54 protein-coding genes and 1 pseudogene (2 of these 55 cut by a window edge) are annotated in these 56,505 nt (G+C 68.1%); 35 read left to right on the forward strand and 20 right to left on the reverse strand.

Translation table 11 applies throughout. The features are described 5' to 3' along the window. Window positions 1–530 carry the 3' portion of a VOC family protein gene (locus BJ987_RS27595; RefSeq protein ID WP_209895675.1) on the forward strand. The gene continues 352 nt to the left of window position 1, outside the view, so the window shows 530 of its 882 coding nt (coding positions 353–882); its start codon lies beyond the left edge, outside the window; its stop codon occupies window positions 528–530. A 34-nt stretch (window positions 531–564) separates the two neighbouring features. Here BJ987_RS27595 and BJ987_RS27600 read toward each other — a convergent pair whose 3' ends face one another. Next, on the reverse strand, window positions 565–1,335 hold the full coding sequence (locus tag BJ987_RS27600; protein WP_209895676.1) for an SDR family NAD(P)-dependent oxidoreductase: 771 nt from the start codon (window positions 1,333–1,335) through the stop codon (window positions 565–567). 58 nt (window positions 1,336–1,393) lie between these two features. On the opposite strand from BJ987_RS27600, the gene BJ987_RS27605 reads away from it, so the two are divergent. Continuing rightward, window positions 1,394–1,780 (forward strand): MerR family transcriptional regulator, encoded by a 387-nt coding sequence (locus tag BJ987_RS27605; protein ID WP_209895677.1) that lies wholly within the window; start codon window positions 1,394–1,396, stop codon window positions 1,778–1,780. 53 nt (window positions 1,781–1,833) lie between these two features. Here the strand turns inward: BJ987_RS27605 and BJ987_RS27610 are convergent, their stop codons facing one another. After that, window positions 1,834–2,100, reverse strand: a complete 267-nt coding sequence (locus BJ987_RS27610) for a three-helix bundle dimerization domain-containing protein (RefSeq protein WP_209895678.1) — start codon at window positions 2,098–2,100, stop codon at window positions 1,834–1,836. 426 nt (window positions 2,101–2,526) lie between these two features. On the opposite strand from BJ987_RS27610, the gene BJ987_RS27615 reads away from it, so the two are divergent. The 3 genes from BJ987_RS27615 to BJ987_RS27625 all read left to right on the forward strand — a co-directional run bounded on the left by BJ987_RS27615 (window position 2,527) and on the right by BJ987_RS27625 (window position 4,832). Next, window positions 2,527–3,009: a nuclear transport factor 2 family protein gene (locus BJ987_RS27615; protein WP_209895680.1), complete on the forward strand. Its 483-nt coding sequence runs from the start codon at window positions 2,527–2,529 to the stop codon at window positions 3,007–3,009. A 56-nt stretch (window positions 3,010–3,065) separates the two neighbouring features. Then, entirely contained in the window at window positions 3,066–3,692 is a 627-nt protein-coding gene (locus tag BJ987_RS27620) for an MBL fold metallo-hydrolase (protein WP_209895682.1), read from the forward strand. Window positions 3,693–3,770: 78 nt separating this feature from the next. Next, on the forward strand, window positions 3,771–4,832 hold the full coding sequence (locus BJ987_RS27625) for an aminotransferase class V-fold PLP-dependent enzyme (RefSeq protein WP_209895684.1): 1,062 nt from the start codon (window positions 3,771–3,773) through the stop codon (window positions 4,830–4,832). On the opposite strand, the gene BJ987_RS27630 is transcribed toward BJ987_RS27625, so the two are convergent. Beyond that, the gene (locus BJ987_RS27630; protein ID WP_209895686.1) at window positions 4,829–5,431 is read right to left on the reverse strand and encodes a DUF2867 domain-containing protein; all 603 of its coding nucleotides are present in this window, start codon (window positions 5,429–5,431) and stop codon (window positions 4,829–4,831) included. The genes BJ987_RS27625 and BJ987_RS27630 overlap by 4 nt on opposite strands. A gap of 119 nt (window positions 5,432–5,550) precedes the next feature. Between BJ987_RS27630 and BJ987_RS27635 the strand changes: the two genes are divergently transcribed. The 3 genes from BJ987_RS27635 to BJ987_RS27645 are packed head-to-tail and all read left to right on the forward strand — an operon-like array spanning window position 5,551 to window position 9,612. Then, the gene (locus BJ987_RS27635) at window positions 5,551–6,348 is read left to right on the forward strand and encodes a helix-turn-helix domain-containing protein (protein ID WP_209895689.1); all 798 of its coding nucleotides are present in this window, start codon (window positions 5,551–5,553) and stop codon (window positions 6,346–6,348) included. 31 nt (window positions 6,349–6,379) lie between these two features. Then, window positions 6,380–8,584, forward strand: coding sequence for a TRAP transporter permease (locus BJ987_RS27640; RefSeq protein WP_245366156.1), 2,205 nt, complete (start codon window positions 6,380–6,382; stop codon window positions 8,582–8,584). Continuing rightward, window positions 8,581–9,612, forward strand: coding sequence for a TAXI family TRAP transporter solute-binding subunit (locus BJ987_RS27645; RefSeq protein WP_209895691.1), 1,032 nt, complete (start codon window positions 8,581–8,583; stop codon window positions 9,610–9,612). The genes BJ987_RS27640 and BJ987_RS27645 overlap by 4 nt, the downstream gene beginning before the upstream one ends. Window positions 9,613–9,696: 84 nt before the next feature. Here BJ987_RS27645 and lipP1 read toward each other — a convergent pair whose 3' ends face one another. The 3 genes from lipP1 to BJ987_RS27660 form a co-directional block, all read right to left on the reverse strand. Then, window positions 9,697–10,641, reverse strand: a complete 945-nt coding sequence (gene lipP1 / locus BJ987_RS27650; RefSeq protein WP_209895693.1) for a LipP1 family hormone-sensitive lipase — start codon at window positions 10,639–10,641, stop codon at window positions 9,697–9,699. A gap of 65 nt (window positions 10,642–10,706) precedes the next feature. Then, on the reverse strand, window positions 10,707–11,465 hold the full coding sequence (locus BJ987_RS27655; RefSeq protein ID WP_209895695.1) for a glucose 1-dehydrogenase: 759 nt from the start codon (window positions 11,463–11,465) through the stop codon (window positions 10,707–10,709). A 15-nt stretch (window positions 11,466–11,480) separates the two neighbouring features. Then, the gene (locus BJ987_RS27660) at window positions 11,481–12,614 is read right to left on the reverse strand and encodes an LLM class flavin-dependent oxidoreductase (RefSeq protein ID WP_209895697.1); all 1,134 of its coding nucleotides are present in this window, start codon (window positions 12,612–12,614) and stop codon (window positions 11,481–11,483) included. Between the two features lie 127 nt (window positions 12,615–12,741). Between BJ987_RS27660 and BJ987_RS27665 the strand changes: the two genes are divergently transcribed. The 9 genes from BJ987_RS27665 (at window position 12,742) to BJ987_RS27705 (ending at window position 22,647) form a co-directional block, all read left to right on the forward strand. Further along, window positions 12,742–13,506, forward strand: a complete 765-nt coding sequence (locus BJ987_RS27665) for a glucose 1-dehydrogenase (RefSeq protein ID WP_209895699.1) — start codon at window positions 12,742–12,744, stop codon at window positions 13,504–13,506. Window positions 13,507–13,519: 13 nt separating this feature from the next. Further along, window positions 13,520–15,205: a 3-oxosteroid 1-dehydrogenase gene (gene kstD / locus BJ987_RS27670; protein WP_209895701.1), complete on the forward strand. Its 1,686-nt coding sequence runs from the start codon at window positions 13,520–13,522 to the stop codon at window positions 15,203–15,205. After that, complete coding sequence (locus BJ987_RS27675; protein WP_209895703.1) at window positions 15,186–15,914, forward strand: glucose 1-dehydrogenase; 729 nt, start codon at window positions 15,186–15,188, stop codon at window positions 15,912–15,914. Before kstD ends, BJ987_RS27675 begins: the two co-directional genes overlap by 20 nt. An 8-nt stretch (window positions 15,915–15,922) precedes the next feature. Further along, entirely contained in the window at window positions 15,923–16,741 is an 819-nt protein-coding gene (locus tag BJ987_RS27680; protein ID WP_209895706.1) for an SDR family NAD(P)-dependent oxidoreductase, read from the forward strand. A gap of 64 nt (window positions 16,742–16,805) precedes the next feature. Further along, on the forward strand, window positions 16,806–19,067 hold the full coding sequence (locus tag BJ987_RS27685) for a pyruvate, phosphate dikinase (protein ID WP_209895709.1): 2,262 nt from the start codon (window positions 16,806–16,808) through the stop codon (window positions 19,065–19,067). Next, the gene (locus tag BJ987_RS27690) at window positions 19,067–19,852 is read left to right on the forward strand and encodes a tyrosine-protein phosphatase (RefSeq protein WP_209895711.1); all 786 of its coding nucleotides are present in this window, start codon (window positions 19,067–19,069) and stop codon (window positions 19,850–19,852) included. Before BJ987_RS27685 ends, BJ987_RS27690 begins: the two co-directional genes overlap by 1 nt. After that, the gene (locus BJ987_RS27695) at window positions 19,849–20,544 is read left to right on the forward strand and encodes a hypothetical protein (RefSeq protein ID WP_209895713.1); all 696 of its coding nucleotides are present in this window, start codon (window positions 19,849–19,851) and stop codon (window positions 20,542–20,544) included. Before BJ987_RS27690 ends, BJ987_RS27695 begins: the two co-directional genes overlap by 4 nt. A gap of 41 nt (window positions 20,545–20,585) precedes the next feature. Next, on the forward strand, window positions 20,586–21,464 hold the full coding sequence (locus BJ987_RS27700) for a glycoside hydrolase family protein (protein ID WP_245366157.1): 879 nt from the start codon (window positions 20,586–20,588) through the stop codon (window positions 21,462–21,464). A 46-nt stretch (window positions 21,465–21,510) separates the two neighbouring features. Then, complete coding sequence (locus tag BJ987_RS27705; RefSeq protein WP_209895714.1) at window positions 21,511–22,647, forward strand: epoxide hydrolase family protein; 1,137 nt, start codon at window positions 21,511–21,513, stop codon at window positions 22,645–22,647. A gap of 57 nt (window positions 22,648–22,704) precedes the next feature. Here BJ987_RS27705 and BJ987_RS27710 read toward each other — a convergent pair whose 3' ends face one another. The 3 genes from BJ987_RS27710 to BJ987_RS27720 form a co-directional block, all read right to left on the reverse strand. Further along, window positions 22,705–23,160 (reverse strand): thioredoxin family protein, encoded by a 456-nt coding sequence (locus tag BJ987_RS27710; protein ID WP_209895716.1) that lies wholly within the window; start codon window positions 23,158–23,160, stop codon window positions 22,705–22,707. A gap of 77 nt (window positions 23,161–23,237) precedes the next feature. After that, window positions 23,238–24,737 (reverse strand): FGGY-family carbohydrate kinase, encoded by a 1,500-nt coding sequence (locus BJ987_RS27715; protein ID WP_209895718.1) that lies wholly within the window; start codon window positions 24,735–24,737, stop codon window positions 23,238–23,240. Between the two features lie 213 nt (window positions 24,738–24,950). After that, entirely contained in the window at window positions 24,951–25,433 is a 483-nt protein-coding gene (locus BJ987_RS27720) for a hypothetical protein (protein ID WP_209895720.1), read from the reverse strand. Window positions 25,434–25,579: 146 nt separating this feature from the next. Between BJ987_RS27720 and BJ987_RS27725 the strand changes: the two genes are divergently transcribed. Further along, on the forward strand, window positions 25,580–26,206 hold the full coding sequence (locus BJ987_RS27725; protein ID WP_209895722.1) for a maleylpyruvate isomerase family mycothiol-dependent enzyme: 627 nt from the start codon (window positions 25,580–25,582) through the stop codon (window positions 26,204–26,206). Window positions 26,207–26,300: 94 nt separating this feature from the next. On the opposite strand, the gene BJ987_RS27730 is transcribed toward BJ987_RS27725, so the two are convergent. Further along, a complete protein-coding gene (locus BJ987_RS27730) occupies window positions 26,301–27,221 on the reverse strand; it encodes a tyrosine-protein phosphatase (RefSeq protein WP_307869776.1) in 921 nt (306 codons plus the stop codon). 55 nt (window positions 27,222–27,276) lie between these two features. Further along, on the reverse strand, window positions 27,277–29,703 hold the full coding sequence (locus BJ987_RS27735) for a PEP-utilizing enzyme (RefSeq protein WP_209895726.1): 2,427 nt from the start codon (window positions 29,701–29,703) through the stop codon (window positions 27,277–27,279). 218 nt (window positions 29,704–29,921) lie between these two features. On the opposite strand from BJ987_RS27735, the gene BJ987_RS27740 reads away from it, so the two are divergent. The 4 genes from BJ987_RS27740 (at window position 29,922) to BJ987_RS27755 (ending at window position 34,094) form a co-directional block, all read left to right on the forward strand. Beyond that, window positions 29,922–31,415 carry an FAD-dependent oxidoreductase gene (locus BJ987_RS27740; protein ID WP_209895728.1) on the forward strand — a complete coding sequence of 498 codons (1,494 nt, stop codon included), beginning with the start codon at window positions 29,922–29,924 and terminating at the stop codon, window positions 31,413–31,415. Window positions 31,416–31,505: 90 nt separating this feature from the next. Next, a complete protein-coding gene (gene hsaA, locus BJ987_RS27745) occupies window positions 31,506–32,672 on the forward strand; it encodes a 3-hydroxy-9,10-secoandrosta-1,3,5(10)-triene-9,17-dione monooxygenase oxygenase subunit (RefSeq protein WP_209895730.1) in 1,167 nt (388 codons plus the stop codon). Next, a complete protein-coding gene (locus BJ987_RS27750) occupies window positions 32,672–33,526 on the forward strand; it encodes an alpha/beta fold hydrolase (protein ID WP_209895733.1) in 855 nt (284 codons plus the stop codon). Before hsaA ends, BJ987_RS27750 begins: the two co-directional genes overlap by 1 nt. Window positions 33,527–33,566: 40 nt before the next feature. After that, window positions 33,567–34,094 (forward strand): DinB family protein, encoded by a 528-nt coding sequence (locus BJ987_RS27755; RefSeq protein WP_209895735.1) that lies wholly within the window; start codon window positions 33,567–33,569, stop codon window positions 34,092–34,094. Window positions 34,095–34,135: 41 nt separating this feature from the next. On the opposite strand, the gene BJ987_RS27760 is transcribed toward BJ987_RS27755, so the two are convergent. Together BJ987_RS27760 and BJ987_RS27765 are read right to left on the reverse strand one after the other, a co-directional pair. After that, window positions 34,136–36,457, reverse strand: a complete 2,322-nt coding sequence (locus BJ987_RS27760; RefSeq protein WP_245366158.1) for an ATP-binding protein — start codon at window positions 36,455–36,457, stop codon at window positions 34,136–34,138. A gap of 77 nt (window positions 36,458–36,534) precedes the next feature. After that, window positions 36,535–37,863: pseudogene (locus BJ987_RS27765) on the reverse strand (2-isopropylmalate synthase); the annotation flags it as partial. 208 nt (window positions 37,864–38,071) lie between these two features. On the opposite strand from BJ987_RS27765, the gene BJ987_RS27770 reads away from it, so the two are divergent. Beyond that, window positions 38,072–38,743, forward strand: a complete 672-nt coding sequence (locus BJ987_RS27770; protein ID WP_209895739.1) for a FadR/GntR family transcriptional regulator — start codon at window positions 38,072–38,074, stop codon at window positions 38,741–38,743. Window positions 38,744–38,766: 23 nt separating this feature from the next. Continuing rightward, window positions 38,767–39,576, forward strand: a complete 810-nt coding sequence (locus BJ987_RS27775) for an ABC transporter ATP-binding protein (protein WP_209899178.1) — start codon at window positions 38,767–38,769, stop codon at window positions 39,574–39,576. Here BJ987_RS27775 and BJ987_RS27780 read toward each other — a convergent pair. Both BJ987_RS27780 and BJ987_RS27785 read right to left on the reverse strand, forming a co-directional pair. Next, on the reverse strand, window positions 39,573–40,070 hold the full coding sequence (locus BJ987_RS27780; protein WP_209895741.1) for a hypothetical protein: 498 nt from the start codon (window positions 40,068–40,070) through the stop codon (window positions 39,573–39,575). The genes BJ987_RS27775 and BJ987_RS27780 overlap by 4 nt on opposite strands. After that, on the reverse strand, window positions 40,067–40,465 hold the full coding sequence (locus BJ987_RS27785; protein ID WP_372446896.1) for a hypothetical protein: 399 nt from the start codon (window positions 40,463–40,465) through the stop codon (window positions 40,067–40,069). Before BJ987_RS27785 ends, BJ987_RS27780 begins: the two co-directional genes overlap by 4 nt. Here BJ987_RS27785 and BJ987_RS27790 point away from each other — a divergent pair. Beyond that, the gene (locus BJ987_RS27790) at window positions 40,456–41,049 is read left to right on the forward strand and encodes a TetR family transcriptional regulator (protein ID WP_209895743.1); all 594 of its coding nucleotides are present in this window, start codon (window positions 40,456–40,458) and stop codon (window positions 41,047–41,049) included. The two genes, BJ987_RS27785 and BJ987_RS27790, sit on opposite strands and share 10 nt — an antisense overlap. A gap of 12 nt (window positions 41,050–41,061) precedes the next feature. On the opposite strand, the gene BJ987_RS27795 is transcribed toward BJ987_RS27790, so the two are convergent. Next, entirely contained in the window at window positions 41,062–41,718 is a 657-nt protein-coding gene (locus BJ987_RS27795) for an HAD family hydrolase (protein WP_209895745.1), read from the reverse strand. 183 nt (window positions 41,719–41,901) lie between these two features. On the opposite strand from BJ987_RS27795, the gene BJ987_RS27800 reads away from it, so the two are divergent. After that, window positions 41,902–42,573 (forward strand): PaaI family thioesterase, encoded by a 672-nt coding sequence (locus BJ987_RS27800; protein ID WP_209895747.1) that lies wholly within the window; start codon window positions 41,902–41,904, stop codon window positions 42,571–42,573. Between the two features lie 12 nt (window positions 42,574–42,585). Here the strand turns inward: BJ987_RS27800 and BJ987_RS27805 are convergent, their stop codons facing one another. From BJ987_RS27805 to BJ987_RS27815, 3 genes are read right to left on the reverse strand one after another with little or no spacing between them, the layout of a single operon-like run. Further along, a complete protein-coding gene (locus BJ987_RS27805) occupies window positions 42,586–43,749 on the reverse strand; it encodes a sulfotransferase family protein (RefSeq protein WP_209895749.1) in 1,164 nt (387 codons plus the stop codon). Between the two features lie 21 nt (window positions 43,750–43,770). Beyond that, on the reverse strand, window positions 43,771–44,547 hold the full coding sequence (locus tag BJ987_RS27810) for an SDR family oxidoreductase (RefSeq protein ID WP_209895750.1): 777 nt from the start codon (window positions 44,545–44,547) through the stop codon (window positions 43,771–43,773). Then, entirely contained in the window at window positions 44,547–45,710 is a 1,164-nt protein-coding gene (locus BJ987_RS27815; RefSeq protein ID WP_209899184.1) for a hypothetical protein, read from the reverse strand. The genes BJ987_RS27810 and BJ987_RS27815 overlap by 1 nt, the downstream gene beginning before the upstream one ends. A 97-nt stretch (window positions 45,711–45,807) precedes the next feature. Here BJ987_RS27815 and BJ987_RS27820 point away from each other — a divergent pair, with 97 nt between their 5' ends. From BJ987_RS27820 to cysC, 3 genes are read left to right on the forward strand one after another with little or no spacing between them, the layout of a single operon-like run. After that, window positions 45,808–46,713: a helix-turn-helix domain-containing protein gene (locus BJ987_RS27820; RefSeq protein WP_209895752.1), complete on the forward strand. Its 906-nt coding sequence runs from the start codon at window positions 45,808–45,810 to the stop codon at window positions 46,711–46,713. Window positions 46,714–46,738: 25 nt separating this feature from the next. After that, on the forward strand, window positions 46,739–47,671 hold the full coding sequence (gene cysD, locus BJ987_RS27825) for a sulfate adenylyltransferase subunit CysD (protein ID WP_209895754.1): 933 nt from the start codon (window positions 46,739–46,741) through the stop codon (window positions 47,669–47,671). Then, window positions 47,671–49,503 (forward strand): adenylyl-sulfate kinase, encoded by a 1,833-nt coding sequence (gene cysC, locus BJ987_RS27830; protein WP_209895756.1) that lies wholly within the window; start codon window positions 47,671–47,673, stop codon window positions 49,501–49,503. Before cysD ends, cysC begins: the two co-directional genes overlap by 1 nt. Window positions 49,504–49,574: 71 nt before the next feature. Here cysC and BJ987_RS27835 read toward each other — a convergent pair whose 3' ends face one another. Further along, the gene (locus tag BJ987_RS27835; RefSeq protein ID WP_209895758.1) at window positions 49,575–50,177 is read right to left on the reverse strand and encodes a TetR/AcrR family transcriptional regulator; all 603 of its coding nucleotides are present in this window, start codon (window positions 50,175–50,177) and stop codon (window positions 49,575–49,577) included. A 91-nt stretch (window positions 50,178–50,268) separates the two neighbouring features. On the opposite strand from BJ987_RS27835, the gene BJ987_RS27840 reads away from it, so the two are divergent. The 6 genes from BJ987_RS27840 to BJ987_RS27865 form a co-directional block, all read left to right on the forward strand. Continuing rightward, window positions 50,269–51,384, forward strand: coding sequence for an Rv3169 family protein (locus BJ987_RS27840; RefSeq protein ID WP_209895760.1), 1,116 nt, complete (start codon window positions 50,269–50,271; stop codon window positions 51,382–51,384). Window positions 51,385–51,389: 5 nt separating this feature from the next. Next, window positions 51,390–52,391 (forward strand): phosphotransferase family protein, encoded by a 1,002-nt coding sequence (locus tag BJ987_RS27845; RefSeq protein ID WP_209895762.1) that lies wholly within the window; start codon window positions 51,390–51,392, stop codon window positions 52,389–52,391. 70 nt (window positions 52,392–52,461) lie between these two features. Beyond that, window positions 52,462–53,451 carry a 1-aminocyclopropane-1-carboxylate deaminase/D-cysteine desulfhydrase gene (locus BJ987_RS27850; protein ID WP_209895764.1) on the forward strand — a complete coding sequence of 330 codons (990 nt, stop codon included), beginning with the start codon at window positions 52,462–52,464 and terminating at the stop codon, window positions 53,449–53,451. 97 nt (window positions 53,452–53,548) lie between these two features. Further along, complete coding sequence (locus BJ987_RS27855; RefSeq protein WP_209895766.1) at window positions 53,549–55,339, forward strand: acyl-CoA dehydrogenase; 1,791 nt, start codon at window positions 53,549–53,551, stop codon at window positions 55,337–55,339. 221 nt (window positions 55,340–55,560) lie between these two features. Beyond that, on the forward strand, window positions 55,561–56,340 hold the full coding sequence (locus BJ987_RS27860) for a GntR family transcriptional regulator (RefSeq protein WP_209895768.1): 780 nt from the start codon (window positions 55,561–55,563) through the stop codon (window positions 56,338–56,340). Then, a protein-coding gene (locus tag BJ987_RS27865; protein ID WP_040689749.1) for a 4Fe-4S dicluster domain-containing protein crosses the window boundary here: on the forward strand, window positions 56,340–56,505 show its 5' portion. The gene runs 62 nt beyond the window's last position; 166 of the gene's 228 nt are visible here — the first part of the coding sequence; it begins with the start codon at window positions 56,340–56,342; its stop codon lies beyond the right edge, outside the window. Before BJ987_RS27860 ends, BJ987_RS27865 begins: the two co-directional genes overlap by 1 nt.

The raw sequence follows: 56,505 nt of genomic DNA on the forward strand, positions 1-56,505 counted from the left end.
TCCACGGCCCGGTACTCGATCACTCCCCCGTGGTCAACCAGCACGGAAACCGTTTTGTCACCGAGGGATTGGGCCTCGGCCACGCGGTGCTGCCGGTACCGGACCTGGAGACCGCGTTCCGGTTCTACACCGAAGTGCTGGGATTCCGGCCCCGCGGTGCGTTCCGGCTGCCGACTCCCCCGGAGCACGGCCCGATGCGGGTGCGCTTCCTCGGCGTCAACCAGCGGCACCACAGCCTCGCGCTGATCCCCTCCGGCGGAAAAGAAGGGCCGGGCCTGGTGCACATCATGGTCGAAGTGGACGCTCTCGACGATGTCGGGCGGGCGCTGGACCGAGTCGGCAAGGCCGGCTACCACCTGTCCTCGACGCTGGGGCGACACACCAATGACAAGATGATCTCCTTCTACGTCCGCACCCCCGGCGGCTGGGACCTGGAGTTCGGCACCGAGGGCATCCGCGTCGACGAATCCGCCTATACCGCAGAGGAAATCACCGCCGACAGCTACTGGGGCCACGACTGGTCCCGGTGATCCGGTAGCGCTGGTGCGGGCCGGGTATCCGGCCTCAGCCGAGTCCCTGGGCGAAGCCACCGTCGACGATCAACTCGGTACCCGTGCTGAAGGTTGCGTCGACGGCCAGGTAGAGGGCCGCCGAGGCGACCTCCTCGACCGTTCCGGGCCGGCCCATCGGGGTCGTTTCCTTACCGTCACGGAGGAAGTTCGCGCGTTGTTCCTCGGTCAGTTCGGCCACGCCCATGCTCGGTGTCAGAATGAAGCCCGGAGCGACGGCGTTGACCCGGATATTGCGCGGCAACAGCTCAGCGGCAAGCACTCTCGCGAACGCGCGAACCGCTTCCTTCGCCGCCGAATAGGCGCTGAGCCCGGGGAAGATGCGGTCATTGGAGACCGTCGTGAAGACGATGCCGCCGCCCTCATTGATCAGTGGAGCGAGCCGCCGCACCGTGAAGAACGCACCCTTGGCGTTGACATCGAAGACGCGATCCCAATGATCGACGGTGGCTTCGTCGAGGGTCTTGAACTCCGCGATACCGTGATTGACGAACAGGTAGTCGATGCCGCCGAGGCGCTGCTCGACAAGGTGGCCGAGTTCCTCGATATCCGCGGCTTTCGTCGCGTCGGACCGGACGATATGCGCCGCGGTCGTATTCAATTCCGCACGCGCCTGCGCGATTCCGGCCTCCTTCCGCCCGGTGAGTACCACCTCCGCGCCGCGAACCAGCAGCGACTGCGCGATCGCCAGCCCCATGCCGTGCGTGCCGCCGGTGACCACAGCTTTCTTGCCCGCCAATGGTTTCGAGATTTCGTATTCGTTCATAGCGCTAAGCTAAAGTCTCACGTCAACGTGAGAGTCAACCATCCGAGACGGGGGTCACATGCGAATCGGCGAACTGTCTCGCAAGACCGGCATGAGCGTCCGAGGGCTGCGCTATTACGAGGAGCAGGGGCTGTTGCGGCCGGAGCGCCGTGCCAGCGGTTACCGCGAGTTCCGCGAATCCGACGTGGAATCGGTGCGGCGCATCCGCATCCTGATCGCGGCCGGTGTGCCGACCCGGGTGATCGCCGAGGTATTGCCCTGCATGGTCGACGAGGGTCGCTATCTGGCGCCGACCTGCGCGGAGATGGCCGAGGATCTCCGTGTGGAGCTGGAGCGCATGAACCGCGATATCGCCGAGCGGGAGGCCGCGCGCTCGATCCTGCGGGCGATCCTCGCCACCGAGCCGGGCGCTGACGCCGAACCCGCACGCTACAGCGAGGTTTGAAACATCCCTCGGTCCCCGGCCGCACCCCGACGATCGGGCAACTGGACCAGGCCCTAGTGCCCGGCGGACGTGGACTGCTCCGCCGCGGCCGCGCGCAGTAGTTCCCGGGTATAGCGTTCGGCCAGCAGGGGCAGGAACTGTTCCAAGGTGGCGTCCGCGGCGAGGCGATCGTACGCGGCGCGCAGCATGCCTTCGATGGCGGCCTCGTCGGCCAGGCCGGCGAACTCCTCCTCCAGCCGGTTGACGGCGAAGCGTAGCGCGGTTTCCTGGTCGAGGGCGGGATCGTGGGTGCGGGTGCCGGTGGCGGGACTCTCGGTCACGGCAGACTCCTCGGTGTCGACGATTCCAGGCGCGGGCCGCGCCTATCCGGCGAGTACCCCGCCCGACGTGCGCGCTGCCGCCGTCAGGGCGCTGACCGGGACTGTTCATCGACAATTCACCTGCCGGTTGCCGGGTGACGCGGATTCGCCGCTGGTCGCGCGGCACTCCGCTGCACGCACACAACGATTCGTTCGAGCGGGTCTATCCGGTCCGGGCCCGCGACAACGGTGCTGGCCAATCTCACCGGAAGCAACCAGGTGGGTGACTGCCGGGGCGGCAGCGGCGGCTGGGGCCGGACGGCGCGCGGATCGCCGATGCCGGGGCGCAGCACACCGGGTACGCGCTCGTCCACATCCCGTCCTGAACACCGGAACGGCGCTGGCAGAGTGGTTGTCTGGGACCACCGCGCGTGCGAGCCTGTGCGGATGGATCTCGCCGCTCTCGAAGCCGTCCGCCAGCTGAAGTATCGCTACTTCCGCACCCTCGATCTGAAGCGGTGGGACGAGTTCGCCGACACCCTCGCCGTCGACGCCGAAGGCCGGTACGGCACCCACGCGATGGGCAAAGCCCTGGTGTTCGACGGGCGCGACGCGATCACCGGCTTCATGCGGCAGAACCTCGGGCCGACGGTCGTCACCACCCACGTGGCGAACCATCCGGAAATCGTGATCGACGGCGAAACCGCCACCGGCTCCTGGCTTTTCGAGGACACCGTGATCGCCACCGAATACGGCGTCCTGATTCGCGGCGCGGGCTACTACACCGACAGCTACCGCCGCGACACCGACGGCCGCTGGCGCATCACGGCGACCAGCTATCAACGCATCTACGAGTCCTCGCAGTCACTGGCCGACACACCGAGCTACCAGATGCTGACGAATATGTGGGCGAGCGCCGGAACCGACTGACCCGCCCGGGGAGCGCGACTACGCTCGAGAGCGACAGCATCGAGACGGAGCAAGTCATGAAACAGATTTCCGCTGATCTCTGGCAGACCGAGACGCTGAGCCCCTTTCCCGGGTTGCACACCAACGCCTATCTGTGGACCTCACCCGAGGGAAATGTGTTGTTCTACAACACCACCCACGAGCACGAGTTCGAGCACATGGCCGAACTGGGCGGGGTGGCGCACCAGTACCTGAGTCATCGCGACGAGGTCGCCTCCTCGCTGGCCACGATTCGGGAACGGTTCGGCGCGCAGTTGCACATCCACCAGGCCGACGCCGGCGAGGTCACCCAGACCACCGTCGACGACCCGTTCGATACCCGGCATTTCGCGGTCGGCGGGCTGGAGGTCATTCCGACGCCCGGCCACACACCGGGCAGCGCCTGCTTTCTGGCGACCGTGTCCGGACGGCGGCACCTGTTCACCGGTGACACCTTGGTGCTCGGCGAAAAGGGTTGGTGGGCAGGCTATATCGAGGGGCACAGCGATCGTGACACCCTGGTGTCCAGTCTGGAGCGGATCGGTCGGCTCGCCCCGGAGATCGTGGTGTCCAGCGCGTTCATGACCGACTCCGGAGTGACCGAACTCGGTGACCGGCAGTGGGCCGACTGTGTCTCCGAAGCACGCGCGGGGCTGACCGGCTGACGCCGATTGGCAGAAGATCGGTCCAGTTTGGCGGTAGTGGCGCTGGACGGTCCGCGGACGCGAGGCCATGCTCGGGGTATGTCCCTCGCTCCCGCCGAATTCGCCCCCGAGACCGTCTACCTCAATACCGCCTCGCACGGTCTGCCGCCGGCGCGCGCGCTGGCGGCGCTGCGGGAAGTACAGGACCGATGGGCCGCCGGTCGTGGCGCGCCGATGGTGCACGACGATCTGGTGCCCGCCATCCGCACGGCTTTCGCCCGGTTGATCGACGGGGCGACGGCGGATCACATCGGTCTGGGCAGCACCGTTTCGGCGCTGATCGCGCCCGTCGCGGCGGCGTTGCCCGCGGGCGCGGAAGTGCTTGTCGCCGAAGGCGAATTCGCCTCGGTGACGATGCCGTTCCTGTTCCGCGGCGACCTCGCGGTACGCACGGTGCCGCTGGAGCGGCTGGCGGCAGAGGTGCGACCGGAGACGGCGCTGGTCGCGGTCAGCGTGGTCCAGTCCGCGGACGGCCGGATCGCGGACACCGCGTCGCTGCGCGAGGCGACCCGGGCCCACGGCGCGAAACTCCTGCTCGACGCCACCCAGGCGGCGGGCTGGTTCCCGCTACGGTTCGCCGACGCCGACTACTGGGTGTGCGCGAGCTTCAAATGGCTGATCGGAGCGCGCAGCGTCGCGTTCTTCGCGGCCACCCCGGAGGCCGCCGACGAGCTGCGACCGGTCGGGCCGGGCTGGTATGCGGCCGAGGACCGCTGGGCCGAGCTGTACAGCCCGGTCGCTCTGCCGTCCACCGCACGGCGTTTCGATCAGACCCCGGACTGGCTGGGCGTGGTTGTCGCGTCCTCGGCGCTGGAGTTGATCGAGGAACTCACCATCGAGAAGATCCACGGGCACAACCTCGGCCTGGCCGAGCGGTTCCGCGCCGGCGTGGTGGATCTCGGGTACCAGCCGCTGGCGCAGGCGTCGGCGATCGTCACCGTTCCGGGCGCCGATGCCGCCGCGGAGCGGTTGGAGCGGGCCGAGGTGCTGGCCTCCGCCCGCGCCGGTGGACTGCGCTTCTCTTTCCACCTCTACAACACCGACACCGACGTCGACCGCGCGCTCGCCGCACTCGGCGAGCGCCGAGGGGCGGGGATCTAGGTTGCCGGACGCCCGCTCCGATCAGCACGAGTTGCCCAGCCGCGCTTGATCATCGACATCAAAGCCGGATACACCAGCAGGTAGCGGAACGGCAGGATCAGCGCCATGTAGAGCCTGCCGAGCAGGCCGTTGGGTTTGGTCAGCACCGCCATCTGGCCGCGGTAACCGCCCGCGCCGTCGGGCACCCAGCCGATGTGCATGAGCCCGTGCACGGTTTTGTTGGCCATCTCGGCGACCCACTCGGTGTCGGTGCGGTACACCGAGGTGAACGGCACCGAGGCCGGATCGGGACCGCGTGGGCCCTCGCGGAGATCCGCGGGCAGCCGGTCGCGCACCGTGGCTACCCGTTTGCCGACTCCGCTGCCGGGTTTGTCCAGGCCGAGCAGCGCGCCCAGTTTCCAGCGGAGCGCGAACAACAAGCGGTAGCTCGCGGCGGGCTCGGCGTCGCTCTTGTCGGAGGCGAACCAGTCGACCAGTTCGGGGAAATCGTCCGGACCGCCCGGGGTCGGCATGGCCCACACGTCTTCGACGATGAAATCGCCGGCGATGTCGTGGATTCGCCACGGGTGCGCGGAGTGCGCGGATTTCGGAAGCCTCATCGGTGAGCCTTTCTTCGGTACCGGCCGGCGACAACCGGTGACGTCGACGGGGTGGGTGCGCACAGCGTCACAGTGCGATGCGGTAGGTCGGCCCGGGGTGCCGGTGCGACCATGGGCTTATGCTCGACCAGCCGCGCTCCTGGCGTCTTGAACGAAACGGCAACGCCACGTTCGTCGCGGTCGCGGCCGAGTTCGCCTGTATCGCCGAGAGTTCCGCGGTGGAACCGAGAGGGTTCCGGCACCCGGCCTGGCAGCTGGTGCTGTCGACGGGTGCGCCGGTGGTGGTGCGTGACGAGCGCGGAGCAAGCGTCACCGGTCCGGGAATCCTGGTGTCGCCCCGGACATTCCGCGTATTCCGCTATCCGGCGGGTTATGTCTCGCTCTGGATCGATCCCTATCGGCTCGCGGGTGCGCCGGGTATCCACGCCCTCGATGACGCCCAGGCCACGCGCCTGCTGAGCGGACTCGGCACGGAGCTCGAACCGGACCGGCTGGGCGCGGCGCTCGACCGGGCACTCGGCGCTACCGCCTCGCTCGACCCGCGGGTGCGCCGAGCCCTCGAGCTACTGGAGGACGGTTACTCCGCCGAGGAGCTCGCGCGGCGAGTGGGGTTGTCGCCCAGGCGGTTACGGCAACTTTGCTCCCATACCGTGGGATGTTCGCTGAGTACGCTGCGGCGCTGGCACGCGCTGCGCGAGGCAGTCGTCCAGTTACCTTTCCGCCCGACCGCCGAGGTGGCCGTACAGACGGGTTTCGCTGATCAATCGCACCTGGTCCGGACCACGGTCGCGATGGGCGGAGTCACTCCCGGCGCGATGTTCGCCCGGTGGCGGGCAACCGGGCTCGATCCGAGTGTGGGCATCCCCACACCTAAGGAACAGTTAATGTTCAGGACCACAAGTTTGAAAACTCTGTGATCTTGACCTAGTGCGTTGATATCGTCGCGCCATGTTGGACTCGCAGGACGCTCGATCGGGGGGCGAGCCGTCCGCAGAGCGACGGCAGCAATCCGAGCAGCCCGAGCTGAAGAAATCCCCGCCGGACGCGATCGAGCCGGAAAACGATGCGGCCGTGCCGGTGGAGCCCGGGAAATTCGAGACCACGCGGGTCGAATTGCCGGATGAGCCAAGGCAACTCCCGGACGCCATCGAAGTCGACGACGAGGAACGTCCGGCGCGGGAGCTGACCGGCTGGCCGGAGCGGATCGTCGCGACCGTCGCGTTCGTCGTGGCGCTGCTGGCGCTGTGGCAGGTGTTCCGCCCGCTACCACAGGGCAGCCAGTACTACCTGGTGGTGTTCCTGGCCGGGACACTCCCGCTGGTCTTCCTGGCCTATCGGTCCGGAATCCGCTGGCTGGACCGGGAATCCGGCCCGGGACCGCTGGACTGGGCCCTGACCGCGGTGGCCGTACTGGTATGCCTGTACCCGGTGCTGCCGTTCCAGATCGGTTCCGGCGGTGGCGGTTACGACGACTTCCTGGATCGGCAGGCGCTGTTCGATCCGGTCGACGTCGCCATGGGCACGATACTGCTGCTCCTGGTGCTGGAAGCTTGCCGCCGCACCACCGGCTGGGTGCTGCCGGTGGTATGCCTGGTGTTCGTCGCCTACGGCTACTACGGCGGCCTGATGCCGCAGGGCTGGTCCATCGCCCATGCGGGACTGGACTTCTCGCAGCTGGTCGACGCGCTGTACAACTCGGCGAGCGGATTCTTCGGCACCCCACTGGATGTCGCGGCCACCTACATCGTGCTCTTCACGCTGTACGGCGCGGTGCTCGAATTTTCCGGCGCCGCACAGTTCTTCGTTGATCTGTCGGTGTCGGCGTTCCGGCGTTCGCGCACCGCGGCCGGCCGTACCACCGTGGCCTCCGGGTTTCTGCTCGGCACCGTGTCCGGGTCGGGCACCGCCACCGCGGTCAGTGTGGGCGCGGTCACCTGGCCGATCCTGCGCAAAGCCGGATATCCGCCCGAGCAGGCCGGCGGCATGCTGGCCGCGGCGGGTGTCGGCGCGATCCTGTCCCCGCCGACCCTCGGTGTCGCGGCGTTCATCGTCGCGGAATATCTCGAAGTCTCCTACGTGACGGTGCTCGGCTGGGCGCTGATCCCGACTCTGCTGTACTACCTGGGCATTCTGCTCGCGGTGGAGATCGACGCCCGGCGACTGGGTACCCGGCCGGTGGAGATCGCGACCACCTCGGTGTGGCGGCTGCTGGGCCGTTTCGGCTACCACTTCCTGTCCCTGGTCGTGATCGTGGTGCTGCTGCTCATCGGGGTCAGTGCCACGAAGTCGGTGGTGTACGCCACGGCCCTGGCCTTCCTGCTGGCCTTCCTGGATTCCAAGACCCGCGCTCGCGCCCGGTCACCGCGGCAGGTCTACGCCGCGCTCAGCTCCGGGGTGCGGTCGGCGCTGCCGGTGGTCGCGGTGTGTACCGCGGCCGGTGTGATCACCGCGATGACCACCAAGACCGGTCTCGGCGCCCAGCTCGCGGCGCTGCTGGTCAAAGCGGCCGCCGCGGTATCGGACAACCAGACCGTAATCCTCGCCCTGACAGTGATTTTCGCCGCTGTCGCACTCGCCATGCTGGGATTGGCGGTGCCGGTCACGGCGTCGTTCATCATCGGCTGGGCCATCATCGGGCCCGCGCTGCTGGAATTGGACGTGCCCGCGCCCGCGGCCGCGATGTTCGTCTTCTACTACTCCGTCCTGTCCGAGGTGACACCGCCGACCGCGCTCGCCGCCGTGGGCGCGGCCGCGATCACCGGCGGACGCACGGTGCCCACGATGTGGCAGACACTGAAGTACGCATTGCCCGCGTTCCTGGTGCCGGTGGTGTTCGTGATGACCGCCAACGGCGAATCCCTGCTCGGCCGCGGCGCCCTGCTCGGCGTGCTGTGGACGACGGTGGTCGCCTGCCTCGCCGTGGCCGCGCTGGCCACCGCCACCGGCGGCTGGATCCTCGGCGTCGGCCCGGCCGGCACGCCGGCTCGCGTACTCGCCGCGATCGGCGGGCTTACGCTGCTGTACCTGGAGCCCGTCGCGATCATCGCCGGGCTGGTCGCGTTGGTCGCGGCCGTCGGTCTCACCGTATTCACCCGACCCGCCGGCTCCGCCGGCAACAAGGCCCCAGGTTTGTCACAAAGGAGGACGCCATGAACACCGTCGCCAAGGGTTTCGTCAGGTCCAGATCGGCGGGGGTGATCGCGGTGCTCGGCGTCGCGGTGCTCTCGGCCGGCCTGCTCACCGGCTGCGGTGGTCGCCGTGACGCGCCGAAGGCCGATGCCGGTGGGGAGGTGAATTGCGAAGTGCACCAGGAGACCCGGGTCGGTATCGCCACCGGTAACGCCACCGGCGTCTACTTCGCGCTCGGAAACGCCTACGCCGAACAGATCTCGCAGGCCACCAACGGCACCGTGAAGGCCACCGCCGCGGAAACCGGCGCCTCCGTGCAGAACATCCAGCAGCTCGTCGCGGGCACCTATCAGGTCGCGTTCTCGCTCGCCGACACCGCCGCCGACGCGGTGCTCGGCGCCGGTAGCTTCGACGGGAAAAAGCAACCGGTGCAAGCGCTTACGCGGCTGTACTCGAATTACACCCAGGTGGTCGTGCGCAATGGCGCGAACATCAACTCGGTGGCCGATCTGCGCGGCAAGCGGGTCTCCACCGGGTCACCGAAATCCGGCACGGAGGTGATCGCCAACCGCGTGCTGCAAGCCGCCGGCCTGAACCCCGACAGCGACATCTCGGCTCAGCGTCTCGATCTCACCAAGACCGTGGACGGGATGAAGGACGGCTCCATCGACGCCATGTTCTTCTCCGGCGGCCTGCCCACCCCGGGCATCACCGACCTGTTCACCTCCGCGCGCGACCAGGTCAAGTTCCTCGACATCGCCACACTCACCTCCGCGATGCAGAAGATCAGCCCGGTCTACGAGGAGGGCACCATCCCGGCCGCCACCTATGGACTCGCGGCCGACGCCAAGACCATCGTCGTCCCCAACTTCCTTCTGGTCCGCGATGACCTCGACGCCAATCTCGCCTGCGTCCTGGCCAGGGCCGTCTTCGACCGCAAACCTCAACTGGAACAAGCGAACTCGGCCGCCAAGGGCATAGTCAAGGACAACGCCCAGAAGACCGACCCGGTCCCGCTGCACCGCGGCGCCTCGCACGCTCTGACGCACTGAGTCCGGCTCTCTCGAACCCCTGCCGTCGACCTGGCATCTCTGCGGAGAATGCCCGGCCGGCGGCAGGACCGTTTCCGACGGTCGCTATCGGCCCAGCGCGGCGCGTAGCGCCGAATACGCCTTGCTCGCAGCCTCTCTCGCATCGGGTAGCTGATCGGCCATGCTGAAGAAGCCGTGGAATTCGCCGTCGTAGCGCAGCACCTCGGTGTCGACGCCCGCCGCCCGCAGCCGGTCTCCGTAGGCCTCACCCTCGTCGCGGAGCGGGTCGTATTCGGCGGTGACGATGTGGGCCGGTGGCAGACCCGAGAGGTCGGTGGCACGCGCGGGCGCCGCGTAGGGGTTGTCGGTGCCGGTGTCCGAGCCGAGGTACTGCTCCCAGTACCAGCGCAGATGGTCGGCGGTGACGAAATAGCCGTGGGCGTTCTCGTGATAGGAAGCCGTGTCGCGGGCCGGGTCCAGCATCGGGTAAATGAGCAGCTGGCAGGCGAGGGCCGGGCCGTTGCGGTCGCGAGCCATGAGGGTGACGGCCGCGGCCAGGTTGCCGCCGGAGCTGTCGCCCGCCACCGCGATCCGGGCGGGATCGCCGCCGAGCGACGCTTTGAGTTCGGCGACCCAGCACAGCACGGCGTAGGCGTCTTCGGCGGCGGCCGGGAAACGGTGCTCCGGGGCCTGGCGATAGTCGACCGAGACGACGATCGCGCCGACGCCGTTGGCCATGGCGCGGCACAGCTGGTCGTGCGAATCGAGGCTGCAAATGGTGAATCCGCCGCCGTGGCAAAAGATTACGGCGGGTAGTTCACCGGTCGCGCCGGCCGGATGATAGATGCGGACCCGGACCGGCGGCGCGCCTTCCGGCCCCGGGACCAGGCGCTCCTCGACCTTGCGGACCGGCACGGGGTCGACCGCGACGGCGGGGCGCGCGGCGAGAATGCGCCGGGCCTCGGCCGCGTCGAGCACTTCGGTGCCCAGCTTCGGGAACGACGCGTCGGCCGCGGTCACGATGGCCCGCGCCTCAGGTTTCAACGGCATCGCCGCCTCCTCACTCTTCGCCGCGCATCCCGCCTCGGGGACCGCGTCTGGGCTGGATGTCCGGATCAGTCGGCCGGCGGGATGAACGGACCTGCCGACAGCCCGCCGTCGATGGCGAGCTCCGCCCCGGTGACGAAGGCGGAATCGTCGGAGGCGAGGAAGGCGACGAGGCTGCCCACCTCCGCCGGGAGACCGACGCGCCCGAGCGGGAGGCTCGGAAAACTGCCGGGGCCGGTGCCGAGCCCGAGGTGGCCGATCATCGGGGTGGCGATCGGGCCGGGGTGGACGGAATTGACGCGGATACCGGCCGGGCCGAGCTCCAAGGCGGCGGTTTTGGTGAGACCGCGCAGGGCCCACTTGGACGCGCCGTAGGCGGCGTGCCCCGGCAGACCTTGCAGGCCGGCCTGCGACGAGATGTTGACGATCGAACCGCCGCCCGCCGCCGACATCGGGCCGACCACGGCCTGAATACCGAGGAAGGACCCGATCAGATTGACCCGCAGGATGCGTTCCAGCTCTTCGGCACTGGTGTCGGTCAACGGTTTGGCGGTGTAGATGGCGGCGTTGTTGACGAGAATGTGCAGGCCGCCGAACGTTTCGACGGCGGTACGCACGGCGGTAGCCCACTCCTCGGCACTACCGACGTCGTGCTGAACGAAACATGCGGCCCGGCCCAATGATTCGGCGGCAGCCAGGCCCTCGGCAGCCAGTACGTCGGTCAGGACGACGCGCGCACCCAGCGCGACGAACAGGCGGGCTTCGGCTTCGCCCTGGCCGCGCGCGGCACCGGTGATCAGGGCGACTTTGCCAGTGAGATCGATCATTTCGGTTTTCCTCTGCTAGCTGCCGCTGTTACGGAAGTGCGGTATGACCTTCTCGCCCCAGTGCCGGATGGTTTCGAGACACGCCTCCTGCGGCACCGTGCCCATCTGGATCAGGCACAGGATCTCGTCCGCCCCCGCCGCTCGCAGGCGCTCCACGTAGGCGATGGCGTCCTCCGGGCTGCCGTAGGCGTGCTCCACGTTGAATACCGAAGTCGCGCCGGGCTTTACCGGGATCTTCGCCTCGTGCAGGTAGGCCAGGTGTTCTTCGGCGGCCTTCTTGATGCCCGCCACCTCGTCGACGCTCGCGTCGACGGCCTCGTCCGGGACCGGGCCCGCGCCGTACCAGTGCTTGATGGATTGAGCGAAGAAGCGCTGGCCGCGCGCGCCGATCTGCTGGGCCTGCTCCCGGTCGTCGAGCACGATGGTCGGGCACAGCGCCGCGAAGTGATCGTTGACCACGGTGGAGACGAACTTCTCCCCCGTCCGCTCGGCAATGGCCGCGTCATAGGTGCGCCGCAGCTCGGCGATCTCCTCGATGCCCGCGAAACCCAGGACCAGCGCGCCGATTCCGTAGTCGGCGGCCAATTTCAGCGTGTCCTTCTTGGTGCACGCCATGAACAGCGGCGGGTGCGGCAATTGCACGGGGCGGGGCAGCAGCGGGTGCGGATCGATATCGAGAAGCTCACCGTGCCACTCGAATTCGCCCTCCGGGTCCTGCCATGCCCTACCGATGATGCGCAGCGCTTCCTCGACCTCCTGGTAGGTGCGGTCGGGGTCGACACCGCACATCGAGGTTTCCTGTGGGGTGGCGCCGCGGCCCGCACCGAGGTTGACCCGGCCGCCGGAGAGCACGTCGAGCATGGCGGCGCGTTCGGCCGCGCGCACCGGATGGTTGAAGTTGAACGGCATACACACCACGCCGTGCCCGATCCGGATACGGGAGGTGCGGGCCGCGACCCAGGTCAGGAAGATCTCCGGGGCGCTCATATGCGCGTACCACTTCAGGCCGTGGTGCTCGACCGCCCACACGGTGTCGAAGCCCATCTCCTCGGCCAGGACCGCCTGCTCGACGCAGTCACGTAACACCTGACGTTCATGAGCGGCGGACGGGTTGGTCATCTGCGCCTCGAAGATCATCGAGAACTTCATGCACTGCCTCCAAGTCTGTGTATGCCTAATAGAAATATTTCCGATGCTTGCGTGGAGGTCAGCCCGATGTCTCGGTGGCTGAGACTGCACCCGCTTCGGTCTCGGACGCGCACTTAGCGTTCGAGCCATGGATCAGGATCGAGTGGGGCGTCTGGCAGGCAAGGTCGCGTTGATCACCGGTGGCGCGCGCGGCATGGGCGCCGAGCATGTGCGGCGGTTCGTCGCGGAGGGCGCGCGGGTGGTGTTCGGTGATGTGCTGGACGACGCGGGCCGGCGACTGGCGGCCGAGATCGGACCCGCCTGCCACTATCTGCGGCACGATGTGACGAGCGAAACCGACTGGGCCGCGGCGGTCGGTGCGGCCCAGGACCGCTTCGGACGGCTGGACGTGCTGGTCAACAACGCGGGGATACTGCGGTTCCAGTCGATCGCGGACATGCCGGTGCGGGATTTCAGCACGATCCTCACCGTGAACGTGACCGGCACCTGGCTCGGGATCAAGTCGGCCGCTCCGGCATTGACCGCATCCGGCGGCGGGTCCATCGTGAACATCTCCTCGGTCGAGGGCTTCATCGGCGCGGCCGGTCTCTCCGCTTACAGCGCAAGCAAATTCGCGATCCGCGGGGTGACCAAGTCCGCGTCACGAGAACTGGGCAAACAGGGCATCCGAGTCAATTCGGTGCACCCCGGCGGAATCGCCACGCCCATGACGGCGGCCGCCGGTTCCGGCGTCGACGGCGGCCAATTCTTCGCCGGCCTGCCGATCTCGCGCTGGGGTCAGCCCGCGGAGGTGACCGAGGCGGTGGTCTTCCTGGCCTCGGACGCCGCGAGCTACTGCACGGGCACCGAAATCGTGGTCGACGGCGGCATGCTGACCGGCGCCGGATACTGAGCGAGGGACATACATGGAATTCGACGTTGTCGTAGTGGGTTCCGGCGCGGCGGGGATGACCGCCGCGCTCACGGCCGCCTATCGCGGGCTGTCGGTGGTGGTGATCGAGAAGAGCGCCAGCTTCGGTGGTTCCACCGCGCGATCGGGTGGCGGGGTGTGGATCCCGAACAATCCGGTGCTGGTGCGCGAGGGCGTGCCCGACAGCCCCGATCTGGCCCGGGTGTATCTGAAAGAGGTTGTAGGCGACAGGGTCCCACAGGCCAAGCAGGACGCGTTCCTGGACAACGGGCCGCGCATGATGGCCTACCTGCAAGAGCGAACCCCGCATCTGCAGTTCGTCTACGATCGCGGCTATTCCGACTACCACCCGGAGAAGCCGGGTGGACTCGCGCAGGGTCGCAGTATCGAACCGGCGATCGTCGACGGCCGGCTACTCGGCGAAGATCTGGCGTTGATCAACCAGCCGACGATGTCGGGCCCGAAGGGAATCGCCTTCACGGTCAGCGATTTTCACGACCTGAACATGATCGGGCGGACCTGGAAGGGCAAGCGAACCGCGGTCCGGGTCGCCGTGCAGGCGGTCCTGAACCGGCTACGCGGGCGCATCCCGCTGAGTCTGGGCAAGGCACTGGTGGCGCGACTGTGGCTGGCGCTGCGGGACGCGGGGGTGCCGGTGTGGCTGAACACGCCACTGTCCGAACTGATCACCGCCGATGGCGCGGTGATCGGCGTACGGGCCCTGCGAGACGGTGCGCCGGTGGAGATCCGGGCCCGCCGTGGCGTGGTACTGGCGGCGGGCGGTTTCGAGCACAACCTCGAGATGCGCGAGCGGTACTTCACCGGACCGGTCAGCACCGAATGGACCGTCGGCGCGATCGAGAACGTCGGCGACGGAATCCGCGCGGGCGAATCGGCCGGCGCGGCATTGGATTTGATGGACGACGCGTGGTGGGGCCCCTCGGTGCGCAACCCGGACGGTCCGCCGTTCTTCTGCCTGGCCGAACGCTCCCAGCCGGGCGGGATCATGGTCAACGCCGCGGGCGAGCGGTTCACCAACGAATCGGCCAGCTACGTCGACGTGGTGCACACCATGTACGAGCGGCATGCCACCGGCGTCGGGCACGTACCCGCGTATTTCGTGATGGATCAGCGGTTCCGGAACCGGTACCTGTTCCTCGGCACCTTCCCGAAAAGACCGATCCCGCGGAAGTATTTCGACGCGGGGATCATCAAGCGGGCCGACACCCTCGAAGCCCTGGCCGGCCAGATCGGGGTGCCCGCGGACAAACTCACCGCGACGGTGCGACGGTTCAACGGTTTCGCCCGCACCGGCCACGACGCCGACTACGGCCGCGGCGAATCCGCCTACGACCGGTATTACGGCGATCCGACCGTGCGGCCGAATCCCTGCCTGGCACCGATCGATCAGGGCCCGTTCTACGCCGTGGAGATGGTGCCCGGCGATCTCGGAACCAAGGGCGGACTGGTCACCGACGAACATTCCCGAGTCCTGCGCGCCGATGGCGCCGCGATCCCGGGACTCTATGCGGCGGGCAACAATTCGGCCGCCGTCATGGGCAACAGTTACGCGGGAGCGGGCGCCACCATCGGCCCCGCCATGGTGTTCGGCTACCTGGCCGCCCAGCATCTCGCCGACCTCGAACACCAAGGAGCAGGATATGGGCAGGGTCAGCGGTAAGACGGTGATCGTCACCGGCGGGGCGCGCGGCATGGGCGCGGCGTTCGCGCGGCGTCTGGTCGCCGAGGGTGCCTCGGTGGTGGTCGCCGACGTACTCGACGAGGGGAAGGCGGTCGCGGCCGAGCTCGGTGCGCGCGCGGCATTCCTTCCGCTCGACGTCACCGACGAAACCGCTTGGCACGCTGTGGTTTCCGAGACGGAACGGCTGTTCGGACCGGTGTCGGGCCTGGTCAACAATGCCGGGATCGTGCACGTCGATCCGATCGAGCGACTCACCGAAGCGGACTTCCGCAAGGTGCTCGACGTGAACCAGATCGGGGTGTTCCTCGGCATGAAGGCCGTGCTGGGGTCGATGCGCCGCGCCGGGAGCGGATCGATCGTCAATATCTCCTCGATCGGCGGCCTCATCGCCTTCAGCAACATCCTCGGCTATGTCGCTTCCAAGTGGGCGGTGCGCGGGATGACGAAGGCGGCCGCGCAGGAGTTCGGCGCCGACCGTATCCGCGTCAATTCGGTGCATCCCGGCGTGGTGGCGACCGAAATGACCGAGCAATCCGAACGCTCGCACGCGATGGTCATCGACCAGCCGCTGCCCCGCGCCGCGACCCCGGAGGAACTGGCCGCCCTGGTGCTGTTCCTGATCTCCGACGAAGCCGGTTACTGCACCGGCTCGGAATTCGTGGCCGACGGCGGCTACACCACCAAGTAAGGAACACTGTGAAGAACTTTCAGGACAAGGTCGCCGTCATCACCGGCGCGGGGGCGGGCATCGGTCGCGCCCTCGCCCTCGAATTGGCGCACCGGGGCGCGCGTTTGGCGCTGTCCGGCCGTAATTTCGACAACGTCGCCGAAACAGCCGCGCTCTGTGCCGAAGCGGGCGCGCAAGCGCGCGCCTACCGGCTCGACGTCACCGATCGCACCGCCGTCTACGCCCACGCCGACGACGTACACGCCGATTTCGGCCCCGCCAACCTGCTCATCAACAACGCCGGCGTCTCGCTCACCGCCAATGTCGACGAACTCAGCTGGGAGGACTTCGAGTGGATCGTCGACATCAACTTCTGGGGCGTCATGTACGGCACCAAGGCGTTCCTTCCTCAGCTCATCGACTCCGGCGACGGCCACCTCGCCAACGTGTCCTCGATGTTCGGACTCGCCGCCTGCCCCAGCCAAAGTGCTTACAACGCCACCAAATTCGGTATCCGGGGATTCACCGACGCGTTGCGCCAGGAAATGAAGATCGCCGGCCATCCCGTCGGCGTCAGCTGCGTCCATCCCGGCATGGTCAAAACCGGCATCGCCTGGAAGGCCCGCGCCGGCGGCGGCCGCGACCGCGACGCCCTCGCCGCCAATTTCGATCGCCTCGCCAAAACCACCCCCGAATCCGCGGCCCAAGCCCTGCTCGCGGGTATCCGCAAGGACAAAGCCCAAATCCTCATCGGCGCCGACGCGCGCGTCATCGCCTTGCTGCCGCGGCTTTTCGGCGCGGGGTACCAGAAGATCATCACCGCGCAGATGAAGAAGGAAGTCGCTTGAACCCGCCGCTGTCACCCGCTCGTGCGTGGTGGCTTTTCCGACACCGTGACACCGAAGGAGCGACATGACGACCGGAGTAGGACCCGTGGGCCTGCCGGACCGTACCGACCAGGCGGCCACCCATTCGGTCGCCGACCTGAACGGGGAATGCGCGCTGCCGCGGGAACGTATCGGCGGCAAGGCCTGGAGCGTGAATCACCTCCGGGCACTGGGGCTTCCGGTGCCGCCCGCGTTCGTGCTGACGACCCAGGCGTGGGAAGAGTTCGAGTTACACGGCGGGTTGAGCGCCGAGGTCTGGGCGGGAGTGCGCGCCGGTATCGCGACCGTGGAGCGCGGCACCGGACGCCGGTTCGGTAGCGAGACCGAGCCGCTGCTCGTGTCGGTGCGCTCCGGTGCGGCGGTGAGCATGCCCGGAATGATGGACACCGTCCTCAATCTCGGCATGAACACCGCGGTGGAGCGGGCGTTGCTGGCCGAGACCGGAAACCCTGCCTATGCGAGCGACACGCACCGGCGCTTCCTCGCGCAGTACCGCGACATCGTGCTGGGCGACCCCCGCGCGGCGGTACCCGAGGATCCGTGGGAGCAGTTGCGTGGTGCGATCACCGCCGTCTTCCGGTCCTGGAATTCCGCGCGCGCCAAGGCCTATCGACGCAATCGGGGCGTCTCCGACCGGCTCGGCACGGCAGTCACCGTGCAAGCCATGGTGTTCGGCAACCTCGACGCGAACTCCGGGACCGGGGTGTTGTTCAGCCGCAACCCGAATACCGGCGCGCCCGAGCCGTTCGGTGAGTGGCTGGTCGGTGGTCAGGGCGAGGACGTTGTGTCGGGACGGACCACGCCGCGCCCGCTGAGCGATCTCGCCGGCGCCCTGCCCGCGGTGCACTCCCAACTACTCACGGCCGCCGCGCTGCTGGAGCGGGATGGCCGCGATATCCAGGACATCGAGTTCACGGTGGAAGCGGGGCGGCTGTGGTTGTTGCAGGCGCGCCCGGCGAAACGTTCCGCGCGCGCGGCGCTTCGCCTGGCGGTCGCGATGGCCGACGAGGGGCTCATCGACACCGAGGAGGCGCTGAGCCGGGTCGACGCGGAGCAACTGCGGACCGTGCTGCGGCCGGAATCCGGAGTCGATACCGGTGCGCTGCCGTTGGCGCGCGGTGAATCCGCGTGTCCTGGCCTGGCTTGCGGCGTGGTCGTCACCGACCCCGACGAGGCCGAAGCGCGCGCCGCCGCCGGTGAAGACGTCATCCTGGTCCGTGCCACCACCAGCCCCGACGATCTGCACGGCATGATCGCCGCCCGCGCCGTCGTCACCGAAATGGGTGGCGCCACCTCGCATGCTGCGCTGGTCAGCCGCGAGCTGGGGCGACCGTGCGTGGTCGGTTGCGGCCCCGGCGTCGTCTCGGCACTGGCCGGACGCACGGTCACGGTGGACGGCGGTGCGGGTGTGGTGCTGCTCGGCGCGGTCACCGGAAAGCCGGTGGAACAGGCTGTGCTCGAGGATATGGCGCGGCTGGCCGCCTGGGCCGGAGTCGATCCCGGCGAACTTCCCGCAGTTCTGACGACCCGCCTCGGACTGGGTGAAAATCGTTCATCGGCAACTCATTCCGCCGACAATGGAGTAATGACAGCAGGGACTCTGCCTGCGTCCGATGTCTCGCCGCGCACCACCCCGCTCGACAGCCGGACGCAACCGACCACCGATGCTCCCGGCCACCCCGATTCGGCATTGCTGCGGCTGATCGGCCTGAAGGGGCGGGTGCGTTCGGAAGCCGTAGCGGCCAGCCTAGGGCTGCCGGAATACGAAACCAGCTGCCGATGTGCTGATTTCATCGACCATGGCTGGTGCGCGAACACACCGGCCGGCCTGCGTCTGACCACGGCGGGCCGCGAGCACGTGGCGGCCCTGCTCGACCAGGAACGCCGCCACGTCGACCCGGACGCGATGACCGCGATCTACGAGGAATTCTGCGGATTCAACGGCGAACTCAAGGACGTCATCACCGCCTGGCAGATGAAAGACCCTGGCACACCGAACGATCACGCCGACAGCGCCTACGACGCCGCGGTGCTGTCCCGGTTGCTCGGGCTGCACGAGCGGGTGACGCCACTGGTCCGGTGGCTCGGCTCGATCGCACCGCGTCTGCGCCCCTATCCGGCTCGCTTCGACCGAGCCGTAGCGAAAATCGAAGCTGGTGACCATGTTTGGGTGGCGCGTCCCATCATCGACAGCTATCACACCGTGTGGTTCGAACTGCACGAGGATCTGATCGGTCTGTGCGGGCTCACCCGCGCCGATGAAGCCGCCGCCGGACGGGCCCACTGATGTACACCGACACCAACCTGAGCCGCTGGATCGAGTTCGCGGAGATCGACAACGTCCGTGACCTGGGTGGTCTGCCGGTGACAGGCGGTGGGACAACGCGTTTCGGCGTCGTCTACCGCGCGAGCACCCCGCAGCACCTCACCGAAGCGGACCTGAGCACCCTGCTCGGCCCGCTGGGCCTGCGCACGCTGATCGATCTGCGCAACCCCGACGAGGTCGAACGGGAGGGCTACGGCCGGCTGGCCGGGACCGCGGTGCGGGTGCTGAACCTGCCGGTGCGCAAGCCCACCCAGACCTCCCTGACCCCCGCCGACCTGGTCCCGGACGGACAGCACTACGACCTGGTCGGCCTCTATCGCGAACTACTCGGCGGCAGTGCGCAATCCGTGGTGACCGCGGCCCGGGTCCTCACCGATCCCGACCAGCATTCGGTCGTATTCCATTGTGCGGCCGGAAAAGACCGCACCGGATTGGTCGCGGCGGTCCTGCTGGACGCGGTCGGTGTGCCCGCCGAGGCGATCGCCGCCGACTACGCGTTGACCGGCGAACGCCTGGCCCGCATTCGCGCCCGATTGGACGCCCTGCCGTCGTATCACGGTCTGCCGCCGGTCAATACCGGCATCCTCGCCGTGGACCCGGAGGTGATCCGGCAGTTCCTCACCGGTCTGCACGCCACGCACGGCGGCGCCGCCGCATGGCTGCGCACGCACGGACTGAGTGCCGCGGAGCTGACCCGATTGCGTCAGGTGCTGTCGAGGAGTAGCGGGGTAGGGTCGGCCCCATGAGAGAGGACGACGCCTACGCCGAGTCGGCCACCCCCGCGGAACGCCAGAGCTGGGCCAAGCAGAACAACCGCATGTACGGCGGCCTGATCGCCATCGGGGTAGTAATCCTGCAGGGCTTCCTCACCGCGCACCCGCTCGGCACCTCCGCCCAGATCTCGGTGATCGCCTTCGCGGTCGCGCTGCCGTTGCTCGCCGTGCTGATCCTGCTCGGTGAACTGCACGGCAGCGACCAGGCCGGCCAGGCGAACGCCACCGACGAGGCCGTCAAGGCCATCGCCATGCTCGCCTCGATCACCGGGGTGATCGCCGCGTTCTGGCATATCGACTGGGTCGCGGGCGTCGCGGTGCTCATCACCGGAGCGCTCGCCCTCGGCGTCTACGGCTCGCACTTCTCCGGCAGCCGGTTGGGTCAGAGCACGCTGCACCGTTTCCGGCGGGGCGGTGAGTCGCCGCCCAACGCCGGTCACCAGCCACCCGCGCCCCGGCATCCGTATCCGACCGGGCCGGAGGCGCCGACCACCGTGATGCCGCATCCGGCTCGCCAGGCGCCCCAGCAGTTTCCGAGCGGTCCGACCACCGAGCATCAGGTGCCGAATAGTCCCGGCGGACAACAGCATCCCGGCCCTCAGCATCCCGGCTCCCAGCAGTACCCGGGTCAGACTCCCCCGCCCAGCGGCACACCCAACAGCTGACTCCGGCCCGGAATCGGCCGCGCGGCGGGATCATGGTCGATATGGCGACGCGCGAGGTGGTGCGAGCGGGGCCGTTCGCGAAGGTCTACGACCCGACCGTCGGCGAACACCGTCCCTGGTGCGTCGAGGACCATGCGCTGGTGCGCGCCGACGACGGCCGCTGGCACCTGTTCGGCATCACCCGCCCCGAGTCAGCGGATCCCTTCCACAAGGTCGAGTTCGCCCACGCGGTCGCCCGCGATCCGCACGGCCCCTGGACCAAACGCGCACCAGCCCTGACGGTCGACCCGGGCTACGGCGAGACCCAGCTCCGGGCACCCCACGTAATCGCCTCCCGCGGGCGCTATTACATGTTCTACGCGGGCGGGGGGCCGGACCGCACCCGCGCCGCGATGAACCTCGCCACCTCCTCCGATCTGTTCCGCTGGACCCGTGCCCCAGCCGGTCCCCTCTTCCGCGACGGCTATGACGCCCGCGACCCGATGATCCTGCGACTAGGGGAAAAGTGGGTGATGTACTACTGCGCCACCGGGACGCCGCAGGGCGGGCACCACGTCGTCTGCTACCGCCTCAGCGGCGATCTCACCCACTGGGGCGACCGGCACATCGCCTACACCGACCCCACCCTCGGCACCGAATCCGGGAACACCCAGTGCCCATTCGTCGTGCCGCACAACGGTTCCTGGTTCCTCTTCATCGGCCCCCGCACCACCGACGCCGGCACCGACGTCTTCCGCAGCGACAACCCCTTCCGTTTCCGCATCGGCGACAAAGTCGGCCATATCCGCGCGCACGCGGCCGAGCTCGTCGAGGACGCGGGACAGTGGTGGATCACCAGTGCCGGGCGTGGGCAGCGTGGACTCCACCTGGCGCGCTTGAGCTTTCCGACTCGGCCGCCGACCATTTCCGTTCCGCGCTAGTCACTTAGGAATGAGCTTGTCCTAAGTAACTCCTACCGTTGCGGACATGACGAACATCGAACCCTTCCGCATCGACATCCCCCAGCACGACCTGGACGATCTCAACGCCCGCCTGGCCAATACCCGCTGGCCCGACGAACTGCCCGGAGTCGGCTGGTCCTACGGCATTCCCACCTCCTACGTCCGTGAGCTCGCCGAATACTGGCGTACCGGTTACGACTGGCGGGCCGCCGAGGCGGCGCGCAACGAGATAGCCCAGTTCGTCACCGAAATCGACGGTCAGCGCATGCATTTCGCGCATATCCGCTCGCCGGAGCCGGATGCGTTGCCGTTGGTGCTGATCCACGGCTGGCCGTTCGAGGATTTCACCGAGATGATCGGTCCGCTCACCGATCCGGCCGCCCACGGCGGTGATCCGAAGGACGCCTTCCACGTGGTGATTCCGAGCCTGCCGGGCTGCGGGCTGTCCGGACCGACCCGCGCACCGGGTGCGGCCGCCACCGAACGCGGCGCCGAACTGATCGCGAAACTCATGGCACGCCTGGGCTACTCGCGATACGGCGCCCAGGGCGGAGACGCCGGATCGTTCGTCGCCCCACAGCTGGGCCGCATCGACACCGAGCACGTCGCCGGTGTGCATCTCAACGATCCGATCACCATCCCGGGGTGGGACGACGACGGTTCCGGCTACAGCGCAGCGGATCAGGAGAAATTGGCGAAGCTACAGGACTGGTCCAGCCAGAGCACCTCCGCCTACGCCATGGTGCATTCCACCCGCCCGCAAACCCTGGCACCGGCGGTCGCTGATTCCCCGGCGGGCATGCTCGCCTGGATCCTGGATATCGTGCAGACCTACACCAATCCGGCGAGCACCCGCCCCGACGAGGCCATCGATCGCGATCTGCTGTTGACCAACCTGTCGCTGTTGTGGTTCACCAACACCGCCGGTTCGTCGATGCGCCTGTACCGCGAATCCGAGCAGTGGGGTGCGGAACTCCCGAACTCCGGCGTGCCCACCGGCGTCGCGATCTTCCCGGGCGGCGACACCGTGCGCGGCATCGCGGAAAAACAGAACACCGTGGTGCACTGGTCGGAATTCGATCGTGGCGGTCACTTCGCCTCGATGGAGGCTCCGGATCTGCTCACCGAGGATCTGCGCGTGTTCTTCCGCAAGCTCCGCTGAGCCGGAGCGGCCTCAGCGCGGGACGCAGGCGTCAGCCGCGGCACGGACCCGCCGGATTCACAAGCCCGGCCAGCCGTATCGGGCGGGTCCGGCGGCCTGGCCCGCGAGCCGCTGCGGGTTGGTGGCCGCGGGCGGCTGCGCGGCGACCTGACCGGCTTCCGCCTCGGCGGTGGCACGGCGCACCGCGTCCATATCCATCCACATGATCTGCTGCACAACCTCTTCCAGGTCCGCGGCCGGCAGGAATCCCGCCTGGTTGAAGACCAGCAACCCCTCGCGGAACGCCATCAAGGTCGGGAATCGGTCGACCTGCGCCAGCGCGGTGAGCTCGATTTCCGCTTCGACGTCGACCTTGCCGTACACCAGCTCCGGGTGGCGCTCCGAGGAATCCTCGTACACGGGGGCGAAGTGGGTACACGGTCCACACCAGCCGGCCCACCAGTCGATGAGGACGATGTTGTTGCCGGCGACGACGCTGTGGAAGTTGTGCTGGGTCAAGGTCACGGTGGGCATGCAGGTCCTCCCGGGTGTTCGCTGTTACCGCAACACCCAATCATGGTGAAAACAACCTTGCATCCTCGCATGGGGTCTCATCCGGGGCCAGACAGGTGTGCGCGATGTTGTTCGCGGGCCAGGAAATGCGAGATGTCCGCGGTGGCGGTGTAGAGCTCGCGGTAGTGCCGATAGAACGGTTCGTACTGGTCATAGCGCTGCTGATCCGGTTCGACGGTGTCCACCAAGGGATTCCAGCTCGAGGTGTCCACCCCGGCGGCGGCCGCCGCGAATCGGGCGTCGCCGAGGCATGCCCCGACGGTCTCGGCGGTGAGCTGCTGGGGCAGGCCGGTGACATCGGAGACGATCTGGGGCCAGAGACCGCCCCGGGTGCCGCCGCCGACGGCGACCAGACGGTGCGCCGGCCCGCCTTCCTCGCTCATCGCGGCCAAGTTGTGCCGGACGCCGTAGGCGATGGATTCCAAAGCGGCACGGTACAACTCGGCCCGGCCGTGCCCGAGGGTGAGACCGGCGATCAGGCCGCGCGCGTCGGGGTCGAACAGGGGCGTACGTTCACCGGCGAAGTACGGCAGCATCAGCAGCCCACGGCTGCCGGGCGGGACCCGACCGGCTTCCTCGACCAGATCGGAGAAGTCCCCGCCGACGAGTTTGCGCAACCAGTCGGTGACGGCACCGGATGTGGCCATGCCCGCGGCCACCGTATACGTGCCGGGGAACGCGCCGCACGTGGTCCAGAGGCCGGGATGCGGCCGGGGTTCGGTCAGGACCTGGACCAGGAACATGGTGGTGCCGTACATGACCATGGCGTCACCCGGCGCGGTGACGCCGACGCCGGCGGCTTCCGCCCACGCGTCGACCGTGCCCGCGGTGACCGGCAGACCCACGGGCAGGCCGGTTGCCGCGGCGGCGGCCTCGGTCACCGCGCCGACGATCTCGGTGGGCCAGGCGAGATCGGGCAGTCGCAGCCACGGTGCGATGGACTCACACCAGTCCGCGGCCCAGGCGTGCGCACGCAGGTCGTACATCGGGACGCACTGGCTGGCCGATTGGTGGTCCAGGACATAGCGACCGGTAAGCCGATGTACCAGAAAGGAACTCGCCATCAGCAGCAGTTCGGTGCGGGCGGCGACGTCCGGTTCGTTCCAGGCGAGCCAGCGCAGTTTCGGGCCGACCGCCTGCGTGGTCAGCGGCGAACCCGCCCGCTCCAGTATCGCCTCCGCGCCGAATTCTTCGTCGAGCTCCACGATCTCGGCCGTCGCGCGGGTGTCGACACCGTAGAGGATGGCCGGACGCAGCGGGTGGCCGGCGGCATCGGCGGGCAGCAGGCACGGGCCGATTCCGGAGACCGCGAGACCGCCGAGCGGAGCTCCGTGCGCGGCTGCCACCAATTCACGGGCGATGTCGGCGAACTCGGTCCACCAGATCTTCTCCGCGTCGTGCTCCACCCAGCCCGGCCGCGGGGCCGACACCGTGTGGGGCCGTTCGGCGCGGGCGACGACGACGCCGTCGGGACGCACCAGCACACCCTTCGAACCGGAGGTGCCGATGTCGATGCCGAGGAATAGTCCATCGCTCACCGCGCACCTCGCAGGTACTGGTCGAAGGCCATCCCGAAAGACGCGGTGTCCGCGTGCGCATAGTCGCCGATGCCTGGCATGCCATGTCTCCCGCAGCTGGGTGGTCGGAGATGTCGACTCGGATCAACAGATACCAGCCCTCGCAACGGCGTTGGGCGTATTCGGGGGAACGGCGACCGGATCGCAACCGCCCGCCGCACCCCGCCGCCGCGTTCAGGCATCGCCTTCGGAGCCGAAATCCTCGGCGTCCCAATCCTTCTCGAGCAATTCATCCGCTCGGGCCAGGGCGTCGTCCATGGTCGAGCCGATGTCGTCGAGTAGGGACATACCGTCGAGCATGCCCGACATCTCCTGGCGCATGGATTCGATTTCCGCGATCGCGGGGTCGACGGGTGACCAGGCGACGCGGTCGAGCCACCGCGGGTCCTCACCGGCCCAGGCCACCAAGATATCGCGGACCAGGGTGGGGTCGGAGGTGTAGAGCTCGAACTCCCCGGCCGCGGTGTGGTGCGTCACCTGGTAGACCCGGTCCGGGAGCAGCCGGGCGCGGATCCACCGGTCGTCGCGCTCGATTTCCAGCAGCGGATCCGCCGTGCCGGAATGCCCGGTGAACAGTTCATCGAGCAGCGCGTCCGGCAAGGCGGGCAGCGTCCGCCCGTCACCGATGCGGACCTCGATCCCGGACTTCGCACGCACGCCCTCATCCACCGCGTCAGTGTGCCTGATGCCGCACGGTCATGAGCAAGATGGCTGCCGATGGAAAGCTGGATCTGCCGGGTCCGATGATTCCGCGCGCTCCGAACCGTCCTATCTCGGGAAGCTCGATCGAGACGAGGAGTGCGATGACCGATACCGACGTACACCAGGCAATCCAGGCGGAACGCAGCGAGCTGGCCGACATCCTGGCCGGCCTCGACGAGTCCGACTGGGACAAACCGTCCCTGTGCCAGGGGTGGCGGGTGCGCGAGGTGGTCGCGCATATCACCATGCCGTTCCGGATGTCGCTGCCTAAATTCGCCCTCGAAATGGTCAAGGCGCGTGGAGATTTCAATCGGATGGCGGATCGGGTGGCGCGGAAGGAGACGGCCCAGATCTCGGCCGCGGAGTTCGTGCGCTGCCTGCGCGAGAACATCGCGCACCCTTGGAAGCCGCCGGGCGGCAAGCTGGTGGACTCGCTCAGCCACGACATCATCCACGGGCTCGACTGCACGGTGGCGCTCGGGCTCGATCGCGTGGTCCCGGCGGATCGCCTGGAGTACGTGATCCGGGACCAGTCCCCCAAGAGCATCGAGTTCTTCGGCGTCGACCTGTCCGGGGTGCAATTGCGCGCCGAGGACATGGATTGGAGCTACGGCTCCGGTACCCCGCTGACCGGCCGTGCCCAGGACCTGCTGCTCGTCCAGTGCGGCCGCAAACTGCCGCCGGGACATCTGCGCGGCGCGGACGCCGCGCGCTTCACCCGCGACTGACCTCGGACCGGAACCGGTGACGGCATCGCCCGAGAGCGCCCGCCACCGGTTCCGGGCTGCTCGGGCAGCTGCCCGAGCCGCTGGGCATGCCCTGCTAGCGCACCAGCTTGGTCTTCAGCGCCTCCAGGGTCGCCGCGTCGATGCCCAGACCGGCGCCCAGGAATGTGTCGAACGAGCCGTAGGTCTGGTCGACCTGGTCGAAGAAGGCCTCGAGATAGTCGCGCTGCACGCCGACGATCGGCACCAGCAGCGAACGGTCCTTGATCAGGCCGCGCGCTTCCAGTGCGGACAGCAGGGCTTCGTTCTCGGCGGCGAGAGTGTCGTTGGACTCCAGGAAGTCCTTATAAATCTGGCCTTTCGCGACGCCGAGCGCCGCCATGATGATCCCGGTCAGCACGCCGGTGCGGTCCTTGCCCGCGGTGCAGTGGTAGAGGATCGGACCGGGCGTGGTGGCTACGCCGCGCAACGCGGCGGCGAACTGGCCCCGGGCGGACGGATCGGTGACGAACCAGCGGTAATAGGTGCGCATGATCTCGGCGGCCTTGCCGTTGCCGAGGGCTTGCTGTTGTTTCTCCGGACCGGCGCCGATGAGCTGGGAGATCATGATGAAGAAATCGTTGGCGGGGTCGTAGACCGGTAGTTCGATCCGCGCAATCGAGGCGGGCAGCTTGTCCGGCGCGGCGGCGACCTCGGCCGGGCTACGGAAATCGATCGCCACGGTGATTTTCAGGGCCTCTAGCCGGGCCTGTTCGGCGGCATCGATGGCGTCCAGGGCGTCGGCGCGAAAGACTTGACCGAATGTCAGCTTTCCGCCGCCGGTCACCGGATAGCCGCCGATGTCGCGGGCGTTGGGTGCGTGCGCCAGACCCATCGGACGGTCGGCCTGACCGGGTGCCCGCAGTACCGGAACGGCAGCCGAATCAGCCAGCGCCGCGGGCACGTCGAGTGGTAGCACCCCGATGAACAGGGCGGCGGACGCGGCAACGGTACCGCGGAGTGCGCGCGAGAATGTCACGAGCGGGTTCCTTTCGATCATGAGCCGCGAACTCGGGCCCAAGCTGTGGTGCGTCTCAGGCGTCGGCCAGCAGGGTGACGGTGCCCGCGGCTCCGTCGACGCGGACGCGCTGGCCGTCGGAGAAGCTGGTGGTGGCGGTCTTGGTGTCGACCACGCAGGGGACGCCGAACTCGCGGGCGACGATGGCGGCGTGCGAGGCCGAGCCGCCGATGTCGGTGACCACGGCGGCGGCGTAGGCGAACATGGCGGTGTGGCCGGTGTCGGTGACCGAGGCGACCAGAATGTCGCCGGGTTCGATGTCGTCGTCCAGGGACAGCACGAGTTTCACGCGGCCCTCGACGACGCCGGGGCAGACACCGATGCCGGTCAGGCCCGCCCCGGTCGCGACGACGCCCGCGTCGGCGACCGGCGCCCAGCCGCCGGCGATGACATCGGGCATCCGAATGCCTTGCAGGCGTTGCCGTTCGGCCCGGCGGCGCGCGACCACCTGGCCGACCTCGGCCGGCGGGCCGAAGATTTCGTCCAGGGTGAGGAAACAGGCGTCCTCGGGGACCTGGAGTACCCCGGCGTCGACCAGGCGGGCTCCGCGTTCGCGCACCGCCATCCGCAGGCAGTGGTTGATGCGGACGACGGCGTCTCGGGCACGTTCGCGGGCCACGGTCGCGCCCGCGGCCATCCGGGCGGTGCGCCCAGGTGCCGGGTCGACGAGATCCCGTTTCGGAGCGGGCATTTCGGCGGCGCGAGCAGCGGCCGTGACGAGCAGGGCGGGCTTGTCCCCGAAGGTCGGATTGATCAGTTCACACTCCCCCGGGCCGCGGTGGGCGATCTCGGCGAGCTCCGCGTCCAGCGCGGCGGCGAAGGCCGATGATCGTGCCCGCGCGGCGGCCACGTCTCCGGCTCGGGCGAGTGCGCGCAGATCCGGGTCGGCGCGGCAGATCTCGGCGAGGCGTTCCACCGCGAGCATCGGTTTCGCCGATTCCAGGCGTCGCAGGTCGATGGGGACCTCGGCCGCGTTCTTGCCGCGCGCGTGGACGGCCGTGGCGGCACCGGTCATCATGACGCCGATGGAGGCGACCTGCCAGGCCTGATGGAGCCGGTCGCGCCAGAGTAAGGCGCGCACGTGCAGCTGTTCGTCCTCGAGCGCGTGCATCGCCGTGGCGTCCAGCGCTTCCGCCTTCGCGGCGGCGTTGATCAGTTCGGCGGTGGCGGCGAAGCGGCGGGCGGTGGCGATCACCCGGGACGTCGCGCGCCAGGTGCCCGCGACGCTGCCGAGACCGGTCGGCATCGGCGGCTTGCCGTGCGGGGTCAGCGGGATCTCGTCAGGAATGTTGCCGTAGGCGTCGCGGCGGATACTCTCCTCGTCCCAGCCGGGCATGTTCGCCGCGGCCAGTACACCGATGGACGCGTTGATGTAGAGGTGGTGGCCGAGCACCGTGGTGACACGGCTGGTCCAGTGCTCCAAGGCGATTCCGTCCAGCGCGATCATGGTGCCCATGGCCTCGTTGGCCAGCCGGATCGCGCCGGCGTGCAGATCGATGGTCAGCGGGGTGAGCGGGCCCGGCAGAGCCTCGGAGGTGTTGGTCGCGGTGTGGACGGGGTAGCGCGGATCGACGCGGTCGTCAAATTCGCCCTCCAGGCCCGCCGGAGCCACATCGGCCAGCTCATGATCGTCGGAGGTGCGCGCGCGGGCGGGAATCACATGGCCGGGCAACGGAATCGCGCCGCGGCGCGGCTGGAAGTCACCCCCCGCGGGCTTGCGGCCGACCAATCCGCGCACCAGGTCGACGGCGACCTCCTCGGCCGTCCATCCACAGCGGAAGCCCCAATCCCGCTGCGCCGCTGACGGGTTCAGCAGCGGTCCGCGCGCCGACCAGCCGGGTGTCCACGCGGAATACCGAACCCCGTTCTCGCGCATCAGTTGTCGCAACCGCGAGGTGGCGACCACGCCGGGGGCGGCGAGTTCGACGACCCCGGCGCGCGGTGCGGTGGCGGCGAGCACCAGGAAGCGCTCCAGGTCGTCGGTGTGCAGGAGCTGAAAGCTCCGCTCCGAGCGCGAGCCGAGAATCGGTTCGAGGGCGCGCCGGGTCTGGTGCCCGACGCGGCGGCCCGCGGGTGGCGCGGTACGGACCACAAGGTGCTCGGCACCCGAAATATTCAGACGTCGAATGATTTCGGCTTCCGTCGTCCCCGCCGACCGCGCCCCCGCGACCACTGGAACCACAAGGTGCGCATCGGCTTCGCGCACCGCCTCCGCGATCGCCGAGACATCGGGCCCGGCCAGGTGGATCACCGTGGCGCACTCCGCGACCGCCCCGGCGCACACCGCCGGATCGGCGGGATCGCCCGGGGTGAACAGCACGCGCGGATCGACGAAGCGGTGCCACCGGCGGTCCAGTCCCGCCACCTCGTGCCCGGCGGCCAGCAGCATGCGCGCTACGGCGCGACCGCTCGGTTCGGTGATTCCGGTGATCAGGACCCGCATCGACTTCCTCTCCTCACTGCGCCCGTTCGTGAAAGTGACGCCGTTCACACACTGTCGCGAGTGCGCTGTAAGGCGACCGGACCCAGTCCCACTGAGCGGTCGGGCGTCCTTGGCCACCGAGATGGGTTCCCCGTTGCGCAGACGGCAGCGGCGAATCTGGGGGCTATGAACCAGTCCTGCGCGATCGAATACACCACCGGACGCCACGGAGCGCGGCGATGAACACGAGCGAGTCGGCGCACTACGATCTCGAGACCGATGTCCTGGTCGCCGGATACGGATGTGCCGGTGCCGCAGCGGCATTCGAGGCCGCCGCCACGGGAGTCGAGGTCCTGATCCTCGACAAAGCCGGCGGGCCGGGCGGCGCTTCGGCCATGTCCGGCGGCGAAATCTATCTCGGCGGCGGCACGCCGATCCAGCGGGCCTGCGGATTCGACGACAGTCCCGAGCAGATGGCGGCATTCCTGCGCGCCGCGCTCGGGCCGGGCGCCGACGAGCAGAAGATCACGCTGTACAGCAACGACAGTGTCGAACACTTCCACTGGCTGGTCGAGCGCGGAGTGCCGTTCACACCAAGTCTCTGGGACGCCCCAGCCTGGGTGCCGCCCACCGACGACGGGCTCATGTGGCTCGGTGAGAACAGTTGGCCCTTCACCGAACTCGCGACCCCGGCCCCGCGCGGTCATCGTCCCACGGCAGCGGACTTCGGCGGCAAGCTCCTGATCGACGTGCTGGTCTCGGCGGCCGAAACAGCGGGGGCGACAGCGCGATACGACACGGCGGTGACAAGTTTGATCACGGCCGCCGACGGTTCGGTGGCCGGTGTCCGGGCGCGCGGATACGGTCAGGAGTTCACCGTCCACGCCCGCCGCGGAATCATCCTGACCACAGGCGGTTTCGTCGACAACGACCACATGCTGGCCGCGCACGCCCCGCGCCTGCTCGGCCACACCAAGGTGAGCGCGGGCACCGACGACGGCAGCGGCATCCGCATGGCCCAGGCGATCGGCGCGGCCGTGCGTCACATGTCGACCGGCCAGGTCGGAGTGGCCCTGGTCCCGGGGCTCGCCGCCCGCGGTCTGGTGGTCAACGGCCACGGCCGGCGTTTCGTCACCGAGGACACCTACCCCGGCCGCATCGGCCAAGCCGCCCTCTTCGGCCAGGACATGAACATCTGGGTGATCCTGGACGAGCAGGCCTACGAGGACGTCCCCGAACCGCAACGCTGGGGCGTCCGGCCCGCCCATGTCGCCGAAACCGCCGATGAACTGGGCGACCTGCTCGGACTCCCGGCAGGCGCACTCGAAGCCACCGTCGCCAGATACAACCGGTTCGCCGCGCGCGGAGCGGATCCCGACTTCCACAAATCGCCCCGCTGGCTACGCCCACTCACTGCCCCACTGGCCGCGGTCGACATCAAAGCCGGTGTCCGTCCACCGGGCCAGGGCGCCGCCCGCCCCGGCACCGGCGCGTCCGTCTTCACTCTCGGCGGCCTGCACACCACCGTCGACGGCGAAGTACTGCACCTCGACGGCACGCCCATCCCGGGCCTCTATGCCGCCGGTCGAGCCGCCGCCGGACTACATGGGGAGGGTTACATCAGCGGCACCTCCCTCGGTGACGGCACCTATTTCGGCCGCCGCGCGGGCGCCGCGGCGGCCCGGTTCCGATCATCGGGACTGGCCACTGACCCCGCCGATATCCCGGCCTAACGTCGGTGAAACGGCATCGATCCGCGCGTCTGGTGCGCGATCCTGAAGGTGCCGGATCTTATTCCCGGAGAACGCAGGAGGACGCCCGCTATGACCAACAAGGTGCTCGATCGGGTCCGGGATCTGCTGCCGGCGATCCGGGAGCGGGCCGCGGACACCGACCGGCAACGGCAGGTGCCGGCCCAGAGCATCCGGGAACTGAGCGAGGCGGGCGTATTCCGGATGCTGCAACCGTCGCGGTTCGGCGGCCAGGAAGCATCGCCGGTGGCGTTCTACCAGGTAGTCCGGGCGATCGCGGCGGCCTGTCCGTCCACCGGGTGGGTGTCGTCGGTGCTCGGCGTGCACCCGTGGCAGCTGGCGCTGTTCCCGTTGCGGGCTCAGGAAGACGTGTGGGCCGCGAACGCGGACACGCTGATCTCCTCGTCCTACGCACCGACCGGGAAGCTGACGCCGGTCGAGGGCGGGTACGAGGTGAGCGGCCGCTGGAGTTTCTCCTCCGGCTGCGCGCACGCCGAATGGGTGTTCCTCGGCGCGCTGGCCCCGGATGACAACGGAAATCCGAGTACCTATCTGACGATTCTGGTGCCGCGCGCGGACTACGAGATCGACGACGTCTGGCATGTGGTCGGCCTGTCCGGCACCGGCAGCAATGACATCGTTATCGACAAGGCCTTCGTCCCGCACCACCGCGCCTACAGCGCGCAGGAACAGTCACAGCTGCGTGGTCCCGGCCAGGCAGCCAATCCCGCACCGCTGTACCGGATTCCGTTCGCCGCGGTGTTCTCCAACACCATCGTCGCGCCCATCATCGGCGCCGCCGAAGGCGCCTACGCGGCGCATATCGAGCGGATGCGGGACCGCGTGCGACTGTCCTACGGCGGCCAGAAGGTCGCCGACGACGGTTTCGCCCAGGTCCGGGTGGCCCGTGCGGCCTCGGAGATCGACGCCGCGATCTTGCAGATGGAGCGCAACGTCTCCGAGTTGCTGCGGTATGCCGAAGCGGGCGAGGAGATTCCCCAGGCGCTGCGTTTGCGCACCCGGCGCGATCAGGTGCGTGGCACCGAACGTTCGATCCAGGCGATCGAGTTGCTGTTCGACAACTCCGGCGGGCACTCCATCCGTAAACCCAACCCCATCGAACGGCATTGGCGGGACGCGCACGCGGGCAGCGTGCACGTGATCAACGACGTCGAGCGGGCGCTGGCGATGTTCGGTCGCGGAGAATTCGGCATCATCGTCGAAGATCGGATGATCTGATGCCGACCGCGGCGTCCACGACCCGCTGGGTCACCGTCGACGGACTGAAACTTCGCTTCCACGAGGCGGGTTCGGGGCCACCGCTGGTGCTGTTGCACGGGTCCGGGCCGGGCGTCTCCGGCTGGGCGAACTTCGGCGGTAACCTGCCGGTGCTCGCCGAACATTTCCGGTGCCTGATCCTCGACCAGCCGGGCTTCGGGGGCAGTGCGCGCCCGGAAGTGTACGAGCGCAACTATCTTCGAATCGCCGCCGACGCCGTGGTGGGTCTACTCGATCAGCTGGAACTGCCGACCGCGCATCTGCTGGGCAATTCGATGGGCGGTGCGGTGGCAACCCTGGTCGCGCTGGAACATTCGCAGCGGGTGGACCGCCTGGTACTCATGGCGCCCGGCGGTGTCGGGGTCAATGTGCTGGGACCCGAACCGTCCGAGGGGATCCGGCGCCTGCTCGACTTCACCATGGACCCGACTCGAGATCGGGTGCTGGACTGGTTGCGCACCATGGTGTTCGACCAGTCGATCCTCACCGACGAGCTGGTGGCGGCCAGGCTGCGCACCGCCGCCGATCCGGCCGCCATCGCCGCGCTCCGCGACGCCTACGCCACCTTCGCGAATCCCGCCTTCGCCGAACAGGTTCCGTTGTGGGCGCGGCTGCGCGGGCTCCGCAACGAGGTGCTGATGCTCTGGGGCCGCGACGACCGGGTCACCCCGGTGGAAGGCGCGCTGCTGCCCTCCCGGCAGCTGCCGAACGCGGATCTCCGGCTCTTCGGCCGGTGCGGGCACTGGGTCCAGATCGAACGCAAGGCCGCCTTCGAGCGCTCCGTCACCGACTTCCTGGTACACGGACTGCATTAATCGAGTCGCGCGCGTCGAGCGGCCCGGTTAGGGTCGGCGAATGACGTGGAAGGCACCTGATGTCGATCGACGTGAACCCCCACTCGTCGGCGATGAACGCACGGAACTGCAGGCATATCTGGACTACCACCGTGACACGCTGCGCTGGAAATGCTCCGGGCTGAGCGCGGAGCAGCTCACACTGCGCGCGGTACCCACCTCGAACCTCACGCTGCTCGGGCTGGTGCGGCACATGACCGAGGTGGAGCGCGGCTGGTTCCGGCTCACGGCCGCCGGTAAGGATGTCGGCTACGTCCACGACTACACCGACGACACCGATGCCGACTTCAACGCGATCGAAACAGCCGACGCCGCACGGGATTACGCCCGCTATCGCGACGAGATCGTCAAATGCGACGCGGCCGTCAAGGACATCCCGCTGGATCAGACCTTCCCGCACCCGCGGCCCGACCGGCCTGATACGTACAGCCTGCGCTGGGTGTACCTGCACATGATCGAGGAGTACGCCCGGCACAACGGCCACGCCGATCTGCTGCGTGAGGCGATCGACGGCCTGACCGGCGAATAGTCACCGGCCGTGCGTCGCCGCCTCGGCTGATCCGTCGCGGGTCAGCCGAGGTTGCGCGTTGCCCACCCGGCGATCTGGGTGCGGGAGGTGAATCCGAGTTTGGTCAGAATGTGGTCGATATGGCTTTCGGCCGTGCGGATCGAGATCACCAACTCGGTCGCGATCCGTTTATTGCTGTACCCGGCGGCGACCAAGCGGGCGACATCCTTTTCCCGGCGGGTCAGAACGTCCGCCGCGGCGGCTTTCGGCGCGGGAGCGGGAGCCGGCTCGGCGCCGATCGCGTAGTTCATCGCCTCGTCGAGCGGCATCGCCGCACCGGCCTCGAACGCCGCACGGAATTCCTTGTCCCCCATGGCCTGTGCGACCTGCACCCGCACCTTGTCCCCGACCGACTCGGTCATCGCGTGTGCCAGGCGCTGGGTACTGCCGCGGCGAACCGACACCGCGGCACCCATCAGCCGGGCGGCGCGTGCGTAGTCGCCCTGCGCCGCGGCGGCCCAGGCCAGCCCATCGAATCCGGAGGCCGACCACACGCACCGATCGAACAGCCGGAACTGTTCCAGCGCTCGGCGTAGCTCGGCGATCGCCTTGTCGTGGTTGCCGTTGCGCCACTCGTTGGTGCCGGAGGCCCAGTGCGCGAGCCCGCCGAGCAGATGCGAACCGTGCTCGGCGGACTTGGCGAGAAACCGTGCGGCCACCGCGTCCGCGCGCGCGTCCTCCAGCATGAGCGCGCAGACGTAGGCGAAGGCGAGGCTCTCCATCTGCACTCCGTGGTGCCCGCAGACCTCCGCCGCCGCCGCGGCCTGAATCGCGATATCGAGCGCGGCGAGCGGGTCGTTGTCGGCGAAGGTCAGCAGTGCCGACAGCAATGTGTGCTCGACGAGCACTTCAGCGGAGTCCAGTTCGGTTGCCAGCTCGAAGCATTCGCGCGCGAACCGGTGCGCTTCGGCGGTGTCGGAGAGCATGGCGGCGATCACCGAGGCGGCGGCCAGCGTCCGCGCCCGCGCGACACTGCGGGTCGGATCCTTCGCCAGCGCCTCTCCCAGCCAGCGATAACCCTCCAGCAGGAAGCGGTAGTGCTCCCAGAACGGGCGCAGCTCATTCGCGATTTCCAGGGCGCGATGCGCGCCTTCGGGATCGGCGAGTGAGAACTGGAGCGCGGCACGCAGATTGGGATGCTCCCGGGTGACCTCACGGAACCAATCGGCGTCGCGGCTGCCCCAATAGTCGGTGCGCCCCCGATGCGCCAGCAGATAGTAATGGTCGCGATGCCGGATGCGGACCGCCCGCTCGCCCCCGTGCGCCGCGAGCTCGGCCAGCGCGAACTGCCGCAGCGGCTCCAGCATGGCGTACCGGCCGGTGCCGTCGCTGTCGTGCCGGTAACTCAGAACCGATTTCTCCACCAAGCCGGTCAGCGAATCCACCAGCACCGCAGGCGGTTCCAGACAGCACACCGCCTCCGCCGCGTCGAAATCGAATCCGCCCGCGAACACCGACAGCTGCTCCCACAATCGCTGTTCGTCGGGCGTGCAGAGGTCATAGCTCCAGCGGATCGCCGCCTCCAGCGTCTGCTGCCGGCGCGGCGCGGTGCGCAACCCGGTGGTGAGCAGCTGCATGGCGTCGTCCAGGCGCTCCAGCACCTGATCGGGGGTGAACATGCGCAACCGCAATGCCGCCAGTTCCAGTGCCAGCGGAATCCCGTCCAGACGACGGCAAATCGCCGCCAGCGCAGCACGATTGGCGTCGGTGACGCGGAACTCCGGGTTGGCGGCGGCCGCTCGCTCGGCGAGCAACCGCAACGCGTCGCTGTCACCCTGGATCTCGCCGCTGTCCTCGTCCACGGTGGGCACCGTCAACGGCGCGACCGGCATGATCTGCTCACCGTCCACCCCGAGCGGTTCGCGGCTGGTGGCGAGAATCCGCAACTCGGTGGTCGCCGGAATCAACCGGCCGGCCAGGTTCGCGCAGGCGTCGATGAGATGCTCGCAGTTGTCCAGAATCAGCAGCAAGCTCTTGTCGGCCAGATACTCCGTGAGCCCGGCCAGCGGGGCGCTGGTGTCATCTCGCAGACCGAGCGCGTTGGCGACACTCAACGCGACCAGTTCCCCGTCGTGCACGTGCGCGACCTCGACCAGCCACACGCCATCGGGAAATGCCCGCCGCACCGCCGCACCCACCCGTCGCGACAGCCGCGTCTTGCCGACGCCACCCGGGCCGGTCAGGGTGAGCAGCCGAGTGCTGGACAGCAGGCCCTTGGCCGCGGCCACGTCGCCACCACGACCGACGAAGCTCGTCACCTCCGCCGGGAGGTTCCCTCGCACCTGCCGCACCACGCCGATTACCATCGCACGCCCGGCCGGCATCTCGGGCATTTTGGGCCAAGATGCCGGCCGGTTCGCCGATCAGTGAGCTATCGGGCCGCGAGATCGCGCCAGGCCGGGTAAGCCGCCTCGAACAACTCGCGCAGCTCGGCCGCGGTGACCTCGCGTCCGGTCGCGTCGGTGTGTGCCTGAACCCGGCGGGCGAAGTCGACTTGCAGGTCGCGCGGCAGGTCGATGCCGTACTCGGTGTGCAGCAGATAGGCGATGCCGCCCTTGCCGGATTGCGAGTTGACCCGGATCACCGCCTCATAGTCGCGGCCCACATCCGCCGGATCGATCGGCAGATACGGGACGTGCCAGTCGAGTTCACGCTCGGCGCGACCGGAGGCGGCGGCGCGGGCCCGATGCTCGGCGAAACCCTTCTTGATCGCGTCCTGGTGCGTGCCGGAGAACGCGGTGTACACCAGATCGCCCGCGTACGGGTGCCTTTCGTGGATCGCCAGGCGGGTGCAGTACTCCACGGTCCGGCGAATCCCGTCGATGTCGGAGAAGTCGATCATCGGGTCCACGCCCTGCGCGTGCAGGTTCAGCGCCAAGGTGGCGATATCGACGTTGCCGGTGCGCTCACCGTTGCCGAAGACGCAGCCTTCCACGCGCTGGGCACCGGCCAGCACAGCCAGTTCGGCGCAGGCGATGCCGGTGCCGCGGTCGTTGTGCGGGTGCACGGAGAGTATGACGCCGTCCCGGCGGGCCAGGTTCTTGTGCATGTACTCGATCTGGTCGGCGTAGACATTGGGCGTCGCGATCTCCACTGTCGCAGGCAAATTGAGCGTCACCGGTCGCTGCGGGCCGGCGTCCCACAAGGTGGTCATCCGGTCGCAGATGTCGAGTACGTAGTCCGGTTCGGTCAGGTTGAACACCTCGGGCGAGAACTGGAAGCGCACATTCGGCAGGTGCTCGGTCAGCTCGAGGATGCGCTGTCCACCCGCGACGATCAGCTCGCGCAGTTCGGCTCGATCCTTGCCCAGCACCATATGTCGCCAGGTCGGCGCGGTGGCGGTGTACAGGTGGATGACCACCTCGTTGCCGATGCCCCGAATCGACTCCACGGTGCGTTCGATGAGATCGGCACGGGCGGCGGTGAATACGACGATCGTGACATCCGACGGGGCGAGGCCGGTCTCGGCGAGCAGCCGGACGAAATCGAAATCGGTCTGCGACGCGGACGGGTAGCCGACCTCGATCTCCTTGTAGCCCATGGCTACCAGCAGTTCGAAGAAGCGGCGCTTGCGCTCCGGATCCATGGGTTCGGGCAATGCCTGATTGCCGTCCCGCAGGTCGACCGGCACCCACAGCGGCGCCTGGGTGATGCGCGCGTTCGGCCAATCGCGCTGGATGAGTGGAACTTCCACGCGATCGAAGACGCTGCGATAGCGATGCGAGGGCATCTGTGAGGGTTGTTGACGATTCCAAGGGAAAACGCGCGTACTCAAGGGGCTCTGCTTCCTGTCACGAATAGGACATTGGTGACCGGCCACGACGAAGCCCCACGGCGGGCGGCCGGTCGATCAGGCCCCGCCGTGGCGGCTAAGCAGAAGCATGGTGCGCATGATGGCTAGACTATACACAACTCCTCAGACAAGTAGAGAGGTCGAGATGGTTGCCCAGGTTCGTCGCCACCCCTTGGCGGCGCAGACGGCAGAGTTGCTGCTCGCCCGCATTCGCGGCGGTGAATGGCCGCTCGGGCACCGGCTACCAGGCGAAACGATACTCGCGGCGCAACTCGGCGTAGGCCGGTCGACGCTGCGCGAGGCGATCCGCGAGCTGGCCGGCAAGGGCGTGCTCGACAGTCGCCAGGGCGCGGGCGTTTTCGTCACCGCGCTCGATGTCACCGACGATTGGGACGTGGTACTGCGCCGCGCCACCATCGCCGCGGTGATCGAAGCGCGCATCGCCATCGAAGCCGAGGCCGCCGCCCTCGCCGCCCAGCGCCGCACCCCGGCCGATCTGCGCGCGATCCGCCGCGCCCTGGCCGCGCGTGCGACGCACGGAGTATCGATCGACGCCCATGTGGACGCGGACATGGCATTCCATCGCACCGTGATCGTCGCCGCGCACAATGACGTCCTCACCCAGCTCTTCGACAGTTTCCTGCCCCGGCTGCGGGTGGCGATGATCGACATGCTGAAGATCCGCCCCGTGCCCTCGGAGTCCGCCGACCACGAGGCGCATATTCGGCTGACCGACGCCATCGCGCACCGAAACCCCTCGGCAGCGGCGGAATTCAGCCGCACCCATTTGACGCAGCTGAAGGCGGCGTTCTCGTGACCACGACCGATGGAGGTAATCCGATGCCCGCCGCACCCGTCCTGCGACTCGACGATGTGACCTTCCGCCGGGAAGGCAACCAGATCCTGCACGGCATCTCGCTGACCGTGCTGCCCGGCGAACACTGGGCGCTGCTCGGGCCCAACGGCGCGGGCAAGAGCACCCTGCTGGGGTTCTGCGGCGCGGTCACCTTTCCGACGACCGGAAGCGTGCACGTCCTCGGCGAACAGATGGGCAGGGTCGAGCTGGCCCAGTTACGGCGCTCGATCGGCCACGTCAATCCCCGTCACCCACTGCGCTATCCATTGACGGTTCGCGAGGTGGTGCTCACCGGCATCACCGCCACCGTCGATCTCCCGATGCGCTGGACGCCGTCGCCCGACGAGCTCCGCCGTGCGGACGCGATGATCGAAACCATCGGCCTGAAGGGCAAAGCCGACAGCATCTGGCCCACCCTCTCCCAGGGTGAGCGCGGTCGCACCCTGATCGCCCGCGCCCTGGTCGCCGAACCCCGCCTGCTGCTGTTCGACGAACCCGCCACCGGCCTGGATCTGGCCGCCCGCGAACAGCTGCTGCACACCATCGACACGCTCGGCGACACGCACCCGGAGGTCGCCTCCATCCTGGTCACCCACCACCTGGAGGAACTTCCGAGCACGACCACCCATGCCCTGCTGATCGCCGGCGGCCGAACCGTCGCCGCCGGCCCCGCACCGGAGATCATCACCACCGACACGGTCACGACCGCTTTCGATCACCCCGTCGAAGTCCGCTACGACCGCGGCCGCTGGACCGCCCGCGCGCACACGGACCGTCTCACGATGCCGCACTAGGACCCGGCGGCGAGGGCTTCGGCCTCGGCCAGCTCGCGCATCCTGAGCAGTTGCTTGCGCATCATGATCACATCACCGAAAGCCAAGGCGTAGAAGGCGATTCGGGGGATGCGCCAGCGGAGGCGGACATGCAGGCGGGTGTGCCCGGCCGCGGGGCGCACAGCGTAGGTGACACACAGATTGCCCGAGACCACAGTGATATGGCGGCCCAGCGCGAACGAGTGCAGGCGGAAGGCGGACATGAAGCGTTGTCCCGCTTCGAGTTCGGTGAGGGTGGGATCGCGGCGGCTCGGGCTGCGGCGCCCGAAATTGTCCAGCAGGTCGTAGCTGTACGGGGCGACGCGCAGTTGGCAGAGCCAGGAATAGACGAGGACGGTTGGCGCGGCGATGCTGATCGCCCGATCGGCCTGGTGACCGCGAGGTTGCACCTCGTCGCACGGCAGCGGCAGTTCCTGTTCGGCCTCGGTGGCGCCCCAGACGACTCCGGGGGTCATGCCGCGGCGTCGATTCGGCGCATCATCCGGCGCATCACCAGTTTGTGGCCGCCGGTGCCGATGACCAGCGCGCGGTAGATCTTGCCATGTGGCCCTGGGAATTTCGCCCAACTCTGGGCGCGGACCCGGGTGCGATTCCGGCCTTCCTCGTCGAGCAGGAAGATCAGTTCGTAGGTCGAGAACCAGTGCCGTCCACGCAGTACCAGGCGGGCGGGTTCCTCGGCGGCGGCGAGCGCGAACCCGCCGGGTACCGTCGACGGATCGTGGGGGTCCTTGCAGATCACCCGCAGCACTGCCTTCCAGGCCCGATCGCGATTCGCGTCAACTACTCTGGAATGCTCATCAATATAGGGCAACCGCTCCATATAGAAGGAACGTACTAGTAGTGGCACCACCCCGCAAGCATGATTCGGATGTGATCCTCGACGCCGCACGCACTCTGGTGCTCGGAGAGGGTCCGCGCGCCGCCAGCGTCGCCGCCATCGCCGCCGCCAGCGGCGCACCCGTCGGCACGCTGTATCACCGCTTCGGCAACCGCAACGGCGTTCTCACCGAGGCATGGCTGCGCGCGCTGACCCGCTTCCAGTCCGGCGTACTGGCGGCCGCCGACGCTCCCGATCCGGTCGCGGCCGGTGAAGCCATGGTGCGCGCCGCGATCCGCTTCGGCCGCGAGTTACCCGACGACGCAAAGCTTTTGCTGAGCCTGCGCCCCAGCGACCTGCTCGACGGCGGTCCCGACGACGCCTTCCGGACTCGGCTGGCGGGGATGAACGCCCCGCTGATCGAGCACCTGCGCCGCATCGCCCGCGACCTCACCGGGCGCGACGACGACCGCGCGACCGACGCCGTCAGCCGCGCCGTCGTCGACCTGCCCTACGCGGCGCTGCGCCGCTACGCGCACGCGCCCACCCTGCCCGCCTGGCTCGACGACGATATCGCCGCCGCTGCCCGCACGCTGCTCGCGTCCTACCGCGGCTGATCCGGCCGGCGGTCAGTCCTGGTCGTCGACCAGGGCCGGGGTGAGTTTGTCGAGCCCGTCGATGACGTGCGCGGCGAGGACCCGGGCGTCGTCGTCGAGCGGGTATTCGGGGCGCGGCGCGGCGATGACGCGCATGCCGGCGGCGTGCGCGGCCCGAATGCCGTTGCTCGAATCCTCCACCGCCGCACAGTCGGTCGACTTCTTGCGGAGAAATGCCGCGACCGCCACGTAGACATCGGGCGCGGGCTTGCCCCGATCCACTTCCTCCGTGGAGAAGGTGACGTCGAAGAATTCGATGAGTCCGGTGCGGCCGAGCACGGTGTCGATCAGCGTGCGCGGCGAGGAACTGGCCACCCCGAGCGGCCAGTTCTCGCTCATTCGCTGCACCGCCTCCACCGCGCCGGGCAGCAGCGGCACCGCCTGGTCGTAGTGCGCGGCCATGCGTTCGATCACGTCGTCGGCCACGGTGTCGGGCGATTCGCCCACGCCGAGTTCACCGCTGAGATATTCGGACCATTCGCTGGTGCTCATCCCCATCAGCCGCTTCTGCGTATCCGGTAACCACCGCCCGCCTTTTTCCGCGACATAGTCGCGCCGGACCCGCTCCCACACCGGTTCGGAGTCGACCAGTATGCCGTCCATATCGAAGACGACAGCCGTAATGCGCATCGGGACAACGCCTTTCGCCAGCCGCAGGCACGAAAAGCGCCTGCGTGGGGTTTTCGTCGAGACCTGATGGATGATCGAGTACCCAGACTAGGGGCATCACATTCGACAACCGTCGATGGGCCCCATCGGCGGCAGCGGGTCCCGTGCGCGAGCACCCGCCGGGCAACCAATAACATGTTCCATATGAGTGAACCGCGTCCCGCCGCGCTGCCCAGCGAAGAGCACCACGAAGGCGGCTTCCGGCCGCTGGTGGAGGCGATCGACGCGGAGCTGGCCAACGACCGGGGCACCGTCCGCGGTGGACCGCACTACGGCGAGCTGGTCGAGCAGGTACGCGTCCTGATGGACCAGGCGCGCCTGCTCAACCCCAGCGATGACCTGGCCCTCGAAGCGATCGGCACCCTGGAGAAGCTGAACGAGAGGCTCGCGACCGCAGTCGTCACCGAATGGTCCGCGCCCACCTGGACCAGGCACGATCTGCCGGGTCGCGGCAACATCACGCTGCCGCCGTTCATCATCGACACCGCCGACCGCGACGGCGTGCACGCCCGCATCACCTTCCGCACCTTCCACCTCGGTGGCAACAATGCGGCACACGGCGGGCACATCTCGCTGGGTTTCGACGACATGATGGGCATGGCCGCCGCCGTGCACACCGGATCGGTGACGCGCACCGCGTCCCTGACGGTCGACTACCGCTCCGTCACCCCACTGAACACCGAGTTGAACCTGCACGCCTGGGCCGAGCGCCAGGACGGCCGCAAGGTCTACCTGCGCGCCACCCTGCACGATGGCGACCGGCTGTGCGCCGAAGCACACGGCCTGTTCATCGTCCTGAAGCCCGGCCAGCAATAGCCGCCGCTCGCGTCACCGGCCGGGAAAGTGCGTGGCCCGGTAGTCGGCGAACCGCGCGTCGACCTGCTCGGCGGTCAGGCCGAATTCGGCCAGGGTGTACTTGTGCGCCGGCCGGGCCGCCCCGGAGGTGCTCTCGGAGTGCAGCGCGGCCATCGCCGCCCGAGCCTCGCCGGTGAGTTCCAAGCCGAAGTGCCGGTAGATGGAGGCGACCATGCCGATCGGGTCGGCGACGAAGTCCTCGTAGTAGATGTCGACGAACTGAGCGGGATCGTGGCGCTTGCGGTCCGCCAGGAACCGATCCGCGCCGCGAGCCCACAGATCCAATTGGGCGGCCCCGACGACCGGGCCGCGGAACTTCTCCGACCAGCCGGCCGAAGCCTGTTCGTTGAGGCTGCACACCGAGGCGATGATGGTGCGCGGGTCGCGGTGCATCTGGATGACGAGCGCGTCCGGGTACACCTCCATGATCGCGTCCAGCGCGAACAGGTGACTCGGATTCTTCAGCACCCAACGGCGATTCGCGTCGTTGAGGCCGATCAGTTGCAGGTTGCGGCGGTGCCGGCGGTAGGCGTCGGTCCAGTCCTGCTCGCGTAGCCATGCCGAATAGGTCGGCAGATAGGCCAGGCACTCATAGGACACCGACAGCGCGGATTGCCGGAGCAACTGCCAGCATTCCTCCACCTGGTCGGCCGAAATGTGGTGCACGCCCATGAATTCCGGATGCTCGACATGGTGCTGTTCGTAGGCGGCGGCCAAACGCTGGTACACCGGGTTGCCGGCCCAGGTCTCCCGGGGCGGGCGAGGCTGCGGGAATTCCGTCAGCCACATCTCCAGACCCTGATGCCCAGGGTCGGCGTTCAGCAGCCGGTGCACGGCCGTGGTGCCCGAACGCGGCAGGCCGGTGACGAAGATCGGGCGCTCGATCGCGACCTCGGCGTGCTCCGGAAAACGTTGCCACGCCGACTCACTGAGTAATCGGGCGATCAACGCGCCACGCAGGAACGCGCGGTTGATCTTGTTCCCGAACGGGGTCAGCTCGGCGTCCTCGGCATAGGACTTCAGCAGCACCCGCAAGCCCTCGCGGTATCCGTCGTCGCCGAAATCGTCCAGGCCGACGACCTTGGTCGCCGACGCGTGCAGGTCATCAATGGTGCCGACGTCCGGTCGACCGATCATCTGGGTTCTCCTCGCAGACATCTAGTGGTGGTACTCGCCGCAGTTCACGTCCAGGCACTGCCCGGTGATCGCCCGCGCCATCTCCGAGGCCAGGAAGACCGCGGCGTCGGCGATCTCGTCGGGTTCGGGCAGCTTGCGCAGATCCAGGGTCTTCGCGGTCTCGGCGTACACCTCTTCGGCGGTGATGCCGCGCTTCTTGGCCAGGTAGCCGAAGTACCACTTCAGGTTGTCCGCCCAGATATACCCCGGCGCAACCGAATTCACCCGGATACCCTGCGGCCCCAACTCGGTGGCCAAGCTCTGCGACATCGCCAGCAGGCTCGCCTTGGCCATCTTGTACGGCCCGAAGGTGCGCCGCGAGTGCCGCAGCACCGCCGAGTTGATCATCACCACCGCGCCCTTCGACTCGGCCAGCGCGGGCACGAAGGACCGTGTCATGCGCAGTGCGGCAAGCACATTCGTTTCGAAGGCGGCACGCACCTCGTCCAGGTCGACCTCGCCCAGGTTCGCCATCGGCGGCATCGCGAAGGCGTTGTTCACCAGCGCGTCGACCCGCCCGAACGTCGACTGCGCGGTCTCGACCAGATGCGCGACCGCCGCCTCGTCGTTGATGTCGGTCGGCACCGCCAGCGCGCGGCGGCCGAGTCCCTTGATCTCCTCGGCCACCTCGGTGAGCCGGGATTCGGTGCGCGAGGCCAGAACCACGTCCGCGCCGGCTTTGGCGCTCTGTACCGCGATCGCGCGCCCCAACCCCGGTCCGATACCCGAGACCACCACCACTTTGTCCGGCAACAACATCAGCCCAGCATCCTTTCCGCGACGGCCACCTGCCGGGCCGCGATCCGCACCCGCCACTGTTCCGGGGTGATCCGGGCTTCGTCGTAGAACGGCAGCCGTTTCGGCAGTTCCTCGACGGAGACGACTTCGACGGTCGGACCGTCCTTGGGCTTCATCTCGCGCGCGACTCGCTGCCAGCGAAACTGCAGGTATCCCCGGGCGTGCCCGGTGCGTTCGATCCAGTTGACCAGCTCGGGGTTTCGCTCGCTGACGATCAAGCGGATCTTGCCGTCCGGATCGACGTGCGCCTGATCGGCGGTGAGGCTGGTCTGGTGGTTGATGTAGTCCAGCGACAGGTACCACATGCTGCCGAGCTGAAAACCCTGGTAGGGCGCGTCGGACTTGGGCACCGTGATGATCATCGCCTGATCGTCCTCGAGCTCGTAGTGCCCGACCGAGGAGAACTGAGTGGACAGGCCGCCCGGGGTGAGCCGGGGCTCGGTCATCGTGTTGACCGGCAGGTTCAGGTAGAACCACTTCGGAAACGCCAGGAAGGTGTTGAGCCGGGAGATCAGCATTTTGCCCGCCACGCCGTAGCGCTTGGTCATGACGTCCTTGGTCAGCGGCGGCGGCGCGTCGCCGATCTTGTCGACCCGCTGGATCCGAATGGTGCCCGGCTTCTCGGTGGCCCAGTCGCCGAACACCTCGCGCACCACCAGCATGGCGGCGTCACTACCCAACTGCACGTAGCCGGGACGGGGTTCGCCCGGACCGAAGCGGATCTCGTAGGAGCCGTCCGCGGCGATTTCGAGCGCGCGGTCATCGAACGCGGTCAGGCTGTCCGGCACATCGACCGGCGAGTAGTCGCCGTTGAGCACCTGGAAGCTCAGGTCCCGGGTGGTCCCGCGCTGTCCGGTCACCACGTATTCGGCGTCCGGGCGCAGATAGGAGTGGAAGTAGAGGGTGTCCGGATTGTCCAGGCCCATTTTGGTGTACGGCCCGGTGGACTGGACGAAGAACGGGAAGTCGCGCTCATACGCCCACGCCATCTGCAGCGAGGCCCGGATACTGCCGGCGAGGTAGTCGTAACCCTCGACGAGATCCTGGTCGGTGCGGATATGCGGCGCGGTGGTGATGATCTGCTCGGCCGCGGCGATCGCGTCGGCGAACGGCTGGGTCAGCAGGGCGGTGTCGGTCAAGGGCATCTCCAACGGTCCAAATATGTACCGGTCTGGTACATTTCGATACGAGCAAGATTAGAACCTGTTCTAGGAGTTGGCAATGGCCGCTGGGGTAGCACGTCGATCCGCCCCCACCACCCGGGTGGTGCGAGTGCTCGATTTCCTCGTCGAGCAGCGCGGTAAGCGTTTCGGGCTCTCCGAACTCGCGCGCGAACTGGACCTGGCGAAACCCACCTGCCTGGGGATACTCACCGAATTGACCGCCGCCGGGTACCTGGTGCGCGATCCGCGGACGCTCACCTACGGACTGGGTCCGGCGCTGATCGCGGCCGGACGGGTCGCGCAGGACAGCTTCGCGATCTCCGCGATCGCCCGCACCGAACTGGAGAAACTCACCGCCCGATACCGCACCACCTGCACCGCGTCCGCCGTGGTGGGCGAGCAGATTCTGGTCCTGGAGAGCACCGGTCCCGGCCTGGTGAAGGTGGGCGCCGCGTACGCGTTCGCGCCGCCGGTCGGGTTGATGTACGTGCTCTGGGATACCGACGCGGCCTTCGACGCCTGGCTGGCCAAGCCGCCGACGGTGCCCGTCCAGCAGGACGAGGCCCGGCTGCGGCAGGTCGTCGCGGAATGCCGCGAGCGCGGATATCTGGTCGAGAGCCTGACCGCGGCCGGGCGCAAACTGTACTCACTGCTGGCCGGCGTCGCGGTCCGCGAATTGCCCGACGAGCTGCGCGAATTGGTCGCCGAGCTGGTGACGAGCCTGGGCGAGCGGGTCTACCTCGGGACCGATCTGCGCCCACGCAAAGAGCATCCGGTGAGCCTGCTCGCCGCGCCCACCTTCGGCGGGGACGGGCGGCAGAACATGGTGCTGACCATGTACGTCGGGGCGTCGATCACCGGAGCCGAAATCGACCGACGGGGAAAGGCTCTCGTGGCCGCGGCCGATGCGGTGACCCAAGCCTCGGGTGGGCGGCGTCCTCCCACCGCGCCCATTGACCGATAGTGGAAACGTGTTCTAGTTTTGATGCGTGAGCCAGTACGCGAAGTCGACGGCGAGCACCTACGAGCTGCCGCATCTGGACGCGCTCGAGGCCGAGTCGGCATACATATTCCGGGAAGTCGCAGCGACTTTCGAACGTCCGGTGCTGTTGTTCTCCGGCGGCAAGGACTCGGTGGTGATGTTGCACCTGGCGGCGAAGGCGTTCTGGCCGGCGCCGCTGCCGTTCCCAGTGCTGCACATCGACACCGGGCACAATTTCGACGAGGTGATCGACTATCGCGATCGCACGGTCGAGAAGTACGGTCTGCGGCTGGTCGTCGGGAGCGTGCAGGACGATATCGATGCCGGGCGGGCGGTCGAGGAGACGGGGCCGCGCGCCTCCCGGAATCGCTTGCAGACCACCACCTTGCTGCGCGCCATCCGCGAAGGTGGTTTCGACGCCGTGTTCGGTGGCGCCCGCCGCGACGAGGAGAAGGCGCGCGCCAAGGAGCGGGTATTCAGTTTCCGCGACGAATACGGGCAGTGGGACCCGCGCAACCAGCGGCCCGAGCTGTGGAACCTCTACAACGGAAAACATCGGCGCGGCGAGCACATCCGGGTGTTCCCGCTGTCCAACTGGACCGAACTCGATATCTGGAACTACATCGCGGCCGAGCGGATCGACCTGCCGCCGCTGTACTACGCGCACCGCCGGACCGTGGTGCAGCGCGACGGCATGCTGTTGGCGCAGACCCGGTTCCTGGAACTGCTCGAGGGCGAACAGCCCTTCGAGACGACCGTGCGCTTCCGGACCGTGGGCGATGCCACCTGCACCGGCTGTGTCGAATCCACCGCCGCCACACCGGACGAGGTGGTCGTCGAGGTCGCCGCCACCCGCATCACCGAACGCGGGGCCACCCGCGCCGACGACCGCATCTCCGAGGCGGGCATGGAAGATCGCAAGCGAGAGGGCTATTTCTGATGACCACGCTGCTGAGACTGGCCACGGCGGGCAGTGTGGACGACGGAAAGTCCACGCTCATCGGCCGGCTGCTGTACGACTCCAAGACCATCTTCACCGACCAGCTGGCCGCGGTGGAACGCACCAGCCGGGACCGCGGTGACGCCTACCCGAATCTGGCGTTGCTCACCGACGGTCTGCGCGCCGAGCGCGAGCAGGGCATCACCATCGATGTCGCGCATCGCTATTTCGCTACGCCCAGGCGGAAGTTCATCATCGCCGACACCCCCGGGCACATCCAATACACGCGCAATATGGTGACCGGCGCGTCCAACGCGGACCTGGCGTTGATCCTTGTCGATGCGCGCAAGGGCGTGGTCGAGCAGACACGCCGGCACGCGTTCCTGGCCGGCCTGCTCGGTATTCCGCACCTGGTGTTGTGTGTCAACAAGATGGACCTCGTCGACTGGTCGCAGGAGCGTTTCGAGGAGATCCGCGAGGAGTTCGCCGGTTTCGCCATGAAACTCGACGTCTCCGACCTGACGTTCGTGCCGATGTCGGCGCTGCACGGGGACAATATCGTGCACCGTGGCGCCAGCATGCCGTGGTACGAGGGCACTCCCCTGCTGCACCACCTGGAGGAGGTGCACATCGCCTCGGACCGGAACCTGATCGACGCCCGGTTCCCGGTGCAGTACGTAACCCGCAGTCACGCAATGGATTTCCGCGGCTACGCCGGTACGGTAGCGGGTGGGGTGTTCAAGGCGGGTGACGAGGTCACCGTCCTGCCGTCCGGCTTGACGACCACGGTCACCGCGATCTGGGGCCCGGGCGGCACACCCATCGCGGAAGCCTTTCCCCCGCAGGCGGTTACGCTACAGCTGGGCCACGACATCGACATCTCCCGCGGCGACCTGATCTGCCGCCCCGCCAACCGGCCACAACTGGGGCGCGACATCGATGCGATGGTCTGCTGGTTCGCCGAGGACGCGCAGCTCACGCCCGGCGCCACCTATACGGTGCGGCACACCACCCGGGCGGTCACCGCCGAGATACGTACGCTGGACTATCGCCTCGACGTGAACACGCTGCACCGTGACGAGAATCCGCAAACCCTGTCGCTCAACGAGATCGGGCGCGTCCAGCTGCGCACCCGCCAGCCGCTGCTGTTCGATCCGTACCGTCGCAACCGCAACACCGGCAGCTTCATCCTGGTCGACGAGACCACCGGCAATACGGTGGCGGCGGGCATGATCACCGGGCCCACCCTGCCGTCGGCCCGCGTGGTCTGGCATTCGACCGCGGTCGGGCGCGACGAGCGCGCCACCCGCGGTCTCACGGTATGGCTGACCGGCCTCTCGGGTTCCGGAAAGTCCACGGTGGCAGTGGAATTGGAACGGCGACTGGTCGCCGCCGGCCGTCCCGCCTTCCTGCTCGACGGCGACAATCTGCGGCACGGGCTCAACGCCGACCTCGGGTTCTCCGCCGAGGACCGCGTCGAGAACATCCGCCGGGTAGGGGAAGTCGCCCGATTGTTCGCCGAATCCGGTGCGGTCGCGGTGGTTTCCCTGATCAGCCCGTACCAGGCGGACCGGGACAAAGCCCGAGCCGCGCACGAGGCGGCGGGTATCCCGTTCGTCGAAGTCTTCGTCGACACGCCCCTGGAAATCTGCGAATCCCGTGATCCCAAGGGCATGTACGCGAAGGCCCGAGCGGGCGAGATCCGCGGCTTCACCGGAATCGACGCGCCCTACGAGCGGCCCGAACGCCCCGACCTCGTACTGCGCCCGGAAGACGGCGACCCCGCGACCATGGCGCAGTCGATCATCGCTCGCCTGACCGCCTTCGACTGACGGACCGCGCTACACCACCAATCGACACGCATGACGGCGGTCGGCACCTCGCCGATCGACGTAAGCAACCCTTACACAGCGGCTTTGATCAGGGCGACCATGGCGTCCGCTGTGCGAGCGCAGAAGGCGTCGATGTCGTCGTAGCCGTGCATCAGACCCCGGACCAGGGTGCGCGCGACCAGAATCTCGAAAACCAGGTCGGCGGTGGCTGATTCGTCGGCGCCAGGGGGTAGCGCGGCGCGGATGCGGTCGCACAGCGCTCGGCGGGCGGGAAGGTCGGCGCGCGTGTGCAACTCGCGGTAGCGCTCGGGTTCGGCGTGGTAGGCCGAGATGAGGCCCGGGACAGCGGCCCGGGTGGAGGGCTCGGCGATCCGGCGCACGAACAGGCGGGCCCACTCCGACATGTCGGCGTGCAGGTCACCGGTTTCGGCGGGGAGCCACAGGTTTTCGGAGCCGAAGACGGCGTCTTCGATCAGAGCTTCCTTACCCGGCCAGCGGCGGTAGATGGGGGCGGTGCCGACGTGCGCGCGACGCGCGACAGCCGCGATCGAGGTGTCCTGGTAGCCGACTTCGGCGAGCAGCGAGCGGGTCGCCTCCAGGACCGCCCGATCGATCTGCGTATCACGCGGGCGGCCTGCCGCCGACCTGGTACTCGAAGATCCATTAGCCGTCACAGGCGCAGCGTACCCGCGCTGATTCGTCGAAAACAATTACGTTGCGCACCAACTCGTATTACATTCACGGCACCACCTTCAAAGGAGTCCCATGCTTGTACCCGAAGACGAAATGCTGTCCCATCAACTGCCGACCACCTTCGACCATGTCGCCCAGAGCGATCTGCGCTGGACCGAGCGGGTGGTGATGTACGGCTTCGACAAATCCGGCGAGATCAGCATCATGACCGGTCTGGCGCGCTACCCGAACCGCAACGTCATGGACGCCTACGCGATGGTCACCATCGCGGGCAAGGAAGCGAAGGTGGTGCGGCTGTCCACCGAATACCGCACGCCCAGGACTCGATTGGGTGCGTGGAGCGTCGGCCCCTACACCTACGAGGTCATCGAACCACTGCTCAGCACCCGCGCCACCCTCGCGGCCAACGAGCACGGGCTGAGCATGCAACTCGAGTTGCGGGGCGACTTCCCGGCCTATGAGCAGACGCCCGCGTTCCACCGCGAACGCGGGCGGGTCCGCGAGGATGCCCGCCGCTACTACCAGAACGGCACCGTCACCGGCTGGATCGAAATCGACGGCCGGAGAATAGAAATTGATCCGGATCAGTGGTGGTTCGGGCGCGACCACTCCTGGGGCGTACGGCACGGGCCCGGCGGCGGCAGCCTCGGCGAGGGACCTGGCCTCCAGCCCACGGAGGTGCCCGATGGCGTGCTCTACTACATGGGCATTTTCCAATTCGACGATCAGCTCGTGCATTTCGCGCAGCGCGAGACCAGCACCGGGGAACGCTGGCAGTTCGAAGGAGAGGTGCTGTATCCCCTCACCACCGGTCGAGATGCCACGCCGATCATCGACGTCGAACACGAACTGACCTTCGAGCAAGACCTGCGCGTCGCCACCGGCGGCACATTCACCGTGCACGCCGCCGATCGGACCACCTCCCTGATCGAAGTGCGGCCACAGTGCCGGTTCTGGCCGGGGTTGGCCGGATACAACGAGTACCGCGGCTATGCCTCCGGCATGTGGCGCGGCGAGGGCTTCAGCGACGGATATACCGTCGACATCACGGATCCGGCGCAGGTCCAGCCCATCAGCCTGCTCAGTGAGACGCTGTGCGAGGTGCGGATGGGCGATCGGGTCGGGCACGGGCTACTGGAGATGGTGTTCCTCGGAGCATACCCGCGCTACGGCTACACCGGCTGGTGAGCAGCATGCGTGTCAGCCCCGAAGCACTACCCGCAGCCCTGGAACCGATTGTGCGCCAGCACATCCCCGGCGCCGGGATCGCGGGCTGGAGGCGCGCCGAACAAGGGTTCGCCACCGAAACCTATCTTTTCGACGCCGTCGATCCCGCCGGCAGCACGACAGGTTTGGTGTTTCGCCGCCCGCCCGAGGTCTCCCTGTTCCCCGACTACGATCTGCGCCGGCAATACCTGGTGATGAAACGTCTGGCCGGCACCGCGGTTCGGGTGCCGGCGGTGCGCTGGATCGATACCGAAGCCACGGCCCTGGGCTCGCCCTATTTCGTGATGGACCGCATCGATGGGGGCCGTACCCCCAGCGACGTCCCGACCTACCACGAAACCGGCATGTACTTCGACGCGAGTCCCGCCGAGCGCACCAAGATCTGGCGGGGGTGCCTCGACGCGATGGCCGAGGTTCATCGACTGGACCCGGCGGCGCTGCGCCTGGACTTCCTGCGCATGGACCGTCTGGGCGCCGACCCGATCGAACAGGCGATCAACTACCTCGACCGGGCCGTGCACTGGGCGGCCGAGACACCCGCACCCACCATCGAACGAGCGCTGAGCTGGCTGCGCGACCATCGGTATCGACCCGACCGCATCGCTCTGTGCTGGGGTGACAGCCGCCTGTCGAACATCCTGTACGGCGCTGACTTCGAAGTGCTCGGCGTGCTCGACTGGGAGACGGCCCGGCTCGGCGATCCGGAAGCCGACCTCGCCTGGCTGCTGTTCACCGACTGGCTGTGCAGCGACTTCCAGGGCCGCGCCGCACTCGCGGGCACACCCAGCCGGGAGGAAGCGATCGCCTACTACGAAAGGAGCGCCGGGCGGCCGGTTCGTAACCTGCTGTTCAACGAAATCCTGTCCGCGATCTTGCTTTCCGTGCCACTGTTGCGGATGTCGAGTCATCTCGGCATGGGAGATCTCTCGGCGGTGTGCGTGGCGCGATTGGACCAGTTACTCCACTGATCCGCGGCGTGCGCCGGGCCGTAGAGCTGCGTCGTATAGATTCTCAGCGACGAGGCTTGAAGGAGGAACGTTGACGGATTCCCTACTGCACCAGCGCTTTCCCGAGGTGGCGTCGGAGCTTCCGTTTCTCCGGCTCGGCGACACGCCGACCCCCGTCCGCGAGCTGCCGCTCGGCATCCGCATCCCGGTGTGGTGCAAGGACGAAAGCGGCTACGGCTCCGGCGGCTGGGGCGGTAACAAGATCCGCAAACTGGAATGGCTGCTGCCCGACGCCCAGCGGCGCGGCACCAAGACCATCGTCACCGTCGGCGGCACCGGCACCAACTGGGGGCTGGCGGCCGCGCTCTACGGCCGCGAGCTCGGGCTGGACATCGCGCTGGCGCTGGTCGACCAGCCGGTCGACGACCATGTCCGCGCCCAGCTCGCGCGCCTGGAGGCCTCCGGCGCGACGCTGCATCACACGCGCTCCAAGTTTCGCACCGTCCTCACCGCGCCGTGGCTGATGCTGCGCCACTCCAGCGGCCGCAAACTCCCCTACTACCTGCCGGTCGGCGGCTCCTCGCCGATCGGCACGCTCGGCTATGTGGAGGCGGCACTGGAGCTCGCCGCCCAGGTCCGTGCCGGTGACCTGCCCGAACCCGCGCACATCGTGACCGCGGTCGGATCCGGCGGCACGGCCGCGGGCCTGGCGCTGGGCCTGCGTCTGGCGGGCCTGCGCACCCGGGTGCTCGGCGTCGTCGTCAACGACACCCTGCCCTTGGAGGCCAAGCACATCGTCGAGCTGGCGCACCGCGCCGAAGAGGTGCTGCGCGAGCGCGGGGCCCAATTCGAGCCGGTCGGACTCACCCCCGACGACGTGACCATGCTGCGCGACTGGCTCGGCCCGGGCTACGGCCACGAGACCCTCTCCGCGATCGCCGCCCGCGACCGCGCCAACATGGTCGGCCTGCATCTCGAAACCGTATACACCGCAAAGGCTTTCGCCGCTATCACGGATCTCTCGGCGCGCGGCGACCTGGATGGCCCGACGCTGTTCCTCAATACCTACGGCCCGCGCTGAGCGTCTGGGGATCCCCGCGCTCATTGGCGACACGGCCGTAGTAACGTATCAAATTGACCCGCCATCCGGGTCGGATACAGTGCGAGAGGATTGGCCCGTGCGTTCGATGTTGCTCTCCCGCAGGGATCTGGAGTTTCTGCTCTACGAATGGCTGCGGGTGCAGGAGCTGACCGAGCTCCCCCGCTTCGAAGAACATTCGCGGGAGACCTTCGACGGATTCCTGGACCTCTGCGAAGACCTCGCGACCCAGTACTTCGCCCCGCACAACAAGCTCGGCGACGCCAACGAGCCCAGCTTCGACGGCGAACGCGTGACGCTGATTCCGGAGGTGAAGGCGGCGGTCGAGGCATTCACCAAGGCGAATCTGATCGGCGCGGCCATGGACGCGGAGATCGGCGGGCTGCAGTTGCCCGCGACCGTGGAAGCGGCCGGGTTCGGCTTCTTCCAAGCCGCGAACGTGGGCACCACCGGATATCTGTTCCTGACTGTCGGCAACGCGAACCTGCTGGCCGCGCACGGCACACCGGAGCAGGTGGAACGGTTCGTGCAGCCGATGCTGGAGGGCCGGTTCACCGGCACCATGTGCCTGTCGGAGCCGCAAGCGGGGTCCTCACTGGCCGATATCGTCACGCGGGCGGAACCACAGCCGGACGGCACCTACCGCCTGTTCGGGTCGAAGATGTGGATCTCCGGCGGCGATCACGAGCTCACCGAGAATATCGTGCACCTGGTGCTGGCCAAGATCCCGGGCGGGCCCGCCGGCACCAAGGGCATCTCGCTGTTCGTGGTGCCCAAATACCTTGTCGCCGAGGACGGTTCACTCGGCCCGCGTAACGATGTGGCGCTGGCGGGCCTGAACCACAAGATGGGATACCGCGGCACCACCAATACGGTGCTGAATTTCGGTGAGGGCAAGCACAATCCGAACGGCGCGCCCGGCGCGGTCGGCTACCTGGTCGGCGAACCGCACCGCGGGCTGTCGTACATGTTCCACATGATGAACGAGGCCCGGCTCGGTGTCGGCCTCGGCGCGACCGCGCTCGGCTACACCGGATACCTGAAATCCCTCGACTATGCCCGCCAGCGTAACCAGGGCCGCGCGGTCACCGCGAAAGACCCGGCCACGCCCCAGATCCCGATCATCGAGCACGCCGACGTCAAGCGCATGCTGCTGGCACAGAAGGCCTACGCCGAGGGCGCGCTCGCGCTACTGCTGTACTGCAATCGCCTGGTCGATCTGGCCCGCACCGCCGCCGATCCCGCGGTCGAGCGCGAGCACACGCTGCTGCTGGAAATCCTCACCGGCGTCGCGAAGAGCTGGCCGTCACAGTGGTGCCTGGAGGCCAACAACCTGGCCATTCAGGTGCACGGCGGCTACGGCTACACCCGCGAATACGACGTCGAACAGCACTACCGCGACAACCGCCTGAACCCGATCCACGAGGGCACGCACGGTATCCAGGGCCTGGATCTATTGGGACGCAAGGTGGTTCAGCACGAGGGCGCGAGCCTGCGGTTGCTCACCGATCGGATCACCGGCACCGTCCGCACTGCCACCGAAACCGGTGGCGTCGCCGCGGAATACGCCGCGCAGCTCGACACCTCGTGGCAGCGACTGTTGGCGGTCACCGCCGGTCTGTTCGCCGATCCGGCGGCCGCGATGGCGCAGGCCACGGTGTATCTGGAGGCGTTCGGCCACCACGTCGTCGCCTGGATCTGGTTGGAGCAGTTGCTCGCCGCCGAAGGACAGGAGGGCGATTTCTACGCGGGGAAGCGGGCCGCCGCGCGCTACTTCTTCGCCTACGAGTTGCCCAAGACCGCACCGCAGCTGGACCTGCTCGCCTCGGGCGATCGCACCACACTGGAGATGCGCGACGCCTGGTTCTAGCCGGCGGCCGAACCCCCGCCGGACCGAGACGGTAGGAGTTCGCGCATTGGAATCCTCGTGATCCGAAATCCCGCCGCCTCGGTCGAGGTGGCGTAAAGCACCGGCGCACCGCTGTTTCCCCAGGTAGCGCCGGGAGGCTACCGGCGCAATACCAGCGCCGGTACGAGTGGCCCGCTCGTGGCGGCGAGCGGGCCCTCCGAACGCCGCTATCGTCACTGTTCATGCAGGTCAGCGAGCCACAGGACGATCAGCGAGCGCCCGCGCCGGTACGGCGCTTACGTGCCGACCAAGCGCGCCGGGTGGCCGATCTGATCCGCCATCAGATCCACGCGGGCGCCTTCGGCGACGTGCTGCCCAGCGAACAGCAGCTGGCCGCCGAACACGACGCCTCCCGCAACACCGTGCGCGAAGCGCTGACACTGCTCAAGGACGAGGGCCTGATCGATCGGCTGCCCAAGGTGGGCACTCGCGTCGCCGCCCGCAAATACGATCACGGCCTGGACGCGCTGCTCGGCCTGCAGGAAACCTTCCAGGGCCATGGCACTGTCCGTAACGAGGTGCGCGCCGCGCTACGGATCAGCGCGCCGCCCGCCGTCGCGCGCCGCCTCGGACTGGCGGCCGGCGCCCGCGTGGTCTATCTGGAGCGGCTGCGCTACCTCGCGGAGCTCCCGCTGAGCCTCGATCTGACCTACCTCACCCCCGAGATCGGCGACCAGGTGCTCGACCACGATCTGGCGAGCACCGACATCTTCGTGCTGCTCGAGCAGATCAGCGGACAGCGCCTCGGCTCGGCCGACCTGTCGCTGGAGGCCGTCGCCGCCGACCCGCATACCGCCGCCACGCTGGACGTTCCCGCGGCCGCCCCGCTGCTGATGCTGGAGCGGCTCACCCGCCTCGACGACGGCACTCCCGTGGACTTGGAGTTCATCCGCATGCGCGGCGACCGAATCACCATGCGCGGCAACCTGACCCGCACCAACCCCGAATGGAAGGTCATCTGATGGCGCTCGCGAATCAGCGTACCGATATCCCCGTCACCATCGACGAATCACTGTGCATCCAGGGCTGCACGCTGTGCGTCGAGATCTGCCCGCTGGACTCCCTGGCCATCAACCCCGAGAACGGCAAGGCCTTCATGCACGTCGACGAGTGCTGGTACTGCGGCC

It is taken from the genome of Nocardia goodfellowii, assembly GCF_017875645.1.
Lineage (GTDB): Bacteria > Actinomycetota > Actinomycetes > Mycobacteriales > Mycobacteriaceae > Nocardia > Nocardia goodfellowii.

Coding starts and splice junctions, on each gene's coding strand:
- BJ987_RS27725 (WP_209895722.1), top strand. CDS start 25,580: ATGACCGATACCGACGTACACCAGGCAATCCAGGCGGAACGCAGCGAG.
- BJ987_RS27735 (WP_209895726.1), bottom strand. CDS start 29,703: ATGCGGGTCCTGATCACCGGAATCACCGAACCGAGCGGTCGCGCCGTA.
- BJ987_RS27630 (WP_209895686.1), bottom strand. CDS start 5,431: ATGAGGCTTCCGAAATCCGCGCACTCCGCGCACCCGTGGCGAATCCAC.
- BJ987_RS27795 (WP_209895745.1), bottom strand. CDS start 41,718: ATGCGCATTACGGCTGTCGTCTTCGATATGGACGGCATACTGGTCGAC.
- BJ987_RS27805 (WP_209895749.1), bottom strand. CDS start 43,749: ATGATCGGTCGACCGGACGTCGGCACCATTGATGACCTGCACGCGTCG.
- cysC (WP_209895756.1), top strand. CDS start 47,671: ATGACCACGCTGCTGAGACTGGCCACGGCGGGCAGTGTGGACGACGGA.
- BJ987_RS27800 (WP_209895747.1), top strand. CDS start 41,902: ATGAGTGAACCGCGTCCCGCCGCGCTGCCCAGCGAAGAGCACCACGAA.
- BJ987_RS27675 (WP_209895703.1), top strand. CDS start 15,186: ATGGGCAGGGTCAGCGGTAAGACGGTGATCGTCACCGGCGGGGCGCGC.
- BJ987_RS27845 (WP_209895762.1), top strand. CDS start 51,390: ATGCGTGTCAGCCCCGAAGCACTACCCGCAGCCCTGGAACCGATTGTG.
- BJ987_RS27770 (WP_209895739.1), top strand. CDS start 38,072: ATGGTTGCCCAGGTTCGTCGCCACCCCTTGGCGGCGCAGACGGCAGAG.
- BJ987_RS27605 (WP_209895677.1), top strand. CDS start 1,394: ATGCGAATCGGCGAACTGTCTCGCAAGACCGGCATGAGCGTCCGAGGG.
- BJ987_RS27655 (WP_209895695.1), bottom strand. CDS start 11,465: ATGATCGATCTCACTGGCAAAGTCGCCCTGATCACCGGTGCCGCGCGC.
- BJ987_RS27645 (WP_209895691.1), top strand. CDS start 8,581: ATGAACACCGTCGCCAAGGGTTTCGTCAGGTCCAGATCGGCGGGGGTG.
- BJ987_RS27660 (WP_209895697.1), bottom strand. CDS start 12,614: ATGAAGTTCTCGATGATCTTCGAGGCGCAGATGACCAACCCGTCCGCC.
- BJ987_RS27755 (WP_209895735.1), top strand. CDS start 33,567: ATGACGTGGAAGGCACCTGATGTCGATCGACGTGAACCCCCACTCGTC.
- BJ987_RS27820 (WP_209895752.1), top strand. CDS start 45,808: ATGGCCGCTGGGGTAGCACGTCGATCCGCCCCCACCACCCGGGTGGTG.
- BJ987_RS27775 (WP_209899178.1), top strand. CDS start 38,767: ATGCCCGCCGCACCCGTCCTGCGACTCGACGATGTGACCTTCCGCCGG.
- BJ987_RS27840 (WP_209895760.1), top strand. CDS start 50,269: ATGCTTGTACCCGAAGACGAAATGCTGTCCCATCAACTGCCGACCACC.
- BJ987_RS27780 (WP_209895741.1), bottom strand. CDS start 40,070: ATGACCCCCGGAGTCGTCTGGGGCGCCACCGAGGCCGAACAGGAACTG.
- BJ987_RS27635 (WP_209895689.1), top strand. CDS start 5,551: ATGCTCGACCAGCCGCGCTCCTGGCGTCTTGAACGAAACGGCAACGCC.
- hsaA (WP_209895730.1), top strand. CDS start 31,506: ATGACCAACAAGGTGCTCGATCGGGTCCGGGATCTGCTGCCGGCGATC.
- BJ987_RS27625 (WP_209895684.1), top strand. CDS start 3,771: ATGTCCCTCGCTCCCGCCGAATTCGCCCCCGAGACCGTCTACCTCAAT.
- BJ987_RS27860 (WP_209895768.1), top strand. CDS start 55,561: ATGCAGGTCAGCGAGCCACAGGACGATCAGCGAGCGCCCGCGCCGGTA.
- BJ987_RS27740 (WP_209895728.1), top strand. CDS start 29,922: ATGAACACGAGCGAGTCGGCGCACTACGATCTCGAGACCGATGTCCTG.
- BJ987_RS27620 (WP_209895682.1), top strand. CDS start 3,066: ATGAAACAGATTTCCGCTGATCTCTGGCAGACCGAGACGCTGAGCCCC.
- kstD (WP_209895701.1), top strand. CDS start 13,520: ATGGAATTCGACGTTGTCGTAGTGGGTTCCGGCGCGGCGGGGATGACC.
- BJ987_RS27710 (WP_209895716.1), bottom strand. CDS start 23,160: ATGCCCACCGTGACCTTGACCCAGCACAACTTCCACAGCGTCGTCGCC.
- BJ987_RS27695 (WP_209895713.1), top strand. CDS start 19,849: ATGAGAGAGGACGACGCCTACGCCGAGTCGGCCACCCCCGCGGAACGC.
- BJ987_RS27810 (WP_209895750.1), bottom strand. CDS start 44,547: ATGTTGTTGCCGGACAAAGTGGTGGTGGTCTCGGGTATCGGACCGGGG.
- BJ987_RS27665 (WP_209895699.1), top strand. CDS start 12,742: ATGGATCAGGATCGAGTGGGGCGTCTGGCAGGCAAGGTCGCGTTGATC.
- lipP1 (WP_209895693.1), bottom strand. CDS start 10,641: ATGCCGTTGAAACCTGAGGCGCGGGCCATCGTGACCGCGGCCGACGCG.
- BJ987_RS27640 (WP_245366156.1), top strand. CDS start 6,380: ATGTTGGACTCGCAGGACGCTCGATCGGGGGGCGAGCCGTCCGCAGAG.
- BJ987_RS27750 (WP_209895733.1), top strand. CDS start 32,672: ATGCCGACCGCGGCGTCCACGACCCGCTGGGTCACCGTCGACGGACTG.
- BJ987_RS27615 (WP_209895680.1), top strand. CDS start 2,527: ATGGATCTCGCCGCTCTCGAAGCCGTCCGCCAGCTGAAGTATCGCTAC.
- BJ987_RS27700 (WP_245366157.1), top strand. CDS start 20,586: ATGGCGACGCGCGAGGTGGTGCGAGCGGGGCCGTTCGCGAAGGTCTAC.
- BJ987_RS27690 (WP_209895711.1), top strand. CDS start 19,067: ATGTACACCGACACCAACCTGAGCCGCTGGATCGAGTTCGCGGAGATC.
- BJ987_RS27760 (WP_245366158.1), bottom strand. CDS start 36,457: ATGCCGGCCGGGCGTGCGATGGTAATCGGCGTGGTGCGGCAGGTGCGA.
- BJ987_RS27600 (WP_209895676.1), bottom strand. CDS start 1,335: ATGAACGAATACGAAATCTCGAAACCATTGGCGGGCAAGAAAGCTGTG.
- BJ987_RS27685 (WP_209895709.1), top strand. CDS start 16,806: ATGACGACCGGAGTAGGACCCGTGGGCCTGCCGGACCGTACCGACCAG.
- BJ987_RS27705 (WP_209895714.1), top strand. CDS start 21,511: ATGACGAACATCGAACCCTTCCGCATCGACATCCCCCAGCACGACCTG.